Below are 48,496 nucleotides of genomic sequence, written 5' to 3' on the forward strand. Positions count from 1 at the left end.
TGTCGCCGCCGGTGGCCTGTTGCTTGGGCGGTCGTTCCAATCGATACGCAACCCGCGAGCCGACAGAGCGGCTCAACCACAAAAGAGGCAGTTGGGGCAATCTCCCCACTGTTTCAATTGTACCCACACGCACGGGATGTGGCTAGATTTACGGAAACCTGATTTTGAGCTCAGATTGTATGCGCAGAGAAGTTGCGAAAGCCGTTGTTTGATTACGGCGTTGCTTCGCTCACGGCAATCCCTGTCGCGATGCCCCTACCCATCAGATTACACACCTAAGCGTCCTAAACTTCAGATAGGGCTTGAGTATGCATCCAGAAAGCCGTCGATTCGCAGTGTCTGCCTGTCCCTATCCCTCATACAGGGACGGCTTTTTGTGTAATCATTATTAACTCCCGTTGTTCCCATGCTAGATAAGACTTCCGAGAATGAATCACAGGCGACCTTTGCTGATACTACAGGCGTCGCCTCCCCGGCTCAGTCCAAATCCAACTTGCCCCTTGCGCTTGCTGCCGGCGTCACTACCTCAGTAATTTGTGCTTGGATTTGGGCATTCATCACGTTTTCGACCGGTTACCAAATCGGCTACATGGCCGTGGGTCTTGGATTCGCTGTTGGCTTCATGGTGCGTTTCACGGGACGAGGCAGTGCCATGCCGTTTGGAATTACGGGAGCTGTCTGTGCCTTACTCGGTTGCCTGCTTGGCAACTTTTTCTCGATCGTTACTTTCATTGCCCAAGAGGAAAGCATGGAAATCATCGCAGTGCTTCAGCAGCTCGATTATGCCTTCGTTCCTGAGTTGATGGCTTCAACGTTCCACGCGATGGATCTACTTTTCTACGCAATAGCGACTTGGGCTGGATTCAAATACAGCTTCGCTCCTGTTCCCCTGGAAGAGGATCCGAGCGAAGTCTAATGGTTCGGAGAATCGAGATTTAAAATGGGCTACCGGACAGGACGTCTCGGTAGCCTTGTTGCATATGGGTTTCCAATTTGAGCGGGAGACTAAGATGCATGCTGAAGACAGGATTTTTGAAAATCCGCTGATTCCTAATCGAAAGTACCGAAAGCCTCAGTAATCGGATGAGCAGGCGGCGAGTTGACCAACAATGGTCGGGCGTTCAAACGACACAATTCGCGCTGATCGCTCTAGCCCTGGTATTCACCCAATGCCTGAGCCACTGCTGAAAAATCAGTCGGGGGCTCTGCAGTGAGGTCGAGCGCAGTTTTCGCCAATGGGTGCTGGAGCGTCAGCTGCCATGCGTGGAGCATAACTCGGGGTATTTGGAGACCGGACCATTGCTTCTCCTTAAATCCATAGGTGCTGTCTCCTAGAAGAGGATGACCCAGATGCTGCATGTGGACACGGATTTGGTGGGTACGTCCGGTGTGGATTTGGCATCGGATACGTGCAGCGTTGCTCCAATGCTGTAATACTATCCAATCCGTGTGGGCAAAGCGACCTGATGCCTGAATCGCCATGCGAGTGCGATGCACCGGGTGACGGCCAATAGGTTGTTGAACCGATCCGTGTTCACCTGCCGGTGTCCCCATGACAAGCGCTTGGTAGATTTTAGTCATACTCCGTTCGGAGAATTGCTCAACGAGTCCTTGGTAGGCTTTGTCAGTTTTAGCAACCACGATGATGCCTGTGGTTTCCTTATCGAGACGGTGCACGATGCCCGGACGCTCAGGTGATCCGATTTGCGAGAGCTTACCGGAACAATGGTGCAAGAGCGCGTGCACCAGGGTATCATTTCCCGTCCCGCTCCCTGGATGCGTCACCATGCCTACGGGCTTATTTACTGCCACCAGGTGATCGTCTTCGAAGATAATTTCCAGGGGGATGTCGACCGGCTCGATGGACTGTTCGACAGCAGCTAACCATGAGCCGGAAAGGAGGTCACCGGAGAACACTTTAGTCTTTCGCGACAAAACCGCGTCGTCGCGCTCGATCAAACCGGCATCCAGTGCTTTTTGGATTCGACTGCGAGACTGGTCCGGAAATGCGCGGGCAAGCACTTTGTCGACTCGCTCTCCTCGTGCGAGGCCCTGGGGCACCTCTAGCTCAAATGCGTCACCCGCGGCCATTTACAAGGCTGCTTGCATCGCAGCTATCTGATCGACAAAGGGTTGCTTGAAGGCGCCGGAGCATTCCGCAATCTCCCAGCCATTAAGGGCAAATTGCAATAGTTCCGCACGCGTGCAGCCCAAATCCATAGAAATGGCCGCGTATTCTTCATTGAGCGTATTCCCAAAGATCAGCGGATCGTCGGTGTTTATAGTACAGCGTACGCCAGCTTCAGAGAGCTTACGTATAGGGTGATCCTTCATGGTAGGAAACACATCCAGCTTGATGTTGCTGATGGGGCAGACATCGAGGGTGATATCCTCATCGGCGAGGCGCTGGACTACGGCAGGGTCTTCAATGGAACGCACGCCGTGTTCGATTCGCTTTACGCCCAATTTGTCCAAGGCATCAGTCACCCAAGCAGAGGGTCCAAATTCACCAGCATGGGCCTTGATGCGTTTACCCGCATCCACTGCCCGGCGAAAGTAAACTGGAGTCCATTCCTGAATAGGCGGCTGCTCAGGGCCGTGAAGGTCAATCCCCCAGAGTTTCTCGACTTTGATTAAGTCCTCCAGTGCGTTCACCACTTCAGGAGTTTGGTCGGTCCTCAACATTCCTGTGTAGACACGGACTTCCATACCTTCGGGTGCCGCATCTAAAATAGCGTCTACCACCTCCGCAGCGGACAAGTTCTGCCAGGCAATCATCCCTGAATGAAACGAAGTCTCGACGTATTTCACATTGTCTTCGGCACAGCGTTTGAAGACTGATTTGGCTGCTTCGTGGTAACGCTCAGCAGATGTAAAATAGGCGCTCCCGGGATCAACAATCTCGTCTTCGAATTCAGCAAATGACTTGTATTTGAAATCATCTGCCCAACTGCGTGGCTGTCCCGGCATGACCTCAGGAGCGACCTCATTTATGAGGCGCCAGTCGATCGCACCTTCTAAGTGAAGGTGGGTTTCAGTTTTTGGAATGCGGGCTATGAAGTCCGCCAGATCGGCATCGGGCTGATAAGGCATCCAGGGTGAATAGCCGTTATTGTGCCGCGGTCAAATACTCAGGGTTCAACTTATCTAATCCTTCGACCACAAACATCCCATCTTTGCGAATGAGGACGTCGTCAAAGTAGATGGACCCTCCACCCCAATCTGGTCGCTGGATCGAAACCATATCCCAATGCACTTGGGAGCGATTACCGTTATCCGCATCCTCGTAAGCCTGGCCTGGAGTAAAGTGGAAGGAGCCAGCAATTTTCTCGTCAAAGAGGATGTCACGCATCGGCTCTTTGATGTAGGGGTTAAAGGCGATAGCAAATTCTCCTATGTAACGCGCACCGGCGTCGCTATCCAGAATTTCGTTCAGCCGCTGCGTGTTGTTAGCCGTAGCCTCAACAATTTTCCCCTTCTTGAATTTAAGCGTGATGTTATCGAACGATACTCCCTGATAGACCGTAGGAGCGTTGAATTTGATTTCTCCCTCCACGCTTTCTTTAACGGGACAACTGAACACCTCACCATCTGGAATATTGTGCCGACCGCCGCAAGTGATGGCCGGGATATTCTTAATTGAAAAACGCAGGTCTACGCCCGGAGCGTCTATCCTTACTTTGTCTGTTTTGTCCATGAGCGCCTTAAGCGCGTTCATCCCAGGAATCATACGAGCATAATCCAGGGTACAGACCTGAAAGTAGAAATTTTCGAAGGCTTCGGTGCTCATTAAAGCTTGCTGTGCCATGGCAGCAGTCGGCCAGCGGAGCACACACCATTTCGTCTTTTTCACGCGCCACTCCAACACGGGTCGGAGTGCTTTCATCGCTCCTGACATTTTCTCTGCGGGCACATCGGAAGCCTCGAAAATATTGTTCGATCCTCGGAGAGCCAGATAGGCATCCATTTGTTTCATTTGCTCGAGCATCCAGGATTGAGCAACATCGAAGTCAGCCTCGTCGCCAGCACGGAAAATCTCTCGAGTCACTCGCTGATCGTGAAGATTTACATAGGGAACAGCCCCCTTCTCCCGCACGGCGCGCACCAAAGAAATGACAATCTCGCGGGGCACATCGTATGCGTCGATCAGGACACGTTCGCCAGATTTAATATCGATAGAGAATTCCGTAAGCCCCAAGGCTAATTTTTCGTATCGGGGGTCAATGAGCATAAAATAAAATACGGCAAGGCACCGTGTTAAACTAAGGGAGAACCAAGGAGCACCGTTCCTGCAGGCAACACTAGCCCAACGGTAAAACCCTAAGTAAAGCATGTGTTAGTAAGTTTTCAAATTTTACGTTATTTTTATTTTATGCCAGATTATATATGTCCCTGATGTTAAGCCCATTGAGCAAACATATGTCTGCCTCAGACTATCTATATCCTCAAAACACCGCAGCATTTTTGAGTGCGATTATCGAGCGTGGTCAGATCTACGGAAAACTGATTGGGCTAAGATTAGACGTGTAGAGTGATGGCGATAGTCATTGCTTGGCTTAAGCTTTGATCCGGACGACGGCAATCGCTCTTGCGATCACCCTACAAAACATACGTGTGCCTCGCACTTCTGGTCCCACCCTCGGTAAGTAGAAGCGGAAGCCTCCTACGATAGCAGCTCGTCACAACCCCCGGCGAATTTCGGAACCGCAGAAATTCACGCGCACACGATAGACGCGCTTTGTCCGGGTAAAAATCTCCCCGGTTTTCAGGTCAAACCGCTCCGGCAGATCCTCCTTTCGGATATCGATTGCCGCACTGAAACCACGTTCAGAAAAGACATCGATGAGCATCTGCAGGGCGAGACGGTCATTAAACACGGGATCTTCCGAGCTGATGTATGCCCTTCCTGAAATCGCATGTCGCTCTACGATCGGGATAAATTTCTCTTGGATCACCTCGACCACTCTTCGGAAAAGAGCTGTATGATTAAGCTCATAATCGTCGAGACGGTTGACCAACTCTTGGCGTGCATGCTTAACGATTTTCTCTACAGTCGGGATCTGGCTGACTCGGTCGAAGGTTTTTGGATCCAGCTCAAGAGATGACTGATATTTCAGCTCATCCACAATGCGCTGCTGCACCTCAGGAATAGCACCCTGAGCATTGATGAAGTGGTAGTGAAAGAGGCTTCTGAGTTCCTTGAGCGGCTCGAAAGTTTGCTCTTTAAAGACGCGATAGCGCTTTTGAGCCATAGCTTCGTCGGTATCAGTACTACGAATCTCAATCAATTCACCCTCCCCGGATGCCCGAACTTTCTCGTTGTGCTCAATCGCCTTCTGGCCGCGAGAAATCTGACGTTTCACTGCTTCTTTCTCGTCAACAAACAGCACCACAATATGAAATTGTGGCTTGGGATAGAGTGACTCCTTCGAGCTTCCAAGGTGACGTGAACGCTGCTCATTAAGCTTGGCGTAGAAAGTCTTGAGACACTGCACCTGGACAAAACTACGCGGAAATCCGTCGACGATGGTGCCTAGGTGGTAGTCAGGTTTTAGGAGCTCTTTAAAGAGTAATCCCAACACCTCTTTGTCGCCCACTAGGATACCGGCTTCTTTCTTAGCGCGTGCCTCGGGGCTATTGAGTAGATCACTGACAACAACGGGCGGTGTGGTGATATCCCGCAGCTCCATTATGAAATCAGTATTCGTTCCTTTACCTGAGCCCGGAGCTCCATTGAGCCAAATGATCTCACGTGGGAAACGCAGGTTGTCCTCACCAAATTCATCGACCAGCTCATTCCAAACAGCGTTGAAAATAAGGTTGGCATCTTTGACCTCGAGATCGTGATTTGAGGCTTGTTCCTTTTTCGGTTCTATACCGGCTTCGGTCGTCATCGTGTAAGTGAGGTAAAAAGGTTGGGGTTGAAAAACAAGCCCTATTGGAATGCACGCCTGATTTGGAAATTTCAGGCCTTATCCAGGCTACAAATTCGGGCGACGGCCGCCTCAAAGTCTTCGGCTCCCTCGAGGATATCGATTTCCAAGCGCAGGAAGTAAATCGGCAACCCCCAGTCTCTATTGGGATCGAGCCGCACTGCATCTTTCTCGGTGGTCATCACGCAGGCTGCACCCGCTTTCTTCGCCTCTTCGATCACGTCTAGAATCTCATCTTCAGAAAACCGGTGATGATCTATAAATCGCTTAGTGTAACGCAGCTCAGCTCCCAAATTAATCAAAAAAGACTCGAATGACTCCGGCGTCGCGATCCCACTAAACGCGGCGATGTGTTTGTGCTGAATCCAGTCTAGCGGAAATGCCTCAGTCTGGTTCAAGGAACTAATGTGCTGAGGTGCATGACGGCATTCGATCACGTCGACACCCGGGTTATAATTCTCAATGGTCGCACGTAGATCTCGATCTGGCTCACCATCGGATTTAGTAATGAAGACATAGGAAGCCCGTTTTATATGGTCGACCGGCTCACGGAGAATTCCCCGGGGAATGGTGTAGCTGTTACCAAAAGGGTTATTCTTGTCGATCAACAGGAGATTCAACCGGCCCTTAAGCGGCAGATATTGAAACCCATCATCGAGGATAAGCGTATCTACCCCATACCGCTTGATTGCATAAGCTCCTGCCTTCACACGATTTTTGTCTACGATCACGTGAACTCCAAAACGGAGTAAGTTGCGCGCCAACATATAGGGCTCATCGCCCGCTTCGTCCGAATCAAGATAGAGCCGTTCACCATCGCTCACGACTTTTGGGGGAGGGGCTTCAGCATGGGTAAGCCAACGTATCCACTTTCTATAGACCGGCTCTTTTTTACTTTTATAACCACGGCTGAGGATAGCGACCTTGCGGCCCTGCTCAGCAAGGCTTCGGGCAAAGCGTTCTACCACAGGAGTTTTCCCAGTGCCTCCCATAGTAATGTTTCCCACGACAACCACGAGGCAGCCCAATGGCTTAGTATGAAAAATGCGCTTTTCATAAAGCCAAGTGCGCAGGCGGACGATCAATGTAAATACTGTGGAGAGGGCCTTGAGAACAGCAGCCAAAACATCCACTGCTCCACCCTGCCGGCGGTCGTAAATGACGTCGGCAATGAACAGCTCAAATTCTGCGAGCCGCTGCTTCATACGCTTTCCCCGATTGGCATCCATAGTTTCGACTTCATGAATCAGTTCAAACTATACAAGCTGATCAAGGGTTTTCAGAAGATCTAACGGTTCTCGTATCAACCTACGTGCTGAATCGAACAGAGCTCCTTATACTGCGAGGAGATAGTCCGTCCCCGTCTCATAACCATGGACCTCAAGCCATTCTCGAATCTTTTCACGCACCCCACGATTCCGGACCCAAGTGACGATAAATGGCCGGGGCGATGCATCAGCCAGACAGACGTAAGGCCGCACGTCGATGCTTTGTTTCGACAACTTCTTTGGATCCAGATCGACCCAGTAGCTTGGCAGAATACCGCGAAGAGCAAGCTGAGCGGCATGACTGCGTGCGACGCGACCCGCAGACCAAAATACCAGTTCGCGTCCTGAATCTATGATGGGTTTCAAAAGAGGCTCAAGGTAACGGCAACGGACCGCTTCAAATGCCGTTCGGCTATAAGCGTGCGAAATGCGCGATGCACGTTGCGGTGGGTCATTCCAACGCAGGAGCACTTGTGGTAATTTTGCGAAACGAACTCCCTGCCCAAACAGCCTCAGCCATAGCTCATAATCTTCGGGCTCCTGCGACTCTGAGTAAGGGTGTGAATCCGTTAAAATTTCACGCCGCATCATTACACTAGGATGGGCCAACGGCGCATCCACGAAGCGATGAGCAAACATGTCTTGATGACTCTGCAAGCCGTTTACCCAGTCGACGTGATAGCTATACCCACCCTGGCGTGTCTCACTTCCCCCGTGCTCCACTCGGCTACTTAACACACCTAAATCTGGCCGGCTAAACAAACAGTCGAGCTGAAGCTTCAATCGTTCTGGATAGCACCAATCGTCGGCATCCATTCGGGCTATAAATGGCGCTTGAACCGTACTATATCCCGTATTCAAAGCCGCTCCGATCCCACGACCCTGGCTCTTGATCAGCCGAAAACGATTATCGCGCCGCGTATATGCTTCAGCGATCAATGGAGAATCGTCGCTGCTCGCGTCGTCGATCAGGCATGCGTTCCACTGCTCCATAGTCTGTCCTAAAAGACTGTCGAGCGCAGTTGCTAGGGTAGTTTCGGCGTTCTTGAATGGAAGCAGTATATCTACAAGCGGGTGAGCCATCACTCATCCAAATGGAGTGCCATCAGTCTTTGGCTATTCGCCTCCACAGAGAACGCGGTCTCCACCCAACTACGAGCCGCATGCACGACCTTACCTAAGCTATCAGTACGCAGAGCTTGATCAATGAGTCGCACCGCATCACCGGTCTCAGAGAAATCCGTAAGAAAACCAGTAGCCTGATCGATGACTGCTTCCAACACACCGGGTGCCGGCTGCGCAAATACGGGTAAGCCCACCGCCATGGCTTCCGGGATTACATTGGGCAATCCATCACGGTCACCATCGGTTGAAACGACGCCAGCAAAAAGAAAGGCATCTGAAGCAGTGTAACAGCTTTCTACCGCGGTATAATCCATACCACCGAGCAGGCTTATCCGCTCTTCCATATGGTTAGCTTTAATGTCCGCTTCTAGCCGCACACGCTCTGGACCGTCACCCACAATGGCGAGCGACCAGTCTAAACCTTGCCTCTCAGATTCCACAATTAAGTCGATGAGTCGATCGAACCCTTTCTTAGGAATCAATCGCCCCACCGAAATAAAGTGTATCGATTCGGGCTCGCCATGATTCCTCAGCCCTGTCCATTGGAAAACAGGCATTGGATCAAGGCTACGACGCACGACATACATCTTCTCGGCCAAGTCCGGGAAACGTTCGATCAAGGCACTTTGGGCGGCGGCATTTGAGCTGTGCGTAAATACCGCACTCTCTATCTTTTCCGGCAGCAAGCCATCCCCACCACGATAGAAAATATCATAAGCATGGGCCCCAATAGAGAATGGAAGTCCTGTCAAATCATGAATCAGCAGCGCCGCCGTAGCCGGCATTGTCGCCCAACCTGCATGCACTTTTCGATACGATCTAACAAAACGTTGCGCCCTGACTAGGCCAAACCCATAGCCCAACCAGGTCTCTTGGTAATTCAGCCAGCTGGTCGGCCGTGTGAACATCCATATTAGATGCTTTGTAACAACACGTGGCCTACGCACAAACCAATAGATCAGCCAGACAGGCACTAAAACTAGCTCGATTAGATAGAACTGGTTCACGGGTCGTGACTCGAAGGCACTCCCGCCTCCCCAGATTGTGAAGAGGTCAAAGTCCAGACCCGCTCGACGTAAGCCGCGAATCTCGCGCTGGACAAAGGTTTCGGAAGTCTTTGGGAAAGTCGTCAGAAGGTAAGCCATTCGGCTCTGCCGAAGCTTACGAGACATCCTTGGTCACCTAAGCATTTTCTTCCGTCTCTGCGACGAAATCGAAAATTAGTGAAAAGGACTCACAAAATACAGCCCGCTCACCCTCGACCGTAATCGTTCCTTCAAAAAATGCCAAAGGACGGCGTATGCGCTTAGGCTTAATCTCCATGGTAAGGATATCGCCTGGCTTGCAGATGCGCTGGCACTTCACCTTCTCGGAAGAAGTAAAATAAATCTTGGTTGCATCCACGGGCCGCGTGAGGGCCTCATGCTTGCCCTTGAGAAGGAATAGGACGCCGACCTGGCCCAAGGCTTCGACCATGATGGAGGCGGGGAAAACAGGATTATTTTTAAAGTGCCCCTGTAGAAAGTCCTCGGTTCCACGGATCTTGTAGGTCCCGATTAAACCCTCTTCAGTTACCTCGGCTTGATCGATAAAGAGGAACGGGGCCTGGTGCGGCATGACCTCAAGAATATCTTCAAGTGAAATACGTTCACGCTGAGGAACCTGAGGTGCGTCGGACTCACCACCGACTTTGCGCGCCATGTAGGTGCGTAGGTCTCCATAAGTGCGGATTTCACGGAGTTCATCATTATCGAAGCTCACATCCAACGTCTCCTCAACGAGGATCACGATCTCCATCATGGTGAGTGAATCGATCCCGAGATCCTCCATCAAATGGGTATTGTCGTCAGCCGCATCGATCTTCGAGCGCATATCAGGTTCCAGATAGCGCTTGATGATTCCTAAGACAATCGTCTCCAACTGAGAAACATCGCCTTCCTGCCGGAAGGCTAAAGCAGCTTCGAAGGTACCTTCAGGGCAACGACGGAGAGCGTCTTTGAGGATTTCTATATCTTCTTCTGTAAAAGTCTTTTCCGACACGGCAGGTTGTGGGTCTGAGGCAGGCTCGGGCATAAATACGAAGGAACGAAGATTGGAGGGAGCTCCGCGTGACTCAAGCCCTATTATTCAACGGACGAATCGGAATCGCTAACGATTTGAACGCCGTTGTTATCTGCCTCCAAAACGAAAAATTGCGACTGAACGCCCGCTGCCGTCAGCACGCCTGTCATGCGATTGGCCACCTCGAGTGCATCCTCGGCGGGCGCCACGCATAATATGCTGCTACCGCTACCACTGAGCCAACCCGTGTAAGCTCCAGCGTCTTGACCTGCTCCTATGACTTCCGAAAGAAACGGATTGAGGACTCCACGGTAGGGTTGGTGGATGTAGTCAGTGATGGCATGACCCAGTAGGTCATATTGCTGGCTTGCGAAAATTGAGACGACGGTCGCTGCGCTATTGATGCTTTTTACCGCATCTTCAAAGGAGATCTTTTCTGGCAGTACCTTTCGCGCATCTCCCGTAAGGACACGGGTTTCCGGGGAAACGACCACAAAGCGAATGCTATCGCTCACTGCATGCTTTAGGGTGTAGATATGCGCTCCACTATCGGGATCAGTCCGCGCGACGCAAAAGCCGCCGTGTACTAGTGGGCAGGTGTTATCCGGACTGTGGTCGAGCTGACAGACCAAAGCTGCCAGGTCTTCTTTGTCTAAGCTGTTGCCGTTGAGTGCATTCAACCCTTCGACAATACCGGCTCGGAGCGTCGAACTCGAACCCAAGCCGCGCGCAATTGGGATTTGGCCCCAAATATCAAAACCGACACCATGCCGCACTCTACCTGTTTCGGAAAAAAAGAGATCTGCCGCCTCAGCCACCATACGCATCGAAGCCTCAGACATCGTTTCCTCACCGAGATAGGTGACGCCCTCACTCTCGGTCATCTCGACGCGCACGTAGTTGTATAACTTCAGGGCGATTCCCAGAGAATCGAAGCCGGGCCCACAGTTCGAAGTACTAGCCGGAGTTTGGACTACGATTGATTTGGCTGCCATAGAATGATTCGGTTAAGATTAGCGTTGGTTGAAATTTTTCATGGCTCGCTCCGCCTCACGCAGGTCCGTTTTTTTCCGCATATCCTGCCGTTTGTCGAATAGCTTTTTACCCGTACAGATCGCAATTTGGACTTTCACCAGTCCATGAGCTAGATACATGCGCAACGGGATAATGGTTTTGTTGCTAACTTCGATTGCACCCCGTATCCGGTTGATTTCTCGCCGGTGTAAAAGCAGCTTGCGCGGTCGGTCGGGACGGTGGTTGTTGAGATTCCCAAAAGCATATTCTTCGATATGTGCATTATAGAGAAACAGCTCATTTCGCTCCATGCGCGCGAAAGCCTCATGTATCTGAGCCTTCCCTAGACGCACTGTTTTGACCTCTGTACCACGCAAAACGATCCCCGCCTCAAAGGTCTCGCCAATCTCGTAGAGGTGACGGGCCTTGGGGTTGGAAATCTCACCGGGTTGCCGGTTTTTGTTTTTCTTTCGTGCCACAAATAGAAATGCCACCCTCGCTCGATCGCGTAAGGTGGCATGTGTAGGCTGATATCGCTTGAAGGTATTACTCTTCGTCTTCTCCGAGTTGATAGGAGATCCGTCCGTCAATGATCTCGCGTAGGGCGACGTCTTCGGCATCGAGACGCTCCAGACTTTCAATAAGAGGAGGGCTGCCACTCTTGAGCTGCTTGACCCGGCGGGACACGACGTTGATCAAAATGTTTGGGTCGGTAATGACCTGATGGGCCTGCTTTAAGTAATCGTCTCTCATGTCTTAGGAGATGGGAAATCGACGAAAAAAGGGTCAAAGAGTGTCGCTGGCAAACCTAATTGTCGAAAATGCAATAAACTCAGAAAGCCGCTATACGATTCAGCCTCAGTCTTTGCCAGGGCGCGCCTCACGCGTGGAGACTTCCCAATCGTAACGCTGCAGGGGTTCCTCTCCATCCTCGACATGGCGACGATCACCTTTGTGATACCAGAAAAACACCGGAGTCGCGATGAAGATGGAGGAGAAGGTTCCTGTAAGAATACCTAAAACAAATACCAAAGCGAAATCCTGGATCACGCCTGCGCCGAAGATGAGTAGCGTTCCCGCCGCGAGCAAGGTCGACAAACTGGTCCAAATAGTTCGGGACAGCACTCGATTGATCGAAAGGTGCACGATGTCTTTGAGCGAGGCATCCGGATCGAGTCCAAGCTCTTCACGTATTCGGTCAAAGACAACAATGGTATCGTTAATCGAATAGCCCACGATCATGAGAATAGCGGCAAGCATCGGAGCCGTAAACTGACCACCGAAGATCACAAACAATCCGATGGTCATAAGGACGTCATGAATCGTCGCGACGATTGCCCCCAATCCATATCCAAATTCGAAACGTAGGGCAACATAGGTAAGGATTCCTAAAAGAGCCGCTGCTACAGAGAGAAATCCGTTTCGTTGGATCTCCTCAGACACTGCCGCACCGATGGTCGTGATTCCTTGCATCTCAAGGTATGCATCCGGAAACGCTGCCTGCATTTTCTCCACCGCCACGGGACCGATATCCCGATCTGTCTGAATTTTGAGCATGCTTGTGCCCGTACCAATATCAGTCTGCTCGGTTATGATAATCTCTCCCAGGGCCTCTGTCTGAGCCAGACTCAGGATGGCCTCATCCGTCGGGCGTTCGACGTAAGATAGCACCACCTCGTCGCCACCCAGAAAGTCGATACCAAAAATCTCGTCGGCACGCATGAAGGTTACGGCTACTCCGACGACAACCAAGATCCATGAGGCAATAAATGCCGGACGACGGAAATTCATAAAGGGCACCTTGCGAATCGGTAAGCCTGGGAGACCCAGCACCCGCTTCGCTACTGCTTTTTCCACCAGGAATTCGAGCAGACCACGCGAGGCGATCAATGCTGCAAACACGGACGCTACGATACCAATTGCCAAAGTAACACCAAAGCCCTTCACCGGACCCGTGCCCAGCGCGATCAATATAGCAGCCGTGATGAGGGTCGTGATATTTGCATCCACAATTGTGGAAAATGCCTTCTCAAAACCGCCATGCACCGCATTGCGCAGCGCTTTGCCTTGCTTCAGCTCTTCCCGGATCCGCTCAAAAATAAGGATGTTAGCATCGACACCCATCCCCAAGGTAAGCACGAGAGCCGCAACACCAGGAAGCGTGAGCGTGGCCTGGAAACTCGCTAAGACTCCGAGAACAATCAGGATATTTACTATGCCGGAAAAGACTGCCACCACGCCGCCGGCCCAGTAGTAGAGCACCATAAAAATAATGACTAGCCCCGCACCCCAAAGCATCGCTTGCTTGCTGCTATCCTGAGCTTCTTTAGCCAAGGTGGGACCCACCTCGTAGACCTCGTCCTGGATCAATTTAACCTCGAGTGGGTTGTTGAGGACATTGGCCAGCTCAATCGCTTCCCGCTGGCTGAAGTCGCCTGTGATTACAGCACTTGTGCTCAGAGGTTCGTTGATTACCGGGGCACTGTAGAGATCGCCGTCCAAAACGATTGCGAGGGGCTGCTGCACCCCTGTCCGGCGATCTTCGTTGACGATGCGAGAGGTCACCTCAAAGACGCGACCTTCGCCTTCACCACTGAACCGCAGCTGAACTTCCCAGCCACCGCTGAGCCCCTGCGCCGCGAACGCTTCGGAAATCGCACTTCCTGCGACCTCTGAGATCCGTTTTACAAAAAAGGCAGATTCGCTCACACGCCCATCTGGAAGATTGATATCTCTGGTCAGCACCTCGTAGCCAGCAGGCCACTGGCTGCGCGGAGTCGTGTAGGGATCAATCAGCCCTTGCATTTGCTCACGGCTCACGAGACGCAGCTCGAGTTTCGCAGGTTTGCTGATGTTCGATAACAAATCTGGGTTACTCCGCGTATTCAGACCGGGGAGCTGTATTTCGATCTGATCACTGCCCCGTGGACGAATCAGCGGCTCGGCGACACCGCTCCCGTCGAGGCGGTTACGCATGATTTCCACCGCCTTACTGAGCTGCTCTTGCTTTAAAAATTCGTCCTCACCCAGCGCATCCGGATCGATACGAAAGGTTACCGATACCCCACCGACTAGGTCGAGGCCCTGACGAATCTTGCCCTTGGAGGACTTCAAAAGCTCCCCGACTAAGACATCGTTGCGCGTTTCTAGTTTAGGAATGTCCGCAAGGTTTATTTCAGGGAAAAATCGAGACAGATCGACATCGTCTTCCGTCGCCACCGCACTCAATGCAACGAACAAAGAAGGGTATGTATCCGCGTCTACGGCAGCCTGCGCCTTTTCGACGACCGTCTCAAAACCGGACGGGTCGACCGTTACAGCACTACGCACATATTCTGGGAACGGCGTGTCCTGAGTTGGAAAAATTGAGAGCAGCGACCAACCGACCACAACGGCGGTTAGGGCGAATTTCCAGAGCGTGCGGCCCGACATGTGAGGTGGGGTTTAAGAGTTTTCGAATTACTTATCCGCCTTTGAAGAGACGAACTGTCTGTTCACGTCGACCTTGGTGTTGTCGGCGATCTGGATGGTGAATCGGTCTTCCTTCACGCTCGTGATAGCACCGTAAATGCCGCTGTTCGTCATAACATTGTCCCCGACCTTGAGGCCCTCGATCATCTTTTGATGCTCCTTCTGCTTCTTGCGCTGGGGAGCGATAATAAAGAAATACATACCCACAAACATCAGGATGAACGGCATGAAGGATATAAAGGATGGGCCCTGAGGCTGGCCAGCCGGTGCGGTCTGCTGAGCGAGAAAAATAAAGGCTTCTATCATAAAGGTGTGGATTTAGAGAAAACCGAAGACCGAAGCGCTGAGCCGGTTTTAAGGCAAGCTCAAAGGCCGGAATCCGAATCGTAGACGAGATGGAACCTTTAAAACGCTCAAAGGTTCACAAAAAAACCGTTACCGATTTCTTGATATCAATGAACCTCCTCAGCATTGTTCACCTTGTGAGAAACGCGCCACTTAAGCCCCTAGGGTTTGTATTCACTTTTTTGTTAGCTCTCTTTCTGAGTGCGCAGGAGCAGGAAATCGAAGATAGCGAACCATCAGAAATTGAACCGTCTGCAGAGTTAGAAACGGTCCCTGAGCCTGAAATGCCAATATCTCCCGACGATTCCAACAGCGAAGCTGTTATTGAATCCATAAACGAAGAGATTACCTTAGAAGACTCAGGTCCGGCTAAAGTATACATCGTTCCCATCGAAGGCGCTATTGCCACGCCAACCGAATATATCGTCCGACGCGCAGTCAAAGATGCTATCGAGAACGACATCGACGCAATCGTCCTCAAAATGCACACGCCCGGCGGAGCCCTCGGCAACACCTTAGAGATCATGGAGCTCCTCTCAAATTTCGAAGGCACCACCATCACATTTATCGACAATGAAGCCATCTCGGCCGGGGCCTACATTTCCGCTTCAACGCAAGAGATTTACATGGCTCCCGACGCTTTGATTGGTGCCGCAGCTGTGGTTTCTGGTTCAGGGGAGGACATCGCTGAGACGATGAAACAAAAGATCGATAGCGTCCTTAAGGCAAAGGTGCGCATCCTTTCCGAGGAATATCGTTATCGTGGCGATGTTATACGCGCGATGATGGACAGTAGCTTCGAGCTAAAAATCGGCGACGAAGTCATCAAAGAAGCTGATGAGCTCCTCAGCCTCACGGCATCAGAAGCAGTCAAATTCTACGGGGACCCACCCGCCCATCTGCTTGCTGAGGGCATTTATGATGACATTGATGCCCTTCTAGAGGCGCGGTTCGGCGACCGCGGATTCGAGGACCAACGTTTTGAAATCTCTTGGTCGGAAGAGTTAGCCCAGCTTTTCAATACCATCACTCCTGCCATCATAGGCATTGCTCTGCTTTTGATATTCATCGAATTCAAAACGCCTGGCTTCGGCGTGTTTGGTATTTTGGGTGTCTCTGGATTGGTATTCGTCTTCTTCAGCCAATACGTCGCCGGGTTTGCTGGTTATGAACCCCTGATCTTTTTCATCCTGGGTGCCCTGCTCATCCTGGTAGAGCTTTTTCTGATTCCTGGAACCGTTGTTTTTGGTGTCATGGGCGTAGGCATGATGCTGGGTTCTTTGATATGGAGCATGGTCGACGTGTGGCCCACAGAAGATTTTTCGTACAGCCCGGCAGTCTTCACAGAACCCCTTCAAAATGTGGGCTTGGGCATGCTGATTGCGATTGTCGGCTTCCTTATTTTGCTGCGCTTGCTTCCCAAAACTTCGATCTGGCAAGGCATGGTGCTGACTGAAAAAGTCGGCGATAGCGGCGGCAAAAAAGTCGCAAATCCTATGACTGCAAAAGAAGTCGGTGCGATCATCGGAAAGGTAGCCGAACGCCCTCCCCTCGGCTCTGAAGGCATCAGCATCACAGCCATGATGCCCTCCGGCACTATTGAAATCGAAGGGAAACGTTTCCAAGCTCAGACTCGCCTCGGGAGTATAGAGAAAGGTGTTCGCGTGCGTGTCTCAGAGTATGCGGCTTATTCATTAGTCGTCGAAGCCGTTGAATCCTCCTCTGTGTCATGACGTTAATCGTAGTCCTCATCGTTGTAGCCTTTGTGCTCATCGCTGCCGAAGTCTTTATGCCCGGCGGCATCTTAGGCATTTTCGCTATCGTCTTCCTTCTCGGAGCAACGGTTATTGCCTACCAAGAAATGGGAGCACCCGGAGCCATACTGACCGGAACGGCATCTATTCTAGGAGGAATTCTCGTGTTTATCGCAACGCTCCAGCTCCTTTCACGCACCAAGTTGGGGAAGGGATTTCGCCTCGATGCCAAAGTCTCGGGTAAGGCCGTCGGAAATAATCTCAGCTCCGATCTGATCGGACGCGTGGGGTCGACCGTCACCAAACTTGTGCCGAATGGTCTCATCGCCGTTGACGGTAATCAATATCCAGCCCATTCAGAAGATGGTTATGCGGATTTAGATACACCGGTAATCATCACATCCATACGTGGAGCATTTTTTAACGTCCGTATTCATAAACAGAATTCAACCACATCCTGACCCTATGATCCCGTCCCCAATCCTCGCTAATGCCACCCTCATCATCGGTGTCGTTGGTGTCATTGCAGTCCTCGTCCTCGTATTTATCCTCTGGTCATTCCTGGGAACATTCATCAAGGCCTTACTGGCCGGAGCGCCTGTCGGGCTCCACACCCTGGTCGCCATGCGCCTCCGTGGCGTGCCGCACTCGCTCATCGTCGATGCGCGGATCACTGCGTTCAAGGCAGGGATCGAGCTGACCACCGACGAGCTGGAAGCTCACTACCTAGCTGAGGGTAATGTCATCCCCACCGTCCAGGCACTGATCGCCGCTGAAAAAGCCAACATCAACCTTGATTTCCCTGCAGCCTGTGCGATCGACCTCGCCACGCGCGGCACCGATAAAAGCGTCCTTGAGGCCGTGCGCACGTCGATTAACCCGAAGGTCATCGACTGCCCCGGTGGCATGGGAGGACGCACCACGATCGACGGTGTTTCCAAAGACGGCATCCAGGTGAAAGTGCGCGCGCGTGTCACAGTCCGCTCCAACCTAGACCAATACGTCGGCTCAGCACTGGAAGAAACAATCATTGCCCGTGTGGGTGAGGGTATTGTCACAACAATCGGTTCCGCCGAGACATACAAACACGTTCTAGAGAGCCCCGATACCATTTCACGCACGGTGCTTTCTCGCGGTCTCGACGTGGGCACTGCTTTTGAAATTCTTTCCATTGACATCGCAGATGTAGACGTAGGCCAGAACGTCGGGGCCCAGCTGCAAGAGTCTCAAGCCGTCGCGAACAAAAACATGGCACAGGCGCAGGCAGAAATCCGTCGTGCGGCCGCGGTAGCTCTCGAACAGGAGATGAAGGCGAAAGTCGAAGAGATGCGTGCCAAACTTGTCGAAGCTGAAGCTCAGGTTCCACAGGCGATTGCTGAGGCCTTCCGTAATGGTAATTTGGGCGTCATGGACTACTATCGTTTAAACAACATCAAAGCCGACACAGAGATGCGCACGAGCATTTCTAAGGATGATGAAGACGATAGCACCGACTCGATTACTCCGAAGGCCTAGACTGAGCTAATGGGTTTCTTCGATCAGATCATCGAGTTCCTCGTCCCGCTCGTTATTTTCTTGGCGTTCACGGTCGGCCCGCGGCTGCTTGAGCAGTTCGGCAAATCGCGCGACGAAGACGAGGAGCGGCCCCAGCAGCCTGCGAGTGAAGAGCAGCGGAGGATCCAGGAGGAGATCCGACGCCGGATTCAGCGTAATCAGGAGCAACAACGTGCCCCACAAAGGCAAAGTTCCGAGAACGCTGAGCCGCCTCAGCTGGCAACGCAGCGCCCACAGAGGAATTACGATCCGACCCGGAGCGAGGGGAATCAAGACCCGTCGCGGCCAACTACGCCTCAGGCCGCCAGTGCCGTGCCGATGTCGGACGGAGAAGATCAGCTGAAACGTCTCGCAGAAGCCCGTGAGGCCGCAGAGCGCACGCAACGAGAAATCGAATCTGCGCGACGCAAAGCCCAGTCGATTCTAAGCAAGACTCCGTCGGGTCGCAGTCCGACTCGCAGTTCAGCTTATGCAACGGTTCCCACTTCAGAACTCAGCTTGCGTTCGATACGTCAAGCGACGCGGAACCCTGCGCGGCTACGCGAAGCTATCATCCTAAACGAAGTTCTGAGCCCGCCGGTTTCGCTCAGGAAACAGAATCAGTCTTAGCTGATCTCCGGCTCACATTTTCCCTGACGGTAAAATGAAAGGGGACGCGCCCCCCAGCGCGTCCCCTTTTTAGTTTCCATCTGATTTTGAACCTTGGTTCCCCCCAAGTTCACAGGATGAAAGTATCAAAAATCTAATACAAAACCATGCGTCTAAACAGTTAGGAATTTAAGTATTATATCAAGCCCAATGTTCTTTGATCCAGGGAGCAGGTTTAAATCGGCGAAAACCGCGTCCTTTGCCCTGAATTGCCTCAGGTGGGTTGGGGTGGCCATGAAAAACTACAACACGTGCTCCTTTGGGTAAAGTGGGCGATCTAAAGTATAAGAAAGGAAACGGAGGAATACAGCTTCGCTTAAAGCTCACACACCACTCTGGTGGCCAAAAAGTTACATCAAAATTTTCACGGACCTGACGTGTTAGGAAAGCCTGCTCGTTCCGAACCTCGGCTTTCACACGTTCTTGATTTTCTCTGAAGTAACGCAGCACATCCGCATGAGCCCCGGCGTTAAATCGGAATACCGAGCTATTACCAATACCCTGACTCTTCAGCAACCAATCCTGAATAATACAAAAATCACCTGGGTACTCAAAGAAGACGCTCAAGTCACCGGTAATCACGATGTCCAAATCGAGAAACAACACCTGTCCGGTAATGTCTTCCAATGGATCACTCAACACGGTCAATTTCTTCCACCCACGCTCAGGGGCATTGGGATCAAGGCTCAATGGGGGTATGGGAAAATTCTCCACACCGTCCGGCAGGCCTACTGCATCGTCTGTAAAGCAAATAAAGCGAAATGGGCCAGTTAGATGCTTGCAAACCGCACGATGTAGACGTTCCACGTAATCTGGACCATATTTGGTCCCCCATTTCATACAGATTATATTCCGTTCCATTTAGAAACACCTCTTCAAAACTAAAGACTAAGTAACGACAACCCGCAAAACCCTAATTCAACCTACGGAACTTTAACGGCATACCGTTGTTTCCGGATAGATTGACACACAAGGCACTCTTAGCCGACCTCTCACATTATGAAGCACTTTCCACTCGTTGTAGCTCTAGCTTTCCCCATAACCCTTCCCTATGCCGAAGACACCACGGAACAAACCGACACTACAGACACCGCATCGATAAATGTCGACCCCCTTGAGGCACTGCGCGATGAAATCGAACAACTGAGCACAGAGAGCAGACTGAGAGAATTGCAACTCAAGGAGGAATTTGCCGACAAAATCGTCGAAACTCAGCGCCTAAAGATCGAAGCAGATCACCAGAGAGCAGAGGCACAGGCCGAACTCGCCGAGATGCAAAAAGAGCGGCAAGCCATCGAAGCCGAATTATCGCTGAACGCTTCCAAAACGAAGATGGAACTGGCAGAGCTCGAAGCGAAAAACAAACGTCTCGAACTGGAAATCGATGCACTCAAAAACGAAAGCCAATTAGCTATCGCTGAAATACGTGCAGAAGCCGAGGTTCTCGCAGCAAAACATCACCTCGGTGAGGAAAAAGCGAAAGCAGAGCTCGCCGCCATGGCTATTCAGCACAAGAAATTGATGGCCGAAGTCGAGATGATCAACGTAGCAAACAACCGGCAAGAGGCAGAACTAAAAAGTGACCAGCTCGAGATTCAGTCCGAGGCATTACGTCTCGATTTACGCCGCAAAGAATTGCTCGCAGCTAACGATGCTTCAAACTTGGAACTCACTCAACTCAAGCGCCAACTCGAAATCCGCGAACAAGCGGCAAAACTCCGTGATTCCCTAGATATTGAGGAATCCTACGAGGCGACGCCTTTCGACGGTTCGACACTTACCGTAAGCGATCGTCGCATTGCGCTCAACGGCCCAATCATTCGTGGTACGGCCGATTTCGTTACTGAGCGGATTCATTTTTTTAATAATCAAGATAGCGAAGCCCCGCTCTTCATCGTAATCGACACCTGTCCGGGAGGGTCAGTCATGGAAGGCTATCGCATCCTTAAGGCCATGGAGGCAAGTGACGCCCCAGTCCATGTCGTTGTAAAAAGCTTCGCCGCCAGTATGGCTGCCGTCATCCTTACGATGGCTGAGCATTCTTATGCATTTCCCAACGCGGTCATTCTGCACCACCAACCCTTCTCTTTCTCGGTCGGAAACCTGACTCAGCAAAACGAGCAGATGGAGATTTTCAATCAATGGGCAGAGCGCCTGCATCAGCCCGTGGCCGATAAAATGGGAGTCAGCCTGGAAGATTTTTATACCCAAATGTATGAAAATAATTCGGATGGTGACTGGCAGGAGTTCGCAGACGTCGCTCAAGAACTCAAGTGGGTGGACAACATCATTGAGGAATTGCGTGAAGAGGGCATTCGCAGGCGCCCGGGCAGTGAAGCCCCCCAGCCCTTTATCATATTCGCCGGCACAGACGCGGACACTGCAGCTGCTCAAGTAAAGTCCCAAGTCCCTCAAAACGCCTATATTCCCACACCCGGACCTTTTGACTTCTACTTCCTTTATAACCGCAATGGCTTCTACCGCTGGCCAAGTCTCTAAAGAGTCCTCAACAGAGCCCTAATTGTCGGTACCCAGCACGGAAGTCTTCTATCGCAGGAGTCCAGCCCACCTCCTGGCTCAAATAACTTGAACGAATTTTCCGATTCGGACGTCGTCCGCCACTGAAGCGACTCCCACGAGCATCTTTATGAGCAGACGCTGGATCATATCTCAACGGACCGCGCCCCAACTCGACGGCGATCCAATCTACGATCTCCTGGCGCGTCGATGGCCTGCCATCCACGGCGTTGTAGCGAGCGCGCGGTAAGCGCTCTCTGCTTAGCACCGCCAGTATCGCTCCAACAATGTCTTCGCGATGGATCAAATTAAGATAAATATCCCCGTACCCAGGCAGCGTCTGCCCCTCTGCGTGGACAACTTGGTTCCACAGTAAATGCCGTTCGGGTCCATAAATACCACCGAGGCGTAATACGGTACTATCTAGAACCGAGCCCTCCACACACCGCTCCGCCTCCACCAGGATCTCACCAAATTGAGACGCAGGAGCCAACGGGGTATCCTCATCGACCCAGTCGCCACCGTGTTCTCCGTAAACGCTGGTGCTACTGGTGTAAACGTAACGCCGCGCCCCGGAAGAAATGGCCCAATCCATGAGAGCTTGCTGCCCCTCGATATAAGATTCCCGGTAGCCCTCTGGACTACGGCTCGCCGAGCTAACAAGATTTACCACATAATCTACTCGATCGGGTAAGCTATCGCGAAAGTCTCCGATATCCGAAAGTGTACAAGCAACCGCCGCGATGCCTTGTCGTTCAAAATTTGCAATGCGCTCTAGGTTGCGTGTCACCGCAGTGACCTCCATCCCGAGATCTCTTGCACGCAGGACCAATGCAGTACCCACGTAACCAGCACCTGCCACTACCAGCTTTGGACTGATGTGTTTGCTCATTATCTTATTTCAGAAGCCGCAAAGAAGTAGCGTCTCCATGCATCGGTTGCACCTTTAAAGTCTCCTAATTCCCCGCGTAATCTCCCAAGCCACTCCCAGGCTTGGATTTGCGTATGACCTGGGATTTCAGTCGTGGTTTCGAGGACCTCAATAGCATCATATAGCCGACCTTTGGCATAATACTGATTGGCCAATCCCAATGCCCGCACTGGATCGCTAGCATTGTTCGCAAACTGACGCTCTAGAGCAGTCAGAGATATCTCAGTATTTTCGACAGGCAGCATGGTTTGCGGGACAAACTGCAACACCCAATCATGCATAGAGGCATGGTTCTCTTTGTGAAGCATGGCGAAAAATTGTATATCCCAAGCATCGACCTCTCCATTAAAGAGCTGCGGCATCATTGCCTCCATACTACTTTGGCCGAGCTCGCCAGCTACCCGATAGAGATGAACGCGCGGTATTTGACCAATGAAATCGGGACCAAATCCACCGGGCCGTACATCATCTAACATAAGCTCGGAAAGCCGAGCGTCCTCGACGCGCTCATATACCTTGAGGCGCAAGGGCGGTGAAAATTCGGACAAGGAAATAAGAGCTTCACGGCTTTCATCCTGCTCAAATCCGATTTGGATCATCTGGTTGAACAACTCGTCTTGATTCTCAGCGGGACGATCTATTGCCATCCGCCAAGCAGCGAGACCGCGCGACACTTTTCTACGTTCAAACCAGACTCGACCCTCCTCAAAGGGGATCACCGCAAGGTTGGGCTCAAGTAATTGAGCTATGCGAAATATGCGCGCAGCGCGTGCTTCATCTCTCCCTCCGGCTCGTAAATAACCTGCCGCATGGGAAAAGTAGGCTTTCCAGCTCAGTGGGCTCCAGGCACCCCACCATGCGGCAGCATCTTCAACCTTGTCGGGATCGCGCGTCTCTACTGCTAGCTTGATCTGTTCTATCGCCCTCGATTCAACAAGATCTGGATGCACCGGCCAGCGTGTCGCACTTCCCAGAATCCAAGTGCCTCCTATCAATATTGCGACTAAACCACCCACCTGCACAGCTCGTATGGCTACCCAAGGTAATGGACGTTGCCCAATAAGCAGCCATCCAGAAATCCGAGAGTCGCGCAGACACAAAGCCATCAATAGGGATCCTAGAAGAAATATACCAACCCGATGCCATCCCCCATCGACCAGGCTGTGCCCCAACACCACCGCAGCCAAACCGATCGTCAAAAATCGACTTTGAGCCTTGTGCCGTCGCGCCGTGCGCAATGCTGTCAGCATCCACCCGACCAATGCCAAAACCACCAGAGCAAAAGCAACCCAACCCTGCTCAGAAAGAAACCAGAGCCAATCATTTTCAGGAAAAGTAACTGCTTTGCCGACCGCCGCCTGTTCTAAGAATTGGGGGATCCAGGCCTCGAATTGCCCCGAGCCCAGGCCCAAAGGATGTTCGCTGATCATAGCCCAGGTATCCACCCAGATACGCGTGCGGAACTCGGACTCTGGCATACCTACAACGACCGGTGGAAACAAGCGATCGCGCAGACTCGAGTCGCCGAGCATCAGGATGAGTCCAAAAACCAATAGAGATGGCAGGCCGTATTTCAGCCCACGGTTTCCACTTCGGCCCCAAATCCAGGAGGTCCCGAGAAACACCAGCATTCCAAGCAACGCAAACACTACACCGCCTCGAGACTCGATGCGGAACAGCGCCATCCCAGCAAACCCCGTGATCCCCATAGCTAGCATCGTGGGGATGAGTCGACCTTCCGTCAGGGTGATTACAAATAGCCCCAAGCCCAAAACAGTCCCCACTGCGAAAACAATTGCGGTCTGATTACGACTTGGAAAAAAACTCGTCGTTTTCCCAGGTTCGGAATCCAGCCACGTGAGATCGGCGAAAAATAGAAATGCGAGTAAGCTGATCCCAAACCCTAAAATCCACAGAATCGCCTGGTTGGATGTCGCATGCGTCCTCCACGCGAGGATCGTATGCAACCAACCCACTCCAGCCGTACAGAGGATGGCAGCGACAGCAAACTGTCCGATATTCTGAACACCCAATGGATAACGACTGAGTTCAGGATAGCTCCCCGCTCCACCCCCTAAAATTTCTTCCGAGCTGAACCCCATGGGTAGCAAGGCGAGCCAAGCGAGACCAAGAAAAATCCAACTGCCCCACCATACCACACCTGTTGAGCGCCGGAGTGGCGGCGTCAGCATCATGCTCAGCCCAACGCCACAAAGAAAAATTCCCTGAGACAGCACGGTGCCCCCTCCGCCAAAAAAAATGAGCAGGACACAAAACAGGGCAGCCCAGACATAAGGCCTTATTTCAGATGAGATCTCACTCAGAGTTCGGCGGCGATCATGGTGATCCACTTGGTTGAGATCGACTCCAGCAGCGCCAAGCATCCAGTGGATTACATCATTGTGCTCTTTAATGCCTTCCGAATCACGCTCACTATGCTGTGACTTCTCTGGGAAATACGTTCCTCGCGATCCTGTCGAAGGCACACGACTACGTTTGCGATCTTGTTTACCTGTTCTAACGCCTCGATGTTTGGAACTTCCTTCTCGTGATCGCCGCCTACGCGAAGATTGAGAAGTTCGCCTTCGACTCCGGTCGCGATTAGAGCGCCTGGGATATTCAGATTCGTCTGCCATGACCTCAGCCAATCAACGACGGCATTTTAGGCTCTAGTTTTCTGAGAAAACCCCGATGCATAGATTCATTGCAACAGGGATCACCCTAGAATGCATTTTTCCACATCATCGACTCCATTGGACGCGGCGACAGCTCATTATATTTGGCTGAGCCTTTTTTGTTGTAAGGTGTGAGCACCTCACCACGGGCATCGAAATAGATCAGCTGTGCGATGGGCATACCGGGGTAAACGCGGACCGGCTGATGGACAGAAATCTCCAGTGTCCAGTGGTTACAAAACCCAATATCTCCCTTTCCAGCCGTGGCATGAATATCTATGCCCAAACGCCCGACACTCGATTTCCCCTCGAGAAAAGGCACATGGGCATGGGTCTCGGTATACTCGCGAGTCACTCCCAGATACGTACGGCCTGGATGGAGCACATATCCCTGGTCACTCATCTCAAAATGCTCCACCTCATTATGCCTCTTGGCATCGAGAACTGCGTCTACATAAACCGCAAGGTTTTGCCCGAGATGGACGTCGTAGCTATTAGAACCCAGACAGGCGCGGTCAAACGGCTCGATTACAATTCGCTTCTTCTCGATTTCCTCAAGAATGGCAGAGTCACTTAAAATCATGGTCTCAGAGCTACCGTACCAAGATTCAGACTCAAGACCCGATCACACCATCTCTGCACTACAGAGATGGTGGAGCTGATCGGAATCGAACCGACGACCTCTTGCATGCCATGCAAGCGCTCTACCAATTGAGCTACAGCCCCGAAAACGAATCGTAACACAAAAAAGTGAATCCCAGGAGGGTCAAATATTTTATCAGACCGGCGCCTTCCCGTAATCGATGATATGGTTCAATACGGGGCTGGGGCGCATTGCCTTCGAGGCGAGCTGGTCGTCAGGTTTGTAGTATCCGCCCGCGTCGGCCGGTTGCCCTTGGACCTGCGTCAGTTCCTCAACGATTGTCCCCTCAGAGGCTTCTAAGTGGCGAGAGACTGCACTAAATTCGGCCTCCAGATCGGTATCTTCTTCCTGTGTTGCCAGAGCCTCGGCCCAGTAGAGCGCGACCCAGAAGTGACTTCCCCGATTGTCCAGCTCTTTGACCTTACGTGACGGGGCTTTGTTTTTAAGCAGATATTGCGTCGTCGCGATATCGAGCGTCTTACCCAGAATCTTAGCCTTTGGGCTGTCGTACTTTTCGCCGAGATGTTCTAGAGAGACTGCAAGGGCGAGAAATTCTCCCAAAGAATCCCAGCGTAGGTGGTTCTCTTTTTCAAACTGTTGAACGTGTTTCGGAGCGGAACCTCCAGCACCTGTTTCAAAGAGTCCTCCTCCGTTCATAAGTGGCACGATGGAAAGCATCTTCGCACTGGTTCCCAACTCAAGAATTGGAAATAGATCGGTGAGATAATCTCGGAGGACGTTACCCGTCACAGAGATGGTATCCTCCCCCCGCTTCATGCGTTCCAAGGAAAACATCGTGGCGTCAAAAGGAGCCATAATGTGCAGCTCAAGACCCGCAGTGTCGTGATCTTTGAGGTAGACTTCGACTTTCTTGATCAGTTCGGCGTCGTGTGCGCGCTCTTTATTGAGCCAAAATACTGCGGGAGCCCCGGTCGCGCGTGCCCGGCTGACCGCCAATTTCACCCAATCCTGAACCGGGGCATCCTTCACTTGGCAGGCCCGCCAAATGTCGCCCTCCTCGACACTGTGCTCAATCAATGTAGTGCCGCTAGCATCAACGATGCGTATCTTGCCTTTGCCGGGTGCTTCGAAAGTCTTATCGTGCGAACCGTATTCTTCGGCCTTTTGAGCCATGAGCCCAACATTCGGCACGGTTCCCATAGTCGTCGGGTCGAACGCCCCGTTCTCGCGGCAAAAATCGATTGTTGCCTGGTAGACGGGTGCATAGCTGCTATCTGGAATGACAGCGAGACAGTCCTGAGTCTTACCGGCAGCGTCCCACATTTTGCCACCCGCACGAATCATGGCAGGCATGGATGCGTCGATAATGACATCGCTTGGGACATGCAGGTTGGTAATGCCACGATCAGAATCGACCATCGCCATATCTGGCTGCTGACCATAGACAATATCGAGATCGGCTAAAACGTCCTTCTGTAAGTCCTCACCCACTGTTTGCATTTTGGAAATCAAGTCGCCGAATCCATTGTTAAAATCGACACCGAGATCCTTGATGACCCCACTGTGCTTCTCGATGAGGTCTTTGAAGAAAACACGCACACAATGACCAAAGATGATTGGGTCAGACACCTTCATCATCGTCGCTTTCATGTGCAGAGAGAAGAGGATGTCTTCATCCTTGGCACGCTTTACCTGCTCCTCGAGGAATGTGATGAGCGCAGCCTTACTCATCATAGTACCATCTAGTATTTCACCTGCTTGAAGAGGGAGGGGGCCTTTAAGCTCCGTCACGCTTCCGTCCTCTGAAACAAACTCGATCGTGACTTCGGTCGCTTCAGAAATAGTAACCGATTGTTCGTTTGAAAAGAAATCGTCGGCACCCATCGTGGCCACGGTGGTTTTGCTATCTGGGCTCCAGCTGCCCATGGAGTGTGGGTTAGCGCGTGCATACTCTTTTACGGCCTTGGGGGCACGACGGTCGGAATTGCCTTCACGAAGAACCGGATTGACGGCGCTTCCCTTGACTTTGTCGTAGCGGGCCTGAATCGACTTCTCGTTGTCGTCCCGCGGCTCTTCTGGGTAATCAGGTAAGGCGTAACCTTTAGCTTGGAGCTCGGCAATCGCTGCCTTCAACTGAGGAACAGAAGCACTGATATTGGGGAGTTTGATGATATTAGCCTCAGGTGTCTTAGCTAACTCTCCGAGTGCTGCTAGCTCGTCAGGGATACGTTGGTCCTCAGAAAGAAACTCAGGAAAAGTGGCAATGATACGTCCCGACAAAGAGATATCACGCGTCTCTACGTTAATTCCAGAGGACTTTAAAAAGGCCTGAATGATGGGCAGGAATGAGTAGGTCGCCAGAGCAGGTGCCTCGTCTGTCTGAGTGTAAATGATCGTCGGGTTCGCTGACATATTTCGATAGTTTTTTGATACGAGTGATAAAAAGAATCCTTTTGGCTAAGGACTTTTGAACGAAACGTCAAAAGACAATGCCGTAAATCAAAATGCTGTCGACAATCTCATTGCATCGGCAGGGAGGCCTGGCACCGAACCGCCATATCGTTTGGGGTAAAAGTCTCGGATTTCCGCCAGAGACTCCATGGCAAAGCGCGCCGACTCTGATTAGGCTCTACGGGGACCCACTTGACACCAGTGCCAACGACCGATCCGGCACAAAACTGATCCGAAGATCTCCCGTGGCTTCACTCGTAGGGGTTGGATAGACTACCTCCGGTATCCTCGATTCGTCGCCATCGCGCGCCAAGTCGTAGGCTGCTAATACCTCAACGTCCATCTCGATGACCCATTCGGGCCGAGTGACATCTCTGTGGTATATGCCGTGGATATTGAAGGCGATACTTTGATCATCTGACAGAATCGGCTCTGTGAGAGCTTCAAATTCGTCAGCACTCAAAACCGAGTAGATCTTACCGTCGAAAGCGGATAGACGGTCAAGCGCGCGTTGCATCTGGTCATGTGATAATCCCTTTTCCGCAATGTTATCCGCAGACTCATCCAGTGCCAAAGCCAGGATCGCAGGATCCACTTCTGACGTGGAGACAAAGCGATTAGGGAGATCTACCGCAAACCCTGGCACACAGATAAAGGTGATTCCAGAGCCACTTACATAAAAGTCTCCGGGACGATAATACGTATGGCGGAAAAAATTTGCCCCATCTTTATTTGAGGGTTCGAGCACCATAAGATCGGTGTAAAAAGTCGCCGCTGCCTTAACACGACCATGTTGCATAGCCTCAGCGGCCAACTCTGTCAGCTGTGCTTGCCATTGAAATCGGATCGAACGCGCCAAGCGATTTACCTCAGTAGCAGCATTGAGATAGGTAATAAAGAAGGCATTCAAACGGTCAGACTCGGCTGCAGCTTTCATTCGCTGGAGATGCTCAAACTGCGCTGGAGCGTAGCGTTTGAGAATAGCTTGCACATCCTGCGGAAGAAGTTGGTCGAATTCAGATTGGAGCGATGCACCCAGGAGTCCTGCGACCTTCATACTCGCTTGATCAAAAGCCTGCGAAGCATCTGGCCACAAGCCTTGCTGCTGATACAACTCTGCTTGTCGTTGCATCTGCTTGGCTTCTGATACGTCGACTCGCGAGGCTAAAACACTACGCTGAAACGCTCTGAAGAGCGCCTCACATTGCGACTGAGCTCTGAGCGTCGAGTCCATATCGGACTCCCGATACGGATCGACCGAACGATTATCAAAATATACCTGAATGCCGAAGAGCCCGGTGATGCAAACGATCAAGACCCACAGCAAGATGCGAGGCCACGGGCTCTTATACTCGGGTGCACGATAGCCTAAACGACTTGCAGCACGAACATCAACAGAGTCTGCAGCGACCGCAAACACCCCTGGCTTTGGATCATTCATCGAGCCTAAATAGATCGTTTCTTCTGCTCCGATTCAGAGGCTGCCTGAATCTCAGCTGCATCGGCCTCAGGAAGATGGTGGTGACTCACAAGCCAATAGAATACAAAGCCGAGAATGCTATCAGTAACTTGGTGGATAGCCCGCGCAAAAACGGCAGGATCAGAAGAAGCGGCCTTTAGGGTAGCATCTTCATCCGTAAAATATGCTGCGTGTTTTTTATAAATATCCTTAAGCTGGGTGATCAGGATTTTGACTTTAGGTTTGGAAATCTTGTGAGCCTCTTTTGGTATCGATTCTGCCGAATATCCCCAAAAAAGCGCGACAGCAGCCAATTGAATTGGATCTAAAGCCTCCAAACGTGCATGCATACACGTCACTAGAGAAACTCCACTACCGTGACCATTAATTGGCAAGAAAGTGCTGATCCGCTCTACCGATCCCGATAAAAACGCGCGCCGAACATCGCCGAGTTCATGCCGCTTCCCAAGTTTATTGGTAATACGTGAGGTCATCTTAAAGAAATCTTGAAGGGTCTCGATTTCCTCCACCTCCATAATGATGTGTAGCACATCAGAAAGTCTCAATAGGCTAGGTGGAAAGTCGTCCGGTATCTGCCGTGCATGCAGCTGCTTAAGGATTATCCTAGTTTCATGGTCTTGACGAGAAGTCTTCGAGGATAGGCTGTTGAGGGAGTGATCAAACGCGGCAGTCTCTCGGAACAGACGAATGAGCCTTATCCGTTTCTCTTCACCTGGTCCGAAATCTGGATGCTTCAGGAGTTCCGCATAACTAAGCACTGCAAGCTCAGACGCCAAAAAATCGCGCTTTTCACGGTATGAAAAAATCGGCTTGTAGCCGATGCTTTGAGCGAGATCTTTCAGCGAGAAATGAGCAGCGGCACTTATCAATACTTGCTGACGGACTTCTTCCCAGATCTGAGAGTACGATTCGGTGGAAGATGACATGAAATGGACTTTCTACTGAGGGCAACTTACGAGCTACTCGTCACTTGATTAGCACACTCACGCAACTCGGGAAGTCTGCTATATTCTTCTTCAGGATTCAAAGGCATCTCCGCAATTTGAGCCAGAGCTCGGGCTACATTAGCGAAATCTTCGACAACGTTCCCCTGTGTGGTCATTCTATCCAGCATCGCCACCGGGAGACCGGCAGTCACAGCACGCTTGACCACAATAGCGTCTCGGACGGTGTGGTCCATAATCTCAGAATCTAGATGGACGCTATCGGAATACCGCAATTGATTGAGCTGCATTTGCATACGGATACGCGGCATGGCAAAATCCGAACCTGTCTTAATTGCGTTGAAGATGATCGAGCGAATTTCGGCGTGATTCTTACAAGTGTCGTAAAGATACAGATCACTCAGGGCACGAAACTCATCCAGCTTCTCGACAAGGAGCACCAGCCCAATTTGGCTCAATGCATCAGGATTTGCTGGAACGATGATTGAATCAGCCGAAAAAATCCCACAGCGCGCAGCTTCCAGAAGATTGGGAGGGCAATCATAGATTACATAGTCATACTCATCGATAAAGGACTCCTGGCTCTTGAAGAAATCGAAGAATACCGGGTTATCTGACTTGGGCCGGTAAGAGCGGTCCTCGATTTCAATCAACTGAAAATTACAAGGAATAATGTCCAAGGGGATGCCTGCATAAGCGTCTTCTCGAGTACGAAAGACATTGCGGAAACGAGCCTCCTCCAAACTGACTGAGGCGTCCGTGAGGTAGGTACAAATCGAGGGTATTTCCTCATCCTGCACTTCTCGCCAGGTGGCCAATCCCATAAGCCAAACAGAGGAGTTGGACTGTGTGTCGAGATCTACCAGAAGCGTGCGTTTACCAGCAAGTGCCAGGTGAGATGCTACATTGACCGCCAGCGAAGTTTTACCGACTCCACCTTTGTAATTTATAAAGGCAAATTTATGAGGCATGATCTTAAATAGTATGTTTGGGCTCCGAACTGACCTACAATATTTCTTGCCGTGCGGAATCTTCCATGTGCTGCTCAGCGATCCGCTTGAGCTCTTCCTCAGTCCGCGCGAGGTCTGTCTCGCGGCGAACGAGTGCAGCTTCCCGTTTTTCAAGACGCTTCTCGCGAAGGTTAAGCTCGCGCTCACGCTCTTCACTCAGATCAACTACCTTCGTTTCAGAAACCCCGACGACTCCAGAACTTTCGACACGACCCGGTAATACGGTGTAAGCGACGACATTACCTTTAGACAGGCTCACTTCATCTAGAAGATCATAAATGGAAGAACAGGCATAACCCTCTCCTACGATGACCAACGAATAAGCCCGTTTTTTCTCGTGGTATGTAATGAATATCGCGCGTGCCGCAGAGTCCTGCTCTGCAGCACTGATGGGCTCATTCAGCTTACCTCTGAAGAAGGCTCGAGCGTCTGACAGGCTGATATGCTTCATGGAGAGGTCGGTTCAATTTATTTCGACCGCGAACACGGTCTTCGCATTGCTTGTTATTGGAATGGGGGTAACTTCGTGCAACTCCGATGCCATTCTACGACCCAACGAACCGAGATCATTAGCTACAGGATTGCCCTTCACAAATTTTTATCCAACTAATTCCCCGCAACTACGTAGTATACTCTATGAACGAGTTAGGGGATGCCGGATAAATTGAGTTTTTCACGCAAATTGCGGTCTTTGGGGGAATTTTGAGACCAATAATAACTGTTGGAAATTCGCTTCATCAGTTCGGCCTCAGTTACCTGACTGGTCGCGGTGTCTCGCTCCGTCCAGCCACGAATCCCGTGGGGGAATGCCGTTGCAAACTCAATTTCGAGGAATCGACCGAGCTCGGGATATTCGACACGATAGCTACTCCAGATGCGCCCAGACTTCATCTCACCGACAGCGGCATAGGGGCGGGTCTCCCGATGAGAAAAGCGCAAACTCAAGCTATCTGGAATAGCCAAAAACTCTCCAACAGGCAAAGCCTGAGGATCGCGACGCAACAGTGTCCAGAAGCCGTTCTCCATCCAAATGTCACCTGTCCATTCAAGATCTTGATCCCCTTCACCCTCAAAATAAGAGCGTAACTCATAACGGAGGGCACCGTCCTCACGATTGATTTGCGCGTATACTTGCCCACACCAATCCTGAACCGAGGTCGTCAACTTCAATGCGCGTCCATCCTCTTCAAACAGGGGAGAGAATACCGAGGTCATCGTGCGATAGGCGTAAATGCCCGTATTAAACTCGCGCAAGGCATTGAGCTTCAAGACATCCATATCATTACTGTCACGACGATCACTCTTGACCTGCTTGGTGGTATCAAACGGTTCCGTAACGAAGATTAGAGTCGCGACGCCCGGATGCTCGTCTCCATAGCGGACCTGCTTCAGAGAGTAGGTAGTAATCTCAGCTCCATCAAACCATGTATCGCGCAGTTCCTGTTCGGTGGCAGCGGTTAGGCGGTGATGACTGCAGAATACGGACACAATAAAGAGCGAAAGGAGCAATATAGATTGAGTCATGTTACTTAGATAAACCGTCCGGCGATACATTCCAAACCGCGGCATTAGTTTGAGACGAATTTCCACTCGAGCTGCTCAATATCGTAGAATCCCAACCCCACCGCCTGAGCGTATTCAAGTAGTGGATGAGAAGAGCGAAGGATATCAAAACCCTGTTGCTGCCGCGCATCATTGAGCCGTTCGAGCATCAAAGCGTCTAGAGCGACAGCATTTGTGGACAGCCAGAGCAAGGGTTCGGAGCGCGTGTAGAGGGAGTTAAATTGAGGCCCCCCAATGTATTGATAACGCTCTAAAGATAGGAGGGTAAAGAGCCACTTCTCGCGCAATTCTGGAATCGATGCGATCTCCGCCACAGCCACAGGACCGGTGGTACTGCTATTTAGAAAGCGCCGTGTATTCGAAACCGCGTAGACGGATGCATTAGTTAACGCCCCATGTAACAACAAGATACGGTGGTCTGAAACCACGGGGAGATTGATCCAAAAATCGACATCCAAGAACAAATTTGTGGGCAGATAACTCCTTCGCTCTTCCTCAGTGATATTCCGCTCACCACGCTCATCTTCGAACGTGACACTCCCAAAACTCCGCGGACGTGGCGGAGGCAATGGATTATCATAAAACCAGACCGGATCGTAATAAGCCTCAGAGTCTAACGGTTGAACAGACATACCCTCGAAGGCCGTCTCCAGTTGACTCAGCGACGGCAAGAATTGGGCCTCCCGCAGTTGCGAGGTATTGAGGTCAACGATACGGATATCCTCGCGTACAAACCCACGCTTCACCAAAGCGTCGGCCACAGCGCTGACAAGATTTAGCGGCGTTGCCAAGCCACCTCCCTGGGCCGTCTGAACTTTAAGAGCAACGATACCCGTCTCTCCTGGGGTGATCGGTTCTCCACGTTCTCTTTCAAAACTTTGAACAATCGCCTCGACAGAGGCATCATAGGCAGTGGCAGAAAACTCGCTTATATCTGTTTCCCAAATATAGCGCTCAAGCAAGTCCCTCTGCACAAAAGTATCCTGGGCATCGAGCGCGATGACACATAATAACATTAAAAACAACCCGACAAACCGCCGTCTGGACTTATCTCTGAATCCTTGCATCCCCGACATCTTCAGCTTTTCAATCTGTACTTCATGGCTTCAAGCATTAAACGGATAATTCTCCTCTATGTTCCCTGCGTTCTTGGATCGATCTGGTTCAGTGGCTGTAGCAATGAAGCCCAACGCACTGAGTCAGCACTCAATCAAGCACAAATCGCCTATGATGCGAGTGCCTTTGGCCAAGCGGTCACCATTTTGGAACCCCTTGCCACGTCAAATCCAGACAATGTCGATATCCATGAACTACTGGGAAAGAGCTACCAGAGACTTGGAGACTATCTGGGCGCTGCTATTATATTGAGGGAAACCTATACAAAAGATCCCGCACGTATCCATTTAGCAAAGGACGCAGCCAAGAGTTTTGCCGCAGCAGGTGATTTTACTTCCGCGATCGCGGCCTACCGTAAATACCTCAACATTTTTAGGGACGATGCTCATGCTATGCGGGGGCTCGCTGACGCGTGGCTTGTTACAGGTCGCGACACACCTGCACTGGAGTGGCTGCTTCTTCTGGAGAAAAGCGCGCCACCGTTGTTCACGCGCGAATACATCTTGGAAACCGCTCGGATTTACCGTCAATCGGGCCTTAACGTCCAGGCTAAGCGTTACTACCAGCGCCTTGAATCAGATGAAGATCTTTCCTACTCGTTACCCGCACAACTCGCATTGATTGACTTAGCGGCTCGTGACCAGGAGTGGGAGAACGTCAAAATCAGAATGGCCATGGTGGATAAGATCGCCCCTGGAGCTTTTGATGCGAGCCCTGTCGGTGCGCTGCGCGAGCAACTCGCCGAGCGCGAGCGCAACTTAGCCCGTTTAGCTGAAGAACAGGCTAAACAAGAGGCTCTAGCAGAAGAAGCGCGGGAAGCGCTTATTTCTGCATCAACCGCCTCGGAAACCTCCGAGACGGAGGCGGAGCAGGAGATCACCCAGCCCGAACCGACGGAGCCTGAATTTGCCGAAGTAATCGAGTCAGCACCAACTGTTACGCCTCCAGCTGATGGCGATGGCATTCAAGTATCGGCGTCAGACGATACACTTGCGTCAACAACAACAGAAGTTCAAGAGCCTGAGACAGCGGATTTAGCCATACCCGATATTGACCCAAGCGAGCCTGATTCAACCGCAATACTAACAAAACCCGACGTTTCAAGTGAGGACGTGACAAGTGACAGTTTAAAGACGCGTTCTGAACTTATTTCACGAGGAGACACACTACTCGAACAGGACGACTACGAAGGCGCGGTGAACGCCTACTATGATGCCGATGCCCGCTCACCCAACGACCCCATAATCTGGGAACGCATCTCTCAAGTATTTCTTCAACAAGGGAGTCCTCGACAGGGAGAGATAGCCATGCTCGAAGCAATGCGCCATGCACCCGACGATGCAGAACTACGCATACGCTATATACGCATGATCCAAGGCATGGGGGACCCAAAAAAACTCATGCGCGTCATAGAGAGCGCAAAACAACGCTTTCCCGAAAATGCGCAAATAACACTTTTGCTTGCGCGTGCGTTTGAACGGATCGAGCGCAACGAACGCGTTGCCCGCTTTTACTATGAGCAGTTTCTCGATCTAGCACCCGATTCGCCTGAGGCAGAGTCCGTGCGTGCGCGCCTCATCAGCCGCTAGCCGCCCATCAGATGCCCCGCATTGCCCGCAAGACTATTGAGGATATCCGTGCCCGCGTCGACCTTTACGATGTTGTATCTCCCCACGTTGAACTCAAGCGCGCCGGGGCATCTTGGAAGGGACTAAGCCCATTCAATTCTGAACGGACACCCTCGTTTTACGTTCATCCGGATAAGGGCTTCTACAAATGCTTTAGTAGCGGAAAAGCGGGAGATCACTTCAGCTTCGTCGAAGAAGTCGAGAATATATCTTTCGAAGAAGCGGTCGAAACACTGGCAAAGCGCTTCAATATCTCAATCGAGTACGAGGCAGGTGGCCCCAGTCGCGAAGAACGCAGTCTGCGTCAGGAGTTATTCGACCTCCACGAAGTGGCCGCACAGTGGTTTCGCGATGCCTTCCAAGCCTCAAATGAAGAAGGAGAGTATGCACGCGATTATTGGACTGAGCAGCGAAAATTTAGTGCAGAAACTGGCGAGGATTACAAAATAGGTTGGGCCCCTACAGATAGCTTTGCTCTTCACGAAAAGCTAAAACAGAAAGGCTACTCCCCTCAGGCTTTGCAGCAGTCTGGACTGTTCTATTTGCGCGAGGAACATGTAGGTGCCCAGAAAGCCCGATGCCGTTTCGCCGGTCGGCTTATGATTCCGATCCGCGACAACAACAGCCGCATCGTCGCCTTCACCGCGCGGGTAACTGATCTCACTCGAGAGGACGACGTGGCACGCGATGCAAAATACGTCAATAGCCCTGAAACACCCCTGTTTGTAAAGAGTAATATCCTCTTCAACCTCGACGTCGCCCGCAAAGCGACTAAGGAAAACAGGACACTTTACATGGTGGAAGGCCAGCTCGACGCCATCCGGTGCGTCGAACAAGGCATCAAGTCAGTTGTAGCGCCCCAGGGGACTGCCATTACTGACCAACAATTACACCAACTCCGCCGCATCGTGGACCGCCTGGTATTTGTGCTTGATGGTGATCGCGCTGGCAAAGACGCCGCACTCAGGGCACTCCCTATGGCATTGAAAGCAGGCTTAGAACCGCGCTTTGTGGCGCTTGCTGACGGACAAGATCCAGATTCCATTGCTCAAGCTGGAGGCACCGATGCACTCAAGAAATGCTTCGAAAACTCAATGGGCACCGTCGCATTTACCAAAGCCGCCCTGGATTCGGGAGATCCCCCCTCTCCTTCAGAACGCCAGGGCCAACTGAGATCCCTGTTCGGCATCCTAAACAGTGTAGAATCAGCTATTCTTCTGGAAGAATACATCGAAGAGACGGCACGTGTGTGGCAGCTTCCACCCGATGCACTGCGCACCGATTTCGCCCAATTTCGTAAACGGCAAACAGGACGAAAGTCGAACAGAACACACCAGCCTCAGACGAATACAGATTCCCCCGACGCCGCCCCTACTCCCGAGACCGCTCAGGCACAGGATTCTACGTTGACACGGGTTGAGAGTCAGCTACTATGGTTCATTTTGCATAATGGAGATTTCCTGGACTTTATCGCAGCAAATTTCGACATTAACTGGATTCACGCTGACTCGGTTCCGGCACGCATGCTGCGAAAGATCTTAGTCGACGTTCAACACGGAGCTATCGAACCAGGAGATCCACTCATCGACTCCTTTGAAACTTCTAAGGAACGCCAACTGTTTTTCGATTTACAATCCATCGACCTCAACCTCGAGGAACCGGAAAAATCGGTAAAGCAAGCGATAAACAACGCGTTCACCAATTGGATACAAATCAACTTAGACAGACTCAGCCACCAAATCGCTCAACTCAGTTCAGATTCCGAAGAAACCATTCACCTGATGCGTGAACGTATTGACTACCGCAAGATGCGCGCATCTCTTCCTTTTCCCTCCTAACCTAGCCCTCACCGTCCTCATGCCAGCAAAGAAGAAAGCTTCCGCGAAAAAAACCCCACCTGCGAAAAAGAAAAAGACCGCCACTAAGGCGAAGTCTGCCGCGAAGAAAGCACCCGCAAAAAAAGCTGCTCCCAAGGCCGCCGCCGTGAAGCCAGAGATTTCTGAGGAGAAGCAAAGTTTCAACGACTCCCAAGCACGCTTGAATGATCGCATCCGCGATCTGATCCGACTGTCCAAAGAGCAGGGTTACGTTACGTATAAAGACATCAATGTCGCCCTGCCTGAAAGCGTAAATAACCCGGAAGAGATCGAGAATGTGATCAGCATCCTCGAGAATCTTGAAGTCGACATCCTCGATGCCAGTGAAGTCGAGACTTACAAGGCGCGGATGGAGGAGAACGAAGAACAAGAGATGCGCAACAGCCAGGCCGACATGATCGACGACCCGGTCCGCATGTATCTCAAACAAATGGGCCAGGTGCCACTTCTCACACGCGAGCAAGAGGTTTCTATTTCCAAGCGCATCGAAACAGCGGAGCTCAAAGCCGCAAACATCCTTTTTTCTGTGGGTATCACAGCAGACTATCAAATCGGCCTGATTACAAAGCTGCTCAACCGCGAAGAGCGTTTCGACCGTATCGTTCTAGATAAAAAGATAGAAAGCCGGGAAGCTTATTACCAAATGCTGCCTCAGCTTGTTGCCGAGGCACAAAAGATCAACACCCAACTCACTGATCTTTGGAATAAGATGAAGGATGCGGGGGAGGATGAGAAAAAGCTCAAACGTCTTCAAACCCAATACACGAAGGCAGAAACAAAGCTAAAGCCGATCTTCAAGAAATTCTGCCTAAAGATGAAAATCTTTGAAGAATGGCTCGCTTCTGTAGATCCCATCCTGCGCGAAATTAATAATTGCTTAGAGAACCTCGCTTTGGCTCAACGTGCTTCATCACGTCGTCGCAATATCGACACTGATGCCATTCATACCCGCCTGGATGAAATTCAAGACCAATTTCGCTTTGATCCGAGCAGCCTAACCGAGCTGATCCGCGATGTCCGGAAACACTTTCGCGATGCTCACAAGGCAAAAACAGAGATGGTAGAAGCCAATCTTCGCTTGGTGATCTCGATCGCAAAAAAATATACCAACCGTGGACTCAACTTCCTCGACCTGATCCAGGAAGGAAACATGGGCCTAATGAAGGCGGTGGAAAAGTTCGAATACCGCCGAGGCTACAAGTTCTCTACTTACGCCACCTGGTGGATTCGCCAAGCTATCACCCGCTCTATCGCAGACCAGGCGCGGACGATCCGCATCCCGGTCCACATGATCGAGACGCTCAACAAGGTGATGCAGGTCCAGAAGCAACTCCTCCAAGAGCTAGGCCACGAGCCAACAGCAGAGGAAGTAGCGGAAGAAATGAACCTCCCCGTTGAGCGCGTGCAGTCCATCATGAAGATGGCTCAACAGCCCATTTCGCTACAGAGTCCTGTCGGCGATTCTGACGACACCAATTTCGGCGACTTCATTGAGGATAAGGGTGCGGAAAACCCCTACGACATGACTGCCTACTCGCTACTGCGCGAAAAGATCGTCGATGTCCTGGATTCGCTCACCGAACGCGAACAACGCGTTCTCTCTCTACGTTTTGGCCTAGCGGACGGTTACAGCCGCACACTCGAAGAAGTTGGGCGGCAGTTTAAGGTCACGCGAGAGCGTATCCGCCAGATCGAAGCGAAAGCACTGCGCAAAATGCGTCACCCGACACGTATCCGACAGCTGCAAGGATTTTTCGAAGGCGATATCGACGTCGAGACACACGGGTTCGACAACTTCAAGCGCTAGGCCGACTTGAAACGAAGGCACAGGTTTGCACCGTTGGCTACTGGTGCTGGGCTGAGCATTCTCTGCGTCTTATTAACAGGTTGTCTTACCGCCCTGCCTAATGATTCGTCGGAAGTTCCAAATCCGTCAGCAGGAACAAGACGATCTCCGGAACTGCTTGGGATCGTCCTAAGTGTCGATAATGCACAAGGATTTGTCATCGTTCGGGCGGAAAGCTGGGTTGGGAAACTGTCTCCTTATGCTTCCGAGGGCAATCGCGTTACCATCTCTACCGACGGATTGGTGACGGGCACTGTCGGCGATGTCCTCTACCAGTCTAACCAGATCCACGCCCTTTACATCGAGTCAGGCCAACCTCAACCGGGGGATAATCTATTTCTCCTGCCCGATGCCACAGGAGATTGATAGCGGTCTTAGCAACCCATTTGCATTTCGAAGCTAAGCTTGCATGGTTATTAGATGGGTCCCGAAATATCTGAGATAGAGATCCCCAAGAACATTCCGATCATGACATTACCCGAGGCAGTTTTATTCCCTCAGGTGATCATGCCGCTCCATATATTTGAAGAGCGTTATCGCAAAATGTTATTGGACGTGTTGGATGGTCCCCGAGTGTTCGGGATTGCTACGCTCAAGCAAAACGAAGCGAGCGATCCTAAAATCCTAGAACCTTTTCATTCTATCGGTTCCATAGGTATCGTCCGAGCCTCTCAGAGTAATGACGATGGTACCTCCAACGTGTTGCTACAGGGCCTCATGCGTGTACGCTTTGAACAGGTGGTGCAGGAGGACCCTTATAGAATCGCTCGCATTCAGCCCTTACAATCGACTACAGAAGAACAGGCTCCCTACCCAGGCATGCAGCAGCTCATCTTAGATCTTCTTCGCGAAAAGCGACAAAATGGAAGTAGTATTTCAGACGAAGCCATGGACTTCCTTGAAAATATTCAGGATCCAGAGTCGTTCATTGAATTCGCGTCCTATTCGGCTTGCGACAATTTGGTTGACAAACTCCAACTCCTAAAGACGACCGAGACCCTAGATCGATTTAACCTCCTTAGCGATTGTCTGACAAAAGACATCGAACGCATCCGATTCTTCAAACAGCTCCAAGAGGGCTTGAAAGACGAACAAATCGGGTTGAATTAACTGCTTGGCACTGTGGTAACGAGCCCCACGACGCAAAGCACTGAAAACAGCACGAGGTAGAGCGAGGTAAACATCAGACAGCGCCCAAAGTCCTTCGGCGTCTCAGCTCGATAGACTAAGATACCCAACCACCGGCCCAGCGGATATGACATCGCGGGTATAAATAGCCCCACCATGTCGTAGAAAAGACCAAAGGCTAAAGCGATTAGGCAGGCTGCGGTAACTGATAATTGATATTGGACGAGGCCAAATGTGCGCCCAAATCGAACAATCAGCGTCCGCTTATTGGCAACGCGATCTTCATCTACATCCCGTAGGTTGTTCACGACCAATAGGTTATTAATTAGCAAACCCAGAGCAATCCCCAGCGTGAAAGCCACGACACTGTATTCATCAGCCTGGACAAAGTATGTGAACCCCGTCGCGACCCATCCAAAATAGAAAACCACGAAAATGTCTCCAAGCCCTAGATAAGCCAGAGGTGCAGGCCCCCCAGTATAAAGAATCGCACAGGCTATGGACGAGAGCCCTATAACAATGAGCCAAACATCGCCATAGGGGATCAGGAGACAGCCAGCTACAAATGCCAACGCCAGAACGGCCCAAGTAGCACGCAGCATCGCTTGTGGTGTAATCCAACCTGACGCCACAGCCCTAGGCGGCCCCTTACGCTGATCCGTATCGGCTCCCTTTTTGTAATCGAAGTAGTCGTTTGCAAAATTCGTGCTGATCTGGATCAACAGACTAAACAACAGGCAAAGCAAAGCCGGAAACCATTCAAACTTCCCTTCATAATAAGCATAAGCAGTCCCGACTAATACGGGGCTCGCCGCTGCAGGAATTGTGCGCGGACGTGTAGCGACCAACCAATGCCGGATCATCGGGTAGCAATGAGCGCGATTCGGCGAGTAAAGGTTTCCCCAAATGCCAATGCAATTTCCTGTGCATCGGCATAAGTACTCTCGAGATTGTCCACATGCCGAAAGTAGGTAGTCATCCCCTCGTTGGAGAGTACGGTAAAGGTAATGTCCATATAAGCCAAACGATCCGCAGTTGCTACACCATTGATATAGAGTGTTCCATTCTCAACACTCACTGACGAGGTAGGGTTAATCGCCGATACAGCGAGGCTTGTCGCATTTTCACGGTAAAACTGGATACTAAAGTCGATCACGTTTGAAGCAGCAAGATTCCGACGCAAACCGGTCGAGTAGATCCCCACGTTCCCGCTAACGGCGTCTGAAGGAGAACCTGATTCGATATTACCGTCCCAAATCGTGCGTAATGTGATACCACCCGAAACATCGCTCTCGCCAATAAATCCGTCAAAAGCTGCGTTACCTGAAAAAGTGGTTAACGGGTCCACCAGTCCGCGATAAATTGAGACATTGCGCGAAGACGCCGTGCCAGGGAAAATCTCACGCAAAGTCAATTCGTAGGCGACCGCACAAATATTCCCGGTGACAGGATCGCCATCAAAATCCTCAGACGGCGCATCGGGGACTGAGGACAGAACGATCAGCCTGGCCTGGTTTGCCAAGGAGAAGGCTCCGGTGCCTATCGTCTCCGTCTGGTAATTAATGATTTCTCCAGGAGCATTAAAAAGAATGCCATCCAAATCGTCCTCGATCAACGTAAGAAGGAGCCTTGCCTCGCGCGATGCCTCGACAGCACCAGCAGAACGATTCCAGATGCCGAGCACACCCGAGGTGATAGTCAGAATAAGCCCGGTAATAACAACCATCACAGCAGTCGAAACCAGAATCTCGATGAGGGTAAAGCCCTTCGCAAGCTGCGTTTTACAGGCGGAGTATGGAATATTTTTGCGCCTCATCAGACTAAAAATTGAGAACGGTGCTGAAGCGCAACAATTCACTCGATTGAGAGGGAGGATTCTCAGCGATCAGGCTCGCAATCGTCTGACCCGGAGCAGGCGCGTCATAAGAGAATATCCGCACGTCCATGATGAGGTAGCCCAGGTCAAAGTCTGCGAATGTTTGATTGAGAGACACCGAAAACAATTGATCGAACGGAGATGGGAGAGCATTGGACGTTGCCGACACGGTGTTCTGGGGGTTAGAGAAAGCCGGAGTGACGAGTGCAACGAAGAGCGCACCGTCGACATTGTCAGATACAACGGTGTTGTTCATCGCAACCTCCACATCTGCAGCTTGAGATCCGTCGACAAGGACAGTAGCCCCATCAATTTGGTTGTATACTAAAATATCGATATACTGGTTACCTTGGAGCTCCGTATAAACTTCTTGGAATTTTGGGACGTCAGGGTTGAGATCGTATGACTGAAGAAATGTCTCTACTTTGCTAACGACCGCTGCGGCCTCCTCGCTGGTGAGGGACTCCGAAATCGAGGTCAGCGTGCTTCCAAGAAGACCGATCAGCGTCACCATCGCGAAGGCAAATACACCGATAGCGATGATAACCTCGACCAATGAAAGACCTCTACGTTGAGGAGAAACTGTTACTGCACTCTCCATCATGGGATCACACCTGCGTCTGGGTAGCGATACACCGCCCCCATACCTAAGATAATATAACCACCCGGAGCACTCTCACTGTCCCACACAAGTTCAAGCCCTGCCGCCCCAGGGATAGGTGAGCCTGATGCAATGACGACATTAAACTCATCAATTCCGCCGTTCAGACGCCCCTGGGAGTTAAAAGGTATATAATGCCAGGTATCTGTGCCAGCAGTTGACTGAGCAATCGCCGAGGGACGGTTCAAATCAACAGTCAAGCTATTCAAACTGACCGTCGCATTCCCCGTCTCTTGAGACCGCACCGGCTCAAAATGAATACCAGCCGGGAGCAGATCGAAACCGGTGGCCGAAAGCCAACCTTGGTTCCCATCCACATCCTCACCCCAATAGACAACAGTAGTTTCACGGAGATAGCGCTCCGGGTCTGTGACGTCGCCGTTAATCAAGAGCAGTGCACTCGCGCCAAATCCCCGAGTGCCTGCACCAACTGGAAAAGTAGAACTCCCCTGTTGGATAACTGCCTGAGTTCGAGCGCTGATCAATAATCCTTGAAGCACACGTTCAGCCGTTGGAACATCCCCACGCCCACCACCGGCGAGCGCAATCCCCACACCCCCGATGATTACCGCAATCAATCCAACGGTGACGAGGAGCTCGATCAGGGTGAATCCCCCCGCAGCTTTTGAATGGCTCAAATCTTTGCTTTCCATCACTCGACCATAATGTTGTCTAGATTTGAATCGGCACCCGTCATCAGATCTTTCGGATCAAATACACCCGTCGTACCTATCGTAGCCGGAGGTGCGCTGAGTCCATCGGGCCCATCAGAAAAGAGCACGAAGTTACTGTTTCGCCACGTTGTCGTAGCTGCGACTTGGTCGTAGTAATAACGGAGTGTACCATCCCAAGCATCTCTGAGTGTCACATTTCCGAGGTTAGTAACGGTACGGTTGGCCATGAACGCGGCTTCCGCATTTTCATTAGCGAATGAGATGTTCAGGTCTTGAATATCTATAAAAGGGTTGCGAATGGACGCTGCGTCGAGCGGTGCTCCATCGGGCGAGATGAGGCCAGCAAGCGCGGAAAGTAAGACCAAATTACCCGCAGCTGTACCTCCATTAGCTCCCACACGGGGGAAATCACCGAAGTCAGACTTATAGCGCTGCAATGCGACCTTGATGGCCGTCATGTCCGCTTTCGTGCGCGTGACGTTCTGTTGCTCGGCTACGCCAGAAATAGCACCAAACGTCAAGGCCGCAAGAATGCCAATAATAGCGATCACTGTGAGCAACTCCACGAGTGTGAATGCTCTTTTTAAGCTGGATTGGGGACGAATCATGAACGGGGTAATTTGCAGAATTGTTCTGATCGAGGACGGGAAATTAAGCTAAAACGATTCCCTTTGGCAACGTAAATATATTGATAACAAAGTGAATACTCAGCCCATTGTTATAGATCTAATTTCTCGAGCGCATCTGAGGCTTCCATCCACCCCTCCTCCACGACTGAAAGCTCCCGTTTCCAAGCATCCAACTCTTTCATCAGCGAAGTAGTCTCGGACCCTTGTTTAAACCAATCAGGGTCTAACATCTCTTGTTCACGCACCTCTATTTTCTTATGAAGTGTCTGCATCTTATGTTCGTGTTGCTGCACCTTCTTCTTCAGCGGGGCAGCACGTTGACGCCGTTCAGCTTCAACGCGACGACGTTCCTTAGCAGAGATTGCTGGGCCCGCAACTACTACTGATTCCGAAGTTGGCTGAGACTGAGTGAGACGCGCCTCTTCTTCGTCCAACATTCGAATATAGTCGGAGACATTTCCCGTGAGCATCCGCAACTTGCCAGGAGTGACTTCAAGCACCTTTTCGACAACCGGATCCAGAAAATGTCGGTCGTGGCTGACTAAGACAAGCGTCCCAGGAAAGTGCACCAACGCTTCCTGCAAGATGAGCTTGCTATCTAAGTCGAGATGATTGGTCGGTTCATCCAGGATAATTGTATTCGACGGCCTCATCAGCATCCGGGCCAACGCCAAGCGGTTGCGCTCACCGCCAGAAAGAACTCTCACTGGCTTAAACACATCGTCCCCTCTGAAAAGGAAGGCGCCCAGCAAAGATCGGGGATCCATGCGCGACCCACTGGCCGACGCGGCCTCTTCCACTACTTGTAGCGCGGTCATATTTAGGTCTAGGCTCTCGGTTTGATGCTGAGCGAAATAAGCCAGTTCAGTGTTATGACCTAATTGACGATCCCCATGATCATAGGGCTCCTCCCCGGCCAAAATGCGCACCAGAGTCGACTTACCGGCACCATTGGGCCCAACGATTGCAACACGCTCCCCATCAGCAATACGCAGAACTAAGTCTCGAAACACTTCGAGCGTACCATACGACTTCGAGAGGCCTGATAACTCAATAGCGGTAGGGCTGTTGCGCGGCGGATTTGGGAAGCGAAAATGCATAGAGCGTTCGTCGGTATCCAGCTCGATACGCTCGATCTTATCCAATGCCTTGATGCGGCTCTGCACCTGAGAAGCCTTACTCGCCTTGGCGCGGAATCTATTGATGAAGGCTTCTTGCCTTTCGATTTCACGTTGTTGCTTCTCGAATTGCTGTTCTCTCACCTGCTCAAGAACAGCCTTTTCTTTCTCTGCAAAACTAAAATTCCCCGAGAAGCTATCCATGCGCCCCGCCCCCAGATGGAAAGTTCGATTCGTTACAGCGTCCAAAAATGCCCGATCGTGAGAAATAATTAGCAAGGCCCCCGGATAGCGTCTTAAGAATTGCTCCAACCAACGTTGGCTCAAGATATCAAGATGATTGGTCGGCTCATCGAGCATCAGTAAGCTAGGCTGCTGTAACAAAAGCTTTCCTAGGGCGATCCGCATCTGCCATCCTCCAGAAAATTTACCGGTATCTTTATCAAAATCATCCCCCTGAAAGCCAAGCCCAGAAAGCACCTTCTCTATCTTCGCTCGAAGCTTGGGAGCCTCCAATCGCTCCAGTTCGTGCTCCATATCACCAATCCTATTAATGAGCTGTCGGTATCCAGGAGAGTCCACCGCGAGCGTATCCAATTCAGAATGAGCGGATTCTAGCTCGGCCTGTAACTCAATAATCTCGGGGAAAGCTGTCGCTGCTTCATCGACCAGCGTCCGGCCCCTGACCGTAATTCCATCCTGCGGCAAGTGTCCCAAAGTAGTCCCTTTCGCCACGATTACCTCTCCTGCATCCAGGCTCTCCTGCTCCAACAAAACCCGGAAAAGCGTCGATTTACCCACACCGTTACGCCCGACCAAACCGATCCTATCCCCCTCGAGAATCTCATCGCCCACCGAATCAAAGATAATCTTCGGGCCATAACGCAGACTAATGCTATCGAATGTTATCATTTAGATAAATATGACAAATTATGTATAAGGGCTCTTTAACCCGGGACGGGATTCTCCGATGTTCGAGAAGTTTTTGGCAATACCTCTATCTATGCGTGAATCCCCGATACTCTCCCCTGCTCAAACTGAATTCTTCAACGATGTAAAAACCTTCTTCTTTAGCAACCCATTCGGGGACACTTCCTTCGAGACGCTGAAAAAACTACTCGGTCCAGAATTCAACCCGATAAGCGATCAGAGACGCATTGAAGATCTTACCGAAAATCGAGAACGCCTCTGCGATAAAATCGAACGACATCTCGGAGACATCGACAAACTGGTCCATGGGGCCAACAAACCCCTGCGCCCGGATGATTATCGACTCTATGAGCCCGCGGTCTTTTGCATCCAATTTCACCGAAATCGCGAGGCATTCCAGGGATTGATAGGGAAAAGCAAGAAAGCCCTGAAAAAGCGCGGCCCATTTCATTCCGACATATGGGGAGACTCTTTGGAAGATCAACTCAACCCAGGAGGCATCAAACACCAACCCTCCTTTAAAACTGAGCACCTCATTGCCCTTTTTTATCAGCTACACCGTGCAGAGTCCTTCATCATTTCTAATATTCCCGGGCGCACCGCCAGCGCGGGTGCACTACGCACACGCATCTGGCAGTCGATATTCACCCGCAACCTAGAGCGCTACTTTATCGCTATTCACGCAACCACACGCTCAGCACCCACGCTTATCACAGGACCCACTGGTTCCCGAAAAGATCGGATCGCAGAGACCATCGCGCTGAGTCAATATATACCCTTCGATGCGAGCAGCAGCCGATTCGAAGCACGATATAATAGCGCCTACACAAAAATCGACCTCGCCGCCATTCATGGCGATCTCTTCGATCACACCGTCTTTGGCTATCGACGGAACTCTGCCTCTACTGCCCGCAGTGCCCTTGATTTCGCTAGCCGATGGGGATCTTTATTCCTGGATCACCTACACCAAGCACCCCTGAGCATTCAAGCGCGACTCACCCACCTCATCCACTCTGGCCATTTTCATTTCCTAGACGGTGGAGAGGCACAGCCATTTTCTGGTAAACTCATCGCCGCGTCCAAAGACGGTATTAAACAAACAGTCATAGATGGCTCATTCTCAGAAGACTTATTTCTTGCCATCTCCGCCGATCGCATTGGGAGCTTGCCGCTCCTTCAAGCCATTTCTGAGAACACCGATGAACTCGCATTCTATGTCGAAATCATCGCGGGAGAGCTCACAGAAGACGTCGCGACTCGCCAGCAAATAAGCGACGAGTCTATTCGCTGGATCCGCAGACATGTCTCCCCAGCTTACATGTGGCCGGGCAACTATCGTGAACTCGAGCAATGCGTACGCAACATCATGATTCACGGAGATTTTACACTCAATACGACTCTAGAACACACAGGCCAATCCGCAGCGACCGATCCATTTCCGCCCTTTGTTCACAGCATGCTCTCAGGGCAACTTCCCTACGATGAACTCCTCCACCATTATTTCAAAATCGTAGTTGAACGCGAAGGAGGCTATGCTCAAGCAGCCAGGGCAATCGGAGTAGACCAGCGAACGGTGAAAAAATACTACAGGGTGCAATTGAAGTAACGGGGAGATCTAATTCTTGCTCCAGTATTCATCCCATTGCTCATTGGCTCTTAGCGTTC

General features: G+C 51.3%; 42 protein-coding genes and 1 tRNA gene. 12 read left to right on the forward strand and 31 right to left on the reverse strand.

Going from position 1 to position 48,496, the window contains the following annotated elements; translation table 11 throughout:
• The first annotated feature begins 406 nt into the window (after window positions 1-406).
• Window positions 407-916, forward strand: a complete 510-nt coding sequence (locus HRU10_06095) for a hypothetical protein (protein ID NRA26806.1) — start codon at window positions 407-409, stop codon at window positions 914-916.
• A gap of 233 nt (window positions 917-1,149) precedes the next feature.
• Here the strand turns inward: HRU10_06095 and HRU10_06100 are convergent, their stop codons facing one another.
• The 13 genes from HRU10_06100 to yajC form a co-directional block, all read right to left on the reverse strand.
• Window positions 1,150-2,091 carry an RluA family pseudouridine synthase gene (locus HRU10_06100; GenBank protein ID NRA26807.1) on the reverse strand — a complete coding sequence of 314 codons (942 nt, stop codon included), beginning with the start codon at window positions 2,089-2,091 and terminating at the stop codon, window positions 1,150-1,152.
• Window positions 2,092-3,093, reverse strand: coding sequence for an adenosine deaminase family protein (locus HRU10_06105; GenBank protein ID NRA26808.1), 1,002 nt, complete (start codon window positions 3,091-3,093; stop codon window positions 2,092-2,094).
• A gap of 16 nt (window positions 3,094-3,109) precedes the next feature.
• Window positions 3,110-4,231: an aminopeptidase gene (locus tag HRU10_06110; GenBank protein NRA26809.1), complete on the reverse strand. Its 1,122-nt coding sequence runs from the start codon at window positions 4,229-4,231 to the stop codon at window positions 3,110-3,112.
• A 448-nt stretch (window positions 4,232-4,679) separates the two neighbouring features.
• Complete coding sequence (locus HRU10_06115; GenBank protein NRA26810.1) at window positions 4,680-5,894, reverse strand: nucleoside monophosphate kinase; 1,215 nt, start codon at window positions 5,892-5,894, stop codon at window positions 4,680-4,682.
• A gap of 71 nt (window positions 5,895-5,965) precedes the next feature.
• Entirely contained in the window at window positions 5,966-7,162 is a 1,197-nt protein-coding gene (gene lpxK / locus HRU10_06120) for a tetraacyldisaccharide 4'-kinase (protein NRA26811.1), read from the reverse strand.
• Window positions 7,163-7,267: 105 nt separating this feature from the next.
• Window positions 7,268-8,284, reverse strand: a complete 1,017-nt coding sequence (locus HRU10_06125; protein NRA26812.1) for a glycosyltransferase family 2 protein — start codon at window positions 8,282-8,284, stop codon at window positions 7,268-7,270.
• Window positions 8,284-9,471: a glycosyltransferase gene (locus tag HRU10_06130; protein NRA26813.1), complete on the reverse strand. Its 1,188-nt coding sequence runs from the start codon at window positions 9,469-9,471 to the stop codon at window positions 8,284-8,286. The genes HRU10_06125 and HRU10_06130 overlap by 1 nt, the downstream gene beginning before the upstream one ends.
• A gap of 37 nt (window positions 9,472-9,508) precedes the next feature.
• Window positions 9,509-10,399 (reverse strand): FabA-like domain protein, encoded by an 891-nt coding sequence (locus tag HRU10_06135; protein ID NRA26814.1) that lies wholly within the window; start codon window positions 10,397-10,399, stop codon window positions 9,509-9,511.
• 50 nt (window positions 10,400-10,449) lie between these two features.
• A complete protein-coding gene (thrB, locus tag HRU10_06140; GenBank protein ID NRA26815.1) occupies window positions 10,450-11,382 on the reverse strand; it encodes a homoserine kinase in 933 nt (310 codons plus the stop codon).
• A gap of 18 nt (window positions 11,383-11,400) precedes the next feature.
• The gene (gene smpB, locus HRU10_06145) at window positions 11,401-12,021 is read right to left on the reverse strand and encodes an SsrA-binding protein SmpB (GenBank protein ID NRA26816.1); all 621 of its coding nucleotides are present in this window, start codon (window positions 12,019-12,021) and stop codon (window positions 11,401-11,403) included.
• Window positions 11,948-12,154 carry a DNA-directed RNA polymerase subunit omega gene (locus HRU10_06150; protein NRA26817.1) on the reverse strand — a complete coding sequence of 69 codons (207 nt, stop codon included), beginning with the start codon at window positions 12,152-12,154 and terminating at the stop codon, window positions 11,948-11,950. Before HRU10_06150 ends, smpB begins: the two co-directional genes overlap by 74 nt.
• Window positions 12,155-12,259: 105 nt before the next feature.
• Window positions 12,260-14,833, reverse strand: coding sequence for a protein translocase subunit SecD (gene secD / locus HRU10_06155; GenBank protein ID NRA26818.1), 2,574 nt, complete (start codon window positions 14,831-14,833; stop codon window positions 12,260-12,262).
• 27 nt (window positions 14,834-14,860) lie between these two features.
• On the reverse strand, window positions 14,861-15,178 hold the full coding sequence (yajC, locus tag HRU10_06160) for a preprotein translocase subunit YajC (protein ID NRA26819.1): 318 nt from the start codon (window positions 15,176-15,178) through the stop codon (window positions 14,861-14,863).
• A gap of 176 nt (window positions 15,179-15,354) precedes the next feature.
• Here yajC and HRU10_06165 point away from each other — a divergent pair, with 176 nt between their 5' ends.
• Genes HRU10_06165 through HRU10_06180 form a run of 4 tightly spaced genes read left to right on the forward strand, consistent with a single transcriptional unit; the run spans window position 15,355 to window position 19,134 of the window.
• Entirely contained in the window at window positions 15,355-16,950 is a 1,596-nt protein-coding gene (locus HRU10_06165; GenBank protein NRA26820.1) for an ATP-dependent Clp protease proteolytic subunit, read from the forward strand.
• On the forward strand, window positions 16,947-17,432 hold the full coding sequence (locus HRU10_06170) for a hypothetical protein (GenBank protein ID NRA26821.1): 486 nt from the start codon (window positions 16,947-16,949) through the stop codon (window positions 17,430-17,432). The genes HRU10_06165 and HRU10_06170 overlap by 4 nt, the downstream gene beginning before the upstream one ends.
• A 4-nt stretch (window positions 17,433-17,436) precedes the next feature.
• Complete coding sequence (floA, locus tag HRU10_06175; GenBank protein NRA26822.1) at window positions 17,437-18,486, forward strand: flotillin-like protein FloA; 1,050 nt, start codon at window positions 17,437-17,439, stop codon at window positions 18,484-18,486.
• A gap of 9 nt (window positions 18,487-18,495) precedes the next feature.
• On the forward strand, window positions 18,496-19,134 hold the full coding sequence (locus HRU10_06180) for a hypothetical protein (protein NRA26823.1): 639 nt from the start codon (window positions 18,496-18,498) through the stop codon (window positions 19,132-19,134).
• Between the two features lie 180 nt (window positions 19,135-19,314).
• Here the strand turns inward: HRU10_06180 and HRU10_06185 are convergent, their stop codons facing one another.
• Complete coding sequence (locus HRU10_06185; GenBank protein NRA26824.1) at window positions 19,315-20,034, reverse strand: glycosyltransferase; 720 nt, start codon at window positions 20,032-20,034, stop codon at window positions 19,315-19,317.
• 138 nt (window positions 20,035-20,172) lie between these two features.
• Here HRU10_06185 and HRU10_06190 point away from each other — a divergent pair, with 138 nt between their 5' ends.
• Window positions 20,173-21,672 carry an ATP-dependent Clp protease proteolytic subunit gene (locus HRU10_06190; GenBank protein NRA26825.1) on the forward strand — a complete coding sequence of 500 codons (1,500 nt, stop codon included), beginning with the start codon at window positions 20,173-20,175 and terminating at the stop codon, window positions 21,670-21,672.
• A gap of 7 nt (window positions 21,673-21,679) precedes the next feature.
• Here the strand turns inward: HRU10_06190 and HRU10_06195 are convergent, their stop codons facing one another.
• From HRU10_06195 to HRU10_06245, 11 genes are all read right to left on the reverse strand, one after another.
• Complete coding sequence (locus HRU10_06195; protein ID NRA26826.1) at window positions 21,680-22,582, reverse strand: NAD-dependent epimerase/dehydratase family protein; 903 nt, start codon at window positions 22,580-22,582, stop codon at window positions 21,680-21,682.
• Window positions 22,582-25,107 (reverse strand): O-antigen ligase family protein, encoded by a 2,526-nt coding sequence (locus HRU10_06200; protein NRA26827.1) that lies wholly within the window; start codon window positions 25,105-25,107, stop codon window positions 22,582-22,584. The genes HRU10_06195 and HRU10_06200 overlap by 1 nt, the downstream gene beginning before the upstream one ends.
• A gap of 235 nt (window positions 25,108-25,342) precedes the next feature.
• The gene (locus HRU10_06205) at window positions 25,343-25,879 is read right to left on the reverse strand and encodes a dCTP deaminase (protein ID NRA26828.1); all 537 of its coding nucleotides are present in this window, start codon (window positions 25,877-25,879) and stop codon (window positions 25,343-25,345) included.
• A 67-nt stretch (window positions 25,880-25,946) separates the two neighbouring features.
• A tRNA-Ala gene (locus HRU10_06210) sits at window positions 25,947-26,022 on the reverse strand.
• Window positions 26,023-26,074: 52 nt separating this feature from the next.
• A complete protein-coding gene (locus HRU10_06215) occupies window positions 26,075-28,312 on the reverse strand; it encodes an NADP-dependent isocitrate dehydrogenase (GenBank protein NRA26829.1) in 2,238 nt (745 codons plus the stop codon).
• Window positions 28,313-28,529: 217 nt separating this feature from the next.
• Complete coding sequence (locus tag HRU10_06220) at window positions 28,530-29,792, reverse strand: hypothetical protein (GenBank protein NRA26830.1); 1,263 nt, start codon at window positions 29,790-29,792, stop codon at window positions 28,530-28,532.
• Between the two features lie 5 nt (window positions 29,793-29,797).
• Entirely contained in the window at window positions 29,798-30,757 is a 960-nt protein-coding gene (locus HRU10_06225) for a hypothetical protein (GenBank protein ID NRA26831.1), read from the reverse strand.
• 26 nt (window positions 30,758-30,783) lie between these two features.
• Window positions 30,784-31,746, reverse strand: a complete 963-nt coding sequence (locus HRU10_06230) for an AAA family ATPase (protein NRA26832.1) — start codon at window positions 31,744-31,746, stop codon at window positions 30,784-30,786.
• A gap of 34 nt (window positions 31,747-31,780) precedes the next feature.
• Complete coding sequence (locus HRU10_06235; GenBank protein ID NRA26833.1) at window positions 31,781-32,236, reverse strand: hypothetical protein; 456 nt, start codon at window positions 32,234-32,236, stop codon at window positions 31,781-31,783.
• A 194-nt stretch (window positions 32,237-32,430) separates the two neighbouring features.
• Window positions 32,431-33,309: a septum formation inhibitor Maf gene (locus HRU10_06240; GenBank protein ID NRA26834.1), complete on the reverse strand. Its 879-nt coding sequence runs from the start codon at window positions 33,307-33,309 to the stop codon at window positions 32,431-32,433.
• Window positions 33,310-33,353: 44 nt separating this feature from the next.
• Entirely contained in the window at window positions 33,354-34,415 is a 1,062-nt protein-coding gene (locus tag HRU10_06245) for a DUF362 domain-containing protein (protein NRA26835.1), read from the reverse strand.
• A 33-nt stretch (window positions 34,416-34,448) separates the two neighbouring features.
• Between HRU10_06245 and HRU10_06250 the strand changes: the two genes are divergently transcribed.
• From HRU10_06250 to HRU10_06270, 5 genes are read left to right on the forward strand one after another with little or no spacing between them, the layout of a single operon-like run.
• Complete coding sequence (locus HRU10_06250) at window positions 34,449-36,053, forward strand: tetratricopeptide repeat protein (protein ID NRA26836.1); 1,605 nt, start codon at window positions 34,449-34,451, stop codon at window positions 36,051-36,053.
• Between the two features lie 11 nt (window positions 36,054-36,064).
• Window positions 36,065-37,930 carry a DNA primase gene (gene dnaG / locus HRU10_06255; protein ID NRA26837.1) on the forward strand — a complete coding sequence of 622 codons (1,866 nt, stop codon included), beginning with the start codon at window positions 36,065-36,067 and terminating at the stop codon, window positions 37,928-37,930.
• A gap of 19 nt (window positions 37,931-37,949) precedes the next feature.
• Window positions 37,950-39,776 (forward strand): RNA polymerase sigma factor RpoD, encoded by a 1,827-nt coding sequence (gene rpoD, locus HRU10_06260; protein ID NRA26838.1) that lies wholly within the window; start codon window positions 37,950-37,952, stop codon window positions 39,774-39,776.
• 33 nt (window positions 39,777-39,809) lie between these two features.
• A complete protein-coding gene (locus HRU10_06265; GenBank protein ID NRA26839.1) occupies window positions 39,810-40,181 on the forward strand; it encodes a hypothetical protein in 372 nt (123 codons plus the stop codon).
• Window positions 40,182-40,235: 54 nt separating this feature from the next.
• The gene (locus HRU10_06270; GenBank protein ID NRA26840.1) at window positions 40,236-40,925 is read left to right on the forward strand and encodes an LON peptidase substrate-binding domain-containing protein; all 690 of its coding nucleotides are present in this window, start codon (window positions 40,236-40,238) and stop codon (window positions 40,923-40,925) included.
• Here the strand turns inward: HRU10_06270 and HRU10_06275 are convergent.
• The 6 genes from HRU10_06275 to HRU10_06300 all read right to left on the reverse strand — a co-directional run bounded on the left by HRU10_06275 (window position 40,922) and on the right by HRU10_06300 (window position 46,813).
• Window positions 40,922-41,806 (reverse strand): 1,4-dihydroxy-2-naphthoate polyprenyltransferase, encoded by an 885-nt coding sequence (locus HRU10_06275; GenBank protein ID NRA26841.1) that lies wholly within the window; start codon window positions 41,804-41,806, stop codon window positions 40,922-40,924. The two genes, HRU10_06270 and HRU10_06275, sit on opposite strands and share 4 nt — an antisense overlap.
• Window positions 41,803-42,759, reverse strand: a complete 957-nt coding sequence (locus HRU10_06280; protein ID NRA26842.1) for a prepilin-type N-terminal cleavage/methylation domain-containing protein — start codon at window positions 42,757-42,759, stop codon at window positions 41,803-41,805. The genes HRU10_06275 and HRU10_06280 overlap by 4 nt, the downstream gene beginning before the upstream one ends.
• Before the next feature lie 4 nt (window positions 42,760-42,763).
• Window positions 42,764-43,423 (reverse strand): hypothetical protein, encoded by a 660-nt coding sequence (locus HRU10_06285; GenBank protein NRA26843.1) that lies wholly within the window; start codon window positions 43,421-43,423, stop codon window positions 42,764-42,766.
• The gene (locus tag HRU10_06290; GenBank protein ID NRA26844.1) at window positions 43,420-44,133 is read right to left on the reverse strand and encodes a prepilin-type N-terminal cleavage/methylation domain-containing protein; all 714 of its coding nucleotides are present in this window, start codon (window positions 44,131-44,133) and stop codon (window positions 43,420-43,422) included. The genes HRU10_06285 and HRU10_06290 overlap by 4 nt, the downstream gene beginning before the upstream one ends.
• Window positions 44,133-44,762: a prepilin-type N-terminal cleavage/methylation domain-containing protein gene (locus HRU10_06295; GenBank protein ID NRA26845.1), complete on the reverse strand. Its 630-nt coding sequence runs from the start codon at window positions 44,760-44,762 to the stop codon at window positions 44,133-44,135. The genes HRU10_06290 and HRU10_06295 overlap by 1 nt, the downstream gene beginning before the upstream one ends.
• A gap of 110 nt (window positions 44,763-44,872) precedes the next feature.
• The gene (locus HRU10_06300) at window positions 44,873-46,813 is read right to left on the reverse strand and encodes an ABC-F family ATP-binding cassette domain-containing protein (protein NRA26846.1); all 1,941 of its coding nucleotides are present in this window, start codon (window positions 46,811-46,813) and stop codon (window positions 44,873-44,875) included.
• Between the two features lie 91 nt (window positions 46,814-46,904).
• On the opposite strand from HRU10_06300, the gene HRU10_06305 reads away from it, so the two are divergent.
• On the forward strand, window positions 46,905-48,437 hold the full coding sequence (locus HRU10_06305) for a sigma 54-interacting transcriptional regulator (GenBank protein NRA26847.1): 1,533 nt from the start codon (window positions 46,905-46,907) through the stop codon (window positions 48,435-48,437).
• Window positions 48,438-48,496 lie beyond the last annotated feature (59 nt).

It is taken from the genome of Opitutales bacterium, from assembly GCA_013215165.1.
Taxonomy (GTDB): domain Bacteria; phylum Verrucomicrobiota; class Verrucomicrobiia; order Opitutales; family JABSRG01; genus JABSRG01.

Coding starts and splice junctions, on each gene's coding strand:
- HRU10_06170 (NRA26821.1), top strand. CDS start 16,947: ATGACGTTAATCGTAGTCCTCATCGTTGTAGCCTTTGTGCTCATCGCT.
- HRU10_06220 (NRA26830.1), bottom strand. CDS start 29,792: ATGAATGATCCAAAGCCAGGGGTGTTTGCGGTCGCTGCAGACTCTGTT.
- HRU10_06100 (NRA26807.1), bottom strand. CDS start 2,091: ATGGCCGCGGGTGACGCATTTGAGCTAGAGGTGCCCCAGGGCCTCGCA.
- HRU10_06130 (NRA26813.1), bottom strand. CDS start 9,471: ATGGCTTACCTTCTGACGACTTTCCCAAAGACTTCCGAAACCTTTGTC.
- thrB (NRA26815.1), bottom strand. CDS start 11,382: ATGGCAGCCAAATCAATCGTAGTCCAAACTCCGGCTAGTACTTCGAAC.
- HRU10_06300 (NRA26846.1), bottom strand. CDS start 46,813: ATGATAACATTCGATAGCATTAGTCTGCGTTATGGCCCGAAGATTATC.
- dnaG (NRA26837.1), top strand. CDS start 36,065: ATGCCCCGCATTGCCCGCAAGACTATTGAGGATATCCGTGCCCGCGTC.
- HRU10_06115 (NRA26810.1), bottom strand. CDS start 5,894: ATGACGACCGAAGCCGGTATAGAACCGAAAAAGGAACAAGCCTCAAAT.
- HRU10_06205 (NRA26828.1), bottom strand. CDS start 25,879: ATGATTTTAAGTGACTCTGCCATTCTTGAGGAAATCGAGAAGAAGCGA.
- HRU10_06230 (NRA26832.1), bottom strand. CDS start 31,746: ATGCCTCATAAATTTGCCTTTATAAATTACAAAGGTGGAGTCGGTAAA.
- HRU10_06215 (NRA26829.1), bottom strand. CDS start 28,312: ATGTCAGCGAACCCGACGATCATTTACACTCAGACAGACGAGGCACCT.
- HRU10_06285 (NRA26843.1), bottom strand. CDS start 43,423: ATGATGGAGAGTGCAGTAACAGTTTCTCCTCAACGTAGAGGTCTTTCA.
- HRU10_06270 (NRA26840.1), top strand. CDS start 40,236: ATGGGTCCCGAAATATCTGAGATAGAGATCCCCAAGAACATTCCGATC.
- HRU10_06105 (NRA26808.1), bottom strand. CDS start 3,093: ATGCCTTATCAGCCCGATGCCGATCTGGCGGACTTCATAGCCCGCATT.
- HRU10_06235 (NRA26833.1), bottom strand. CDS start 32,236: ATGAAGCATATCAGCCTGTCAGACGCTCGAGCCTTCTTCAGAGGTAAG.
- HRU10_06095 (NRA26806.1), top strand. CDS start 407: ATGCTAGATAAGACTTCCGAGAATGAATCACAGGCGACCTTTGCTGAT.
- secD (NRA26818.1), bottom strand. CDS start 14,833: ATGTCGGGCCGCACGCTCTGGAAATTCGCCCTAACCGCCGTTGTGGTC.
- HRU10_06150 (NRA26817.1), bottom strand. CDS start 12,154: ATGAGAGACGATTACTTAAAGCAGGCCCATCAGGTCATTACCGACCCA.
- rpoD (NRA26838.1), top strand. CDS start 37,950: ATGCCAGCAAAGAAGAAAGCTTCCGCGAAAAAAACCCCACCTGCGAAA.
- HRU10_06280 (NRA26842.1), bottom strand. CDS start 42,759: ATGAGGCGCAAAAATATTCCATACTCCGCCTGTAAAACGCAGCTTGCG.
- smpB (NRA26816.1), bottom strand. CDS start 12,021: ATGCCGAAGACGTCGCCCTACGCGAGATCATTGACGGACGGATCTCCT.
- HRU10_06240 (NRA26834.1), bottom strand. CDS start 33,309: ATGACTCAATCTATATTGCTCCTTTCGCTCTTTATTGTGTCCGTATTC.
- HRU10_06185 (NRA26824.1), bottom strand. CDS start 20,034: ATGGAACGGAATATAATCTGTATGAAATGGGGGACCAAATATGGTCCA.
- HRU10_06180 (NRA26823.1), top strand. CDS start 18,496: ATGGGTTTCTTCGATCAGATCATCGAGTTCCTCGTCCCGCTCGTTATT.
- HRU10_06290 (NRA26844.1), bottom strand. CDS start 44,133: ATGGAAAGCAAAGATTTGAGCCATTCAAAAGCTGCGGGGGGATTCACC.
- HRU10_06225 (NRA26831.1), bottom strand. CDS start 30,757: ATGTCATCTTCCACCGAATCGTACTCTCAGATCTGGGAAGAAGTCCGT.
- HRU10_06250 (NRA26836.1), top strand. CDS start 34,449: ATGGCTTCAAGCATTAAACGGATAATTCTCCTCTATGTTCCCTGCGTT.
- HRU10_06125 (NRA26812.1), bottom strand. CDS start 8,284: ATGGCTCACCCGCTTGTAGATATACTGCTTCCATTCAAGAACGCCGAA.
- HRU10_06295 (NRA26845.1), bottom strand. CDS start 44,762: ATGATTCGTCCCCAATCCAGCTTAAAAAGAGCATTCACACTCGTGGAG.
- HRU10_06110 (NRA26809.1), bottom strand. CDS start 4,231: ATGCTCATTGACCCCCGATACGAAAAATTAGCCTTGGGGCTTACGGAA.
- lpxK (NRA26811.1), bottom strand. CDS start 7,162: ATGGATGCCAATCGGGGAAAGCGTATGAAGCAGCGGCTCGCAGAATTT.
- yajC (NRA26819.1), bottom strand. CDS start 15,178: ATGATAGAAGCCTTTATTTTTCTCGCTCAGCAGACCGCACCGGCTGGC.
- floA (NRA26822.1), top strand. CDS start 17,437: ATGATCCCGTCCCCAATCCTCGCTAATGCCACCCTCATCATCGGTGTC.
- HRU10_06135 (NRA26814.1), bottom strand. CDS start 10,399: ATGCCCGAGCCTGCCTCAGACCCACAACCTGCCGTGTCGGAAAAGACT.
- HRU10_06190 (NRA26825.1), top strand. CDS start 20,173: ATGAAGCACTTTCCACTCGTTGTAGCTCTAGCTTTCCCCATAACCCTT.
- HRU10_06275 (NRA26841.1), bottom strand. CDS start 41,806: ATGATCCGGCATTGGTTGGTCGCTACACGTCCGCGCACAATTCCTGCA.
- HRU10_06245 (NRA26835.1), bottom strand. CDS start 34,415: ATGCAAGGATTCAGAGATAAGTCCAGACGGCGGTTTGTCGGGTTGTTT.
- HRU10_06195 (NRA26826.1), bottom strand. CDS start 22,582: ATGAGCAAACACATCAGTCCAAAGCTGGTAGTGGCAGGTGCTGGTTAC.
- HRU10_06305 (NRA26847.1), top strand. CDS start 46,905: ATGCGTGAATCCCCGATACTCTCCCCTGCTCAAACTGAATTCTTCAAC.